A 43,758-nucleotide genomic window follows, 5' to 3' on the forward strand; every position below is an offset into this window, starting at 1 on the left:
GTCTCCTTCCCCCCACGTAACGTCCGAGCGTTGACGTCCTATAGGACGTCAACGCTCGGACGTTGCGGGTTTGTGGGTGGTGAGGTGGGCGGCGAGGGCGACGACGGCGGCGGCGAGCATGCAGACGGCGAGCGGGAGGGCGGTGTTCTCGCCGCCGATGCTCACCAGCGGTGAGATCACCGCGGCAAGTCCGAACTGCAGCGCACCGAGCAGCGCCGAGGCGACCCCCGCGGCGGCCGCCGGCACCTCGGACAGGGCGAGCGCCGTGGCGTTCCCGACGACCAGCCCGACGCTCGCGACCGCGACGAAGATCGGGATCGGCAGGAGGGCGACGGGTGCTCCGGAGACGACGATCAGCAGCAGGGCGATGGTCGCGACGACCATCAGGGCCAGCCCGGCACGCAGCACCGAGCCGACCGGGTACCGGTAGGTGAGGCGAGCCGACAGTGCGCTCGAGCCGACGAGGCCGAGAGCGTTCACGCCGAACGCGATGCCGTACTGCACCTCGTTCATGCCGATCATGACCTGGTAGACGAACGGCGACGCGGAGATGTACGCCATCATCACGGCGAACGAGAAGGCGAACGTGACGGTGTTCGCCAGGTAGGCGCGAGACGTGAGCGCGCGCACCGGCGAGCCGGATGCGCCGGCGACCTCGGCCCGTTCGCGGCGCCGTGCCGGGAGCGACTCACGCACGAACGCGAGGATCGAGACGAACATCGTCGCGGCCACCGCGAACAGCACCCAGAGCACCCCGCGCCAGCCGATCGGGCCGACCAGCAGGCTCCCGACGAACGGCGCCACGACGGGTGCGATCCCGCTGACCACCATCATGAGGCTGAAGGCGCGAGCCGCCGTCTTGCCCGTCGTCAGGTCGGTGATCATCGCCCGGCCGATGACCATCCCAGCGGCACCGGTGAGCCCCTGCACGAAGCGAGCGCCGACGAGGACCGCGACGGTGGGGGCCGACGCAGCGACCGCACTCGCGACGACGCACAGCGCGGCGCCGACCACGAGCGGGCGCAGCCGCCCGTACCGGTCCGAGACAGGCCCGAACACCAGCTGGCCGATCGCGATCCCGAGCAGCATCGCGGTGAGAGTGAGCTGCACCTGCGTCGCGGACGCGCCCAGGTCGACCGTCATGGCGGGGAACGCCGGGAGGTACATGTCTGTCGCGAACGGCGCCAGGGCCGCCAGTAGCGCGAGCACGACCAGCAGCCTGCCGGTGATCGGGCTGGGGGTCTGACCGGCACGTCTGGGCTGCGTTGTGGTGTGCGTTGTCGAGTCGTCGTGCAGGAGCAAGCTCAAGGGTCCTCCGCCAGTTACTTATGAAGATATAACTATAGCCTGAGACTCACGTATGCTTCGAGCATGACGACCGCCGGCGATCCCCTGTCCGGGGACCCGTACGCGGACCTCGCCGAGATCGTCCTCCGGGCGGCGCGGGAGATCAGCTTCCATGAGCCGGACGATCCCGAGACGATCTCCCTGACCCCCTCGAACGGCAACGTGATGCGGCACGTCGACCGCCATCCCGGAGCGACCCCGAGCGAGGTCGCTCATGCCACCGGACTCCGGCGAAGCAATCTGAGCGCCGCACTGAAGGAGCTGGAGCGGATCGGCTTCGTCGACCGCCGCTTCGAACCGGCCGACGGACGAGTCGTGCGCCTCTTCCCCACCGCGCGCGCCGCCGAGAACCTGCGCAGAACCAGGGCGGAATGGGCCCGCCAGGTCTTCGGTGCGCTGGGGGGCGACGTCGACCCGCGATCGAGCATCGTGCTGCTCGAACGACTGACCGACGGCCTAATCGCGTCGCGACAGCGGGAGCATCAGCTGTAAGCGGTAGCGGTAGCGGTAGCGGCTGACACCGTAGTGAGCATGACCACCGCCGTACTGATCACCGGGTCGTCGTCGGGCATCGGCCGCGCCACCGCCGAGCGCCTCGCCCGGCGCCGGGACCTGACCGTCTATGCGACCGCCCGGAACCCCTCGTCCATCGCCGACCTGGCCGACACCGGCGCTGTCACCCTCGCGCTCGACGTCACCGACGAGGGCTCGATGCGGGCCGCCGTCGAGCGGGTCGAGGCCGAGCACGGCGCCGTCGGGGTGCTGGTGAACAACGCGGGCAGCCCCCAGTACGGGACCATCGAGGAGACTGACCTCGACGCGGTGCGCGCGCAGTTCGAGTCCAACGTGTTCGGCCTGGCACGCATGGTCCAGCTGGTGCTGCCGGCCATGCGGGCCGCCCGGCGGGGCCGGATCATCAACGTGAGCTCGATGGGCGGGCGGATCGTGTTCCCGGCCGGTGGGTACTACCACGCGAGCAAGTACGCGGTCGAAGCCCTCAGCGACGCGCTGCGGTTCGAGACCGCACCGTTCGGGATCAAGGTGAGCCTCATCGAGCCCGGCCTGATCCGCACCGGGTTCGGCGCCGTCGCGGCGACCACCCTCGCCGGAGCGGCCGCTCCCGAGGGCCCCTACGCCGCGCTGAACGCGGCCGCGGACCACGTGATGGCGGACTACTACCGCTCGAGGGTGTTCTCCAGCCCGCCCGACGCCGTCGCGAAGGTGATCGAGCGCGCCGTCCTCGCGCGGTCGCCGCGCACCCGGTACGTGATCACGCCCGCCGCCAGGGCGCTGGTGCAGACCCGCCGGTTGCTCGGCGCCCGGGTGTTCGACGCCTACCTGGCCTGGCAGTACCGCCCGGGAGCGTAAGGCAGGAGTCCGTCGCGGAGCGCATCGCCGCTTCGCACGAGAACGCTCGTACGTTTCGCCCCCGTGCGGGGCTCAGGCCCCTAATGCTGGTAGTGACCGTTAATCAAGTGGTCTGTATTCCTCGCGTTTGCTCCGCTGATCCTCCCCTCAGCGCCCCCTTGGCTCGGTGGTCAGTCGAGACGTTGCCGGATCTCCCGGGTGTTCCCCTCGAGAGTCAGCGTCGCCAGCGCTCCGTTGACCAACGGCAGGTGTGGTGGGACGTGTCCGATCTCCATGTCGAAGACGATCGGGAGATGGAGGCGGCCGAGAGCGTCGAGGACGGCTTCTCGTTGCGTCATCTTGGGGTGGTCTGGTGCACGCGTCCGGCCGACCAGGACTGCCCGTGCATGGTCGAACCACCCGGCGAGACGCAGGCCGTGCAGATTGCGGCAGATCGCTGCGGCGTCGTCACCAGCCGCCTCGAGGTAGACGATGAGCCCGTCCGCGGCGTGCTCGCGACCGAAGGCCGCGACGTCGCCGTACGGCGTGCCAGCGATGTTGCAGATCGTCTCCACGCAACCGCCGATGAGCCGACCCGTGACGTGGAGGGACTCCGCACCGTAGAGCTCCCACTGGCCCTGGCCGACCAGCTTCCACCGTGTGGCCGTGGCCCGCGCGTCCTCCTCGAGCCCCCACCAGTCGGCGATCAAGCCTGAGTCCCGCTGCCGGTGCGGGCCGGTCCCGGAGACCACGTCGAGCCAGTGCAACAACCCGTCAGGCACCCCGAACGGCGTGTCGGCAAGGTTGTCGCCGTGGACGGTGGCCCAGCCCAACCGGGTCGTGAGTGGGACCAGGAGCGTGGAGAGGTCCGAGAAGCCCACCAGCCAGGTGGGTTCGGCGGCGGCGAGGGCGTTCCAGTCCAGCAAATCGACGAGATCGATCGCGGTCTCCCCACCCCACGGGGGGATGACGCACCTGATCGTCGGGTCGCACAGCATCGCGGTGAGCTCCCCTGCGCGGTCGGCCGCTGGCCCGGCGGTGATGCCTGCGCCGTCCATCGAGCGCCCGACCACAACGTCGAAACCCTCCTCCCGAAGCCAGCTGACGCAGAAGTCGATCCGGGCAGCCCCCGGTCCCTGGACTCCTGCGGAGGGAGACGTCACACCGATTCGATCGCCCCGCTTGAGCGGCGCCGGGACCTGGAGCATGCGCAGCATCATGCCAGGCGGGCACCAGAGGTCATCGGTTCTGGTCGTGGCCGTCAATCGAGTGGTCTGTATTCCTCGGGTCTTCATCGGCTGATCGTCCAGTGAGGCCGCTGGCTCGGCGTCCAGTCGAGGTCGAGCGGCACATCTACGGCTGGGGATGCGACCGGCTCGGAGGGTCGCACGGCCTCGAACCGTGCCCGGTCGGTCGCGGTGTCGCGGCGGACGCTCGTCTAAGCGGGCCGGCGGGCGGCGTAGTTCTCGGCATGCAGGCGTCGACGTCCACCTGCCGGCAACCCTTGAGGAGAACGCCGCGGCCGGTGAGCCAGGTAAGGGAGGATTCGGCCTGAGTGAACTCGTAGCGGGCCTCGCGGGCCGGAGAGGTGCCTAGCGACCCCGTTGTCCGCACCTGCTCGTAGCTTGCGGAGCTTTGCCAGGCCGACGTCGTCGACTGCCAGGAGACTGCGCGAGGACCACTCGAGCGACCGGTCGCGTGCCGACCACCGTCGCGACGAGGACAAACAACAGCCTGACAAGGGCGGTGAGTGCCGACTCAACGTCGTGGCCCGCGAGTCCGGCACCGGATATTGGTGGTCACCGTTCCGCAGAACCCAGATCTGACTTGCGGAGAGTTAGCCTGAGTTGTCCGTTCGGCATCATTCCCTGCACTCGGGCCGTGACCCTCGTACCCATTCGTGGGTAGCGATCTTCGTTCAAGTCAGCTGGATCGTCTGACAAGAAGCGGAGATCTACCGTTCCGAAAGCCTCAGCCTCCTCCAGGGACAATTCAATGCCCCAAGGGTTATGGCTCACAACCACCCCGTGGACGATCCGGCCCGGGGCGAGCGGCCCGTCGAGATCCGCTGCCCCCGTCACAGGAACGGCACCCACGAACGGCTGACAGTCAGCTCGTTGAACCGGGAAATCATGCTCTGCGGAATCCCTGGTACTCGCTGAACGACATCTCCCGCGCGGGCTCGAGGACCCATGACCGGGCGTCTGGCGCGTAGCGGAGACCGGAAAGGCTGGTGTCGAAGTCCTCGTAGTAGCGCCCGCCGTTCAGCGTGTACTGGAGATCCAGCCGGTTCACTCCCCCGCCCTTCACGATGTCGATCTGTTGCTGGTTGACCCGCATGTCGAGCGCTCCCTGCTCCTGCAGCGAACCGATGGAGCAACTCGCCCCCATCCGCGCGCACCTTTGTTGATTGATACGCCCTGAACTGCGCGTTGAGGTTCATTCCGAGCGCATGTGGTTAGGTTCTTTTGGGGGGCACGCCGCGTGATGCCACGACTGAGGGAGATCCCATGTCCCGCCCCACAAACTATCCGGGCACGTCCGCACCGTTCGCTGGCGCGCCGGAGCTGGCGAAACTTCCCGCGCCGGCGGACGTGCAGAAGTCGGTCAGGCTGTGGTTCGCGAGCTTCGCCGTCGGACTGGTGGGCGGGATCCTTGTCTTCGCGCTAACCGACCAGGGTGCCGCTATCCAGAAGGCGATGAACGCGAACCCCAGCCTCACCTCGGCCCAGGCGAAGTCGGCGATCACGATGAGCCTCGTCGGTGCGCTCGTGGGCGCGATCATCGGCCTCGGGATCCAGGTCTTCCTCGTGTTCAAGATGAAGGCAGGCCGCAACTGGGCGCGGATCGTGCTCACCGTGTGGGTGAGCCTGTCCGTCCTCGGGTCGCTCGCCGTCGCCGCCATGGGCTCGAGTTCGGGCCTCGGTGTCGTCGTCCAGGTCGTCCAAGTGTTGTTGGTGGTCGCGGCGGGCGTGTTCATGTTCCGACCCGCGGCGAATGCCTACTTCGGCCGGAAGCGGGCCTGACCCGGGGCCTGGACCGGCTCTCTCGCTCCCTGCGGGACCTCATCACGTTGGTCGCTGACCTACGCCGGCGCGGGGAGGTTCAAGAGCTTGCATGATGGCCGAACTAACACTCGGCGTTGGACTCGCCGTTTGTGCGGTAGCTGCCGCCATCGTGTATGTGGCCACCGAACTGATCTGTAGTCAAGCAGACTAAGGACAAATGAATGCTCAAGAATCCCACATTTCAGTCCGGACTCATACTTGGTACCTTCGGTCTCCTCGCGATGCTCGTCGGCCTACTTATCGATACGGGATGGCTGGCCGACCTGGGCCTGACGTTCACGGGTTGTGGAATTGGATATCTGATTGTCTCGAGCGTCTTGGCGCAAGCCACGAAGCCGCCTAAGTAACGGACGCGGGGGGCGCAGCTGGCGTGGGAGAACACGTCCGTGGCTCAGGGCCAGGCCGCCACCCGACGCGATCCAGCCACCCGGCAACCCCCGACCTGTGCGACCGACGAGCCCGCCAATCGCGCGCCGGTGTCATCGTCGCAGGCCGCGCGACGCCGCACCGATCACTCCCCCGGTGGGTCGGTCCCGGCTCGCGATAGCCGGCTCCGGTCCTCGGTGAGCAGCTGTCGCGCGGCGTCTCCGATTGCCTCCGGGGAGTACTCGTTGTCGCTGCGGACCCACGCGGTCACCATGCCCATCAGGGCCCCCGCGAGGAAGGCCGCCCGCAGCCACACCGGCACGTCGTCCTCGATCGGAGGGCGCATTCCACGGATGACCGACTCCTCCAGGTTCTCGCGGACCTGGGTGATCACCAGGGCACTGCCCTGCGGGCCGAGCGCCCGGCGATAGACCGCGCGGTGCCGATCGATGTGCCGGAAGTAGCTGATCAGCTGGGATTCCGGCGTATCGCCACTGCCGTGCGCGGCGCGGCCGGCCCTGAGCAGGCCGAGCTCCTGGGTCAGCGCACTGTTCATCGCGTCCGCCAGCAGGCCGTCTTTCTCGCGATAGTGCTGGTAGAAGGTGGCGCGGTTGACCCCCGCCCAGTCCGTGATGTCACTGATCGAGATCTCCGCGAGGGCCCGTTCGGCGGCCAGCGCGAGGACCGCGGCGTGCAGCTGCGCGCGGCTGCGGACGAAGCGCGGGTCGACCTTGACCGTCTCGCTCTCGGCAGCGGTCTCCGCTGATCCCCCGGTAGCCGTACTCGGCGTTGTTCTGCTCGGCATCACCCGTTCAACCTACCCCTAATCGACACTTGCCGAATAGTGCTGTAGGTTCCTAACCAACGAATGTTGATTAGATTCGTACCGTCAAGAGTGAGTGAGATGGCGATGAGCACGACCTCCCCAGCTGTCGGTGCGCGCGGAACCCACGCGCAACCGAACCGGACCCCGACGGGCCACGCCCCGATGTCCCACGCGCAGATCCTCGAGGCGCTCACCGGCCTGCTGCTCGGGATGTTCGTGGCGATGCTCTCGGCCACGATCGTCACGAACGCGCTGCCGAAAATCATCTCCGACCTGGGCTCCGGGCAGAGCGCGTACACCTGGGTGATCGCGGCCGACCTGCTCGCCACGACCGCCTCGACGCCGCTGTGGGGCAAGCTCGCGGACCTGGTCAGCAAGAAGGTCCTGGTGCAGACCGCCCTGGTGATCTTCGTGGTGGCCTCCGTGGGGGCCGGCCTCTCGCAGAACGCCGGGACGTTGATCGGCTTCCGGGTGTTGCAGGGCATCGGTACCGGTGGCCTCATCGCCCTCGCGCAGATCGTGATGGCCGCGATGATCGCCCCACGGGAGCGCGGCCGCTACAGCGGCTACGTCGGCGCGACCATCGCCGTCGCCACCGTCGCCGGGCCCCTCATCGGCGGCACGATCGTGGACACCAGCTGGCTCGGCTGGCGCTGGTGCTTCTACGCCATGGTGCCGTTCGCGGTCATCGCGCTGATCGTGGTGCAGCGCACGTTGTGGCTGCCGATCGTCAAGAAGAACGTCAGGGTCGACTGGACGGGCGCGTTCCTCATCACCGCCGCCGTGAGCCTGCTGCTGCTCTGGGTCACCTTCGCCGGGGACAAGTTCGACTGGGCGTCCTGGCAGACGGCGGCGATGACCGGCGGCGCCGTGCTGCTCGGCCTGCTCTTCGTCCTGGTGGAGTCCAAGGCCAGCGAACCGATCATCCCGCTGCACCTGTTCCGCAGCAGGACCATCAGCCTGGCCGCACTCGCGTCGCTGTTCGTCGGGGTCGGGATGTTCGCCGGCACGATCTTCCTGAGCCAGTACTTCCAGCTGGCCCGTGGGGAGTCCCCGACGATGTCCGGAGTCCTGACCATCCCGCTCATCGCCGGCCTGGCCATCGCCGCGACGGTCTCCGGTTCGATCATCACAAAGACCGGCCGCTGGAAAGGCTGGCTCGTCTCCGGCACCATGCTGGTGGCCGCTGGCCTCTGCCTGCTCGGCACCATGCGGGCCGACACGCCGTATTGGCAGCTGGCGACCTTCATGTCGCTGATCGGACTCGGCGTCGGCATGACGATGCAGAACCTGGTCCTCGCGTCGCAGAACGAGGCGGCCCCCGAGGACCTCGGCTCGGCCAGCGCGCTCATCTCCTTCGCCCGCTCGCTCGGCGGTGCGGTCGGCGTTTCGGCGCTGGGCGCGTTGCTCGGCCACCGCATCACGCACTACATGGCCGAGGGCATGGCAAGGATCGGCGTCACGAGCACGGGCTCGACCGATGGTTCCATCCCGGACCTCGCCACCCTGCCGGCCCCGATCCGCGAGGTCGTGGAGGGCGCCTACGGGCATGGCATCGGCGACATCTATCTGTACGCGGCGCCGATCGCCGTGCTCGCCGTGCTGATTGTCGTGTTCATCAGGGAGGTTCCGCTCGGGACCGCTCCCGGCCTCGCCCAGCTGTCGGGCCGCTCCGCGGATCCCGACGCGGACGCCGAGCCGGCCGTGGTCCCGGAGCCCGAGCTCGCGCTGGTGGGCGCGGCCTCCGCGGCGCCCCGACCGGATCGCGCGTTCGCCGCGGTCAGCAGTACCCGCCCGGACGACGGCGGCCCGGCCGTGAGCGGTCAGGTCCGTGGCCCGGAGGGTGGCGGCGTGGCGAACGCCACGCTCACCTTGATCTCGCTGTCCGGGCAGCAGGTCGGCCGGGCGGCCGCGCACGGGGACGGCAGCTACCTCCTGCGGACGCCGGGCGCGGGCTCGTTCGTCCTGATCGCGGCCGCCGACGGCTACCAGCCACAGGCCGCCACGGTCGACGTCGGCCCGGAGTCCCTCGCGTTCGACGTCGTGCTGGCCGGGCACGGCGGGCTCGCGGGAGTCGTCACCAGCGCCGCGGACACCCTTCCGATCGAGGGCGCCCTGGTCGTCGTCGCCGACGTCCGCGGGGAGGTCCAGGCCACCGGGAAGACCGCGGGGAACGGCGCGTTCGCGTTCTCCGACCTGACGACCGGTGACTTCACGGTCGCGGTCAACGCTGCCGGCTACCGGCCCACCGCCCAGCTCGTCGAGGTCGGCGGGATCGGCACCACCCACGTGGAGATCGCGCTCAAGTCGGGCGCCCAGCTGGAGGGCGTGGCCCGCACCGCGACCGACCACCGGCCGTTCCCGGACGCCCGGGTGACCCTGCTGGACGCCGCCGGGAACGTCGTCGGCACCGCCACCACCGGGTCGGACGGCGCCTACGCGTTCACCGACCTCGACGCCGGCGAGTACTCCCTGATCACGAGCGGCTACCCGCCGGTCGCCACCGCCGTCACCCTCGACGGCCGCGGCGTCCAGGGCTTCGACGTCGAGCTCGGCCACCCCGAGGGAGGCGTGTGACCACCCTCACCGGTGGGCTGCGCACCCAGGTGCGGACCACCGACGGCTGGGCCCTGCCGCACGCCGTGCTCACCCTCACCGACATGACCGGCCGCCAGGTGCTGCGCCAGGCGGCCGACGGCGACGGTGCGGTCCAGACCGGGGACCTGCCGTTCGGCCCGTACACGGTGATCGTCACCGCGATCGGCTATCGCCCGATCGCGCTGACCGCCGTCGTGACCGCGGCGGGCGCCGACCTTGGCACGCTCGTGCTCACCCAGACGGCCGCGACCGCGCTCCCGCCGCCGGGACCCTGGACGATCGACCCGGTCCACTCGAGCGTCGCCGCCGTCGCCCAGCACCTCGGGCTGTCCAGCGTGCACGGGCGGTTCGGTGACTTCAGCGGGCAGCTCCAGATCGCCGGGAACGAGCTGGACTCCTCGGTGCACGCGGTCATCGAGGCCGCCTCGATCGACACCGGCAACGCCACCCGCGACGGGCACCTGCGCTCGGCGGACTTCCTCGACTCGGGCGCCAACCCCCGGCTCGCCTACCGCAGCACGAGCCTCGAGCGGGCGGCGCCCGGCCGGTGGACCGTGCACGGCGAGCTCACCATGCGCGCCGTCACCCGCCCGGTCGACCTCGACCTCACCTACCTCGGCACCGGCCCCGACCCCTGGGGCGGCATGCGCGCCGCGTTCCGCGCCACCACCGAGCTGCGCCGCGACGACTACGCGATGAGCTACAACCAGATCATCCAGGCCGGCATCACCGCCATCGGCGCCACCCTGAAGGTCGAGCTGGACATCCAAGCGGTCCAAGGCGACCACCTCCCCCCAACCTGACCCCCGCCCGAGTTGGGGGGCGGGTCAGCGGGTGGAGATTCCGTTGAGCATTCCGTTGATGAAGCGGCGCTGGAGGAAGAAGTACAGGACCACGATCGGCAGGGCGACGATCGTGCCGGCGGCCGAGAGCAGGGAGCACTCGGTGATGTTCCGGCCCTGGAAGAACGCCAGCCCGAGGGGCGCCGTGCGCAGCCCCTCCCCCGAGACCATGATCAGCGGGATCAGGAACTCGTTCCACGTCCACATCGAGACCAGCAGGATCATGGTCGTCAGCGCGGGGATCTGTTCAGCTGGTCCTGCGCCTTGTCGATGCCGCCGTCGGTGTTCTGGTCCCAGACCGTCAGGGTCACGTCGCCCGCGCCCTTGACGTCCTTCGAGACCGGCCCCGCCTACGTCGCGGCCCCGCTGCTCGACCCACCCGGCGCGCAGGCGGTCAGCGCGAGGGCGACCGCGAAGGCCGCACCGATCGCGGCCGTCGTCTTCGTGGAGGTGCTGCTCATGGGTTCTCCTCGTTGGAAACCTGGGTAGTGGCCCAGTCCTGGATCGCGGACCAGTCGCCCTCGGGTCGTTCGGTGGTCAAGAAGTAGGCGATGTCCTTCGGCCTGGGCGCGCTCGCCGCGCCGCCGAGCGTTCGCACCGAGAGCGACGCGCTCAGGCTGGCGAACCGCAGGCGCTCGGCGAGCAACCAGTCGAAGCGCTCGGCGGCCATCAGCGAGGCGACGAACACGTCCCCGGCGCCGGTCGGATCGACCGACTCGACGACGATCGAGGGCACCTCGATGAGCTCGTCGGTCGCCCGCTGGTAGGCCACGACGCCGCGCGAACCGCGGGTCACGACGGCGAGCTCGACGTACCGGCCGAGCTCGCGCGCGGCGTCCTGCGCGCTCTCGGCCTGGGTGTAGCGCATGGCCTCGAGGTCGTTCGGGACGAAGACGTCGACCTCGTCCAGGCGGCGGAGCACCGACTTCGACCACTCGCCGCTCGAGTCCCAGCCGACCCCGGCGAAGATCGTGGTGCCGTGCGAGCGCAGCCTCGCGACCCACTCGGGAAGCTCGCCCTGGAGGCCGACGTGGGTCGCGCCGACGGTCGGGGCGTCCAGCGGCCACTCGAGCGGGGCGGCGTCCTCCACGTAGGTGATGAAGCTGCGTTCGTGGCGCCCGGTGAGGCACACACTGACGGGGCTCTGGTAACCGGGGATGCGCCGCAGCCAGCGCAGGTCGAGGTCCGGCTCGGCCGACAGGATGGCGTCGATGCGCGCGCCGAGCGCGTCGTCGCCGAGCTCGGAGAGCAGCGCCGTGCGCGCACCGAGCCGCGAGCCGGCCACCGCACGATTGGCTGCGCCACCCGGGGTGAGCGTGAAGGCATCGGCGTAGACCTCCGCACCCGGCTCGAGGGCCGGGACACCCGAGAACACCAGGTCGCAGAACACCGCCCCGGAGAACAACAGGTCGAGGTGCGCGGCGGCGGCCGGTTCGGACAAGTCAGCGGTCACGACACTCCGATGGTCTGTGGACGACCCAGTTTGCGCCTCTTGCGGTCAGTCTCGCAGGCGCCTGGTGCCAGTATGCGCAGTTTCTGTCACCAACTCGCGTCCCAGATGATGCCAATGTGTAAAGTTTGGACTTCTTCGACGAAACTCCACCCCAAGAAACGCAGACTCTTTCACTTCTTCCCGTAGGCTGTCAAAGATGATCCTCAGGGAGCGACAGGACCGAATCGTGCGCGCGCTGCGCTCCGGCGGCGCGGCGTCGGTGCGGGATCTCGCGCAGGTGCTGGAGGTGAGCGAGTCCACCATCCGGCGCGACCTGGACATCCTGGACCGCAACGGCGAGCTCACGCGCACCTACGGCGGCGCGATCCTGCGGCCGCGCAAGACGATCATCGAGGCCGGCGACGTCGCACAGGTCGAGCGCGCGTTCGAGGACACCACGCACCTCGAGCTCAAGCGAGCGATCGCGGTGCGTGCCGCCGAGCTCGTCGAGGACGAGGCAGTGGTGATCCTGGACATCGGCACCACGACCCCGTTCCTCGCTCGCGAGCTACGCGGGCGCCCGGTCACCGTGATCACGAGCAACCTCGCCGTGCTGGACGAGTTGCGCGACGACACCGCCGTCCGCCTGGTCATGCTCGGCGGGGTGCTGCGCCGCAACTACCGCACCCTGGTCGGTTCCCTGACCGAGCTCGCGCTCACCCAGGTCAGCGCCGACATCGTGTTCCTCAGCTGCACCGGCGTGCGCCCGTCGGGTCACGTCGTGGACGACATGGCGGTCGAGGCGCCCATCAAGGCGTCCATGATCGACGCCGCCGACCGGGTCGTGCTGCTCGCGTCGGAGGCCAAGTTCCCCGGCACCGGGGCCCTGCGCCTGTGTTCCCTGGCCGACGTCGACGTGGTCATCACGACCGCGGGCGCGAACGATCAGACCCTCAACATCTGCCGGGAAGCCGGCGGGAAGGTGATAGTCGCATGAAGCTCTGCATCCTCGGCGGCGGCGGATTCCGCACGCCGTACGTCTACCAGGCACTCCTGCGCGACCACGGCTTCCCGCGCGTCACCGAGGTCGTGCTCTACGACATCGACGCCCACCGGCTCGAGGCGATGACCCTGATCCTGTCGCAGCTCGCCGTCGGCTTCGAGGACGCTCCGCGCGTGGTGCCGATCAGGTCGCTGCCGGCCGCCATCGAGGGCAGCGACTTCATCTTCGCGGCGATCCGGGTGGGCGGCGTCGAGGGCCGGCGTTGCGACGAGCACGTGGCGCTCGACCTGGGCGTGCTCGGCCAGGAGACGACGGGGCCGGGCGGGCTCGCTTACGCGCTGCGCACGCTGCCGGTCATGATGGAGGTCGCGCGCCTGGTCCGCGACCTCGCACCGCAGGCGTACCTGATGAACTTCACCAACCCGGCCGGCATCATCACCGAAGCCATGCAGTCCGTGCTGGGCGACCGGGTGCTCGGCATCTGCGACACGCCGTCGGGCCTCGGGCGCCGGGTCGCGGGCGTGCTCGGGCTCGACCACACGCGCATACAGATGGACTACGTCGGGCTGAACCACCTCGGCTGGATGCGCCGCGTGATGTACGACGGCGTCGACGTGCTCCCCCAGCTCCTGGCCGACGACGACAAGTTGGCGCTGATGGAGGAGGCGCAGGTCTTCGGGACCGACTGGATCCGCACGCTGGGCGCCATCCCGAACGAGTACCTCTACTACTACTACTTCAACCGCGACGCGGTGCGCACGATCCTCAGCTCGGCGATGACCCGCGGGGACTTCCTCGCCAGGACGCAGGGCGAGTTCTTCGACAACGTGCTCGCGGCGGGCCCGGCGCGGCCGCGCTGTGGACCAAGACCGTCAACGAGCGCAGCGCGAGCTACATGGCCGAGGCCATCGGCGGGGAGCAGGGCGCTCCCTCCGGCACGCGCGAGCACGAGCCGGACCCGAGCCAGCAGGGCTATGCGGGGGTCGCGCTCGGCGTGATGGGCGCGATCGCGCGCAACGAGCGCACGACCATGATCCTCAACGTGCGCAACGGCACCACGATCCAGGGCCTGCCCGCGGACGCCGTCGTCGAGGTGCCGACGACGGTCGATGCCAACGGGGTGCACCCCCAGACGACGGCCCAGCCGTCGCTCGACGAGCTCGGGCTCATGCAGCAGGTCAAGGCCGTCGAACGGCACTCGATCGCGGCGGCCTTCACGGGATCGCGCGACGAGGCGCTCAAGGCGTTCGCGCTGCACCCGCTGGTCGACTCGGTGACCGTGGCGCGCGAGCTGCTCGCGGGGTACCTCGAGGCGATTCCCGAGATCGCCCTGGTGCTCACGAAGTAGCCGTTCTCCCTAGGCTGGAGGTCTCTACTGACCGGGAGCTGACATGATTTCTGTGCGCATGCGGCTGAGACATGGCTCTACAGCGATGATGAATCGCGTCTACCGCGCGAGCGGCGGGCGGGTGATGGGATCGATGGCCGGACTGCACGTGCTGCTGCTCACGGTTCCCGGTCGGACGACGGGGGTCGCGTGAACCACGCCGATCTCGTACTTCGAGGACGGCGGCCGCTACGTGGTGACCGGATCCGGCGCCGGCAGCCGGGACGATCCGCGGTGGTTCCGGAACCTGCGCCACACCGACCGGGCGGTGATCGAGGTCGGCCCGTCCTTCGCCAAGTACCAGGTGAAGGTCGAGCGCGAAATCCCGATGGCGGTGCTGACACCGGTTCCGTCGCCGACACTGTAGGGACTGGTTGCCCGGCCGCGCTACGTCGCAGGTCGGCGGGCGCCGCGGACAGCCACCGCCGTGAGCGGGTCGTCGGGCCACGAGTGTTTCGGGTACCGGCGCCGCAGCTCGGCCCGCACCTGCGGGTAGCCGGTGCGCCAGAACGACTCGAGGTCGGCCGTCACCGCCGCCGGACGACGCGCCGGGGACAGCAGGTGCAGCAGCAGCGGGACCCGGCCCGCCGCGATCCGCGGGGTGCTGCGCCAGCCGAAGACCTCCTGGACGCGCACCGCGAGCACGGGCTGGTCGGCGTCATAGTCGATGCGCACGCTGGTGCCGCTCGGGACGGCGACCCGCTCGGGCGCGAGCTCGTCCAGCCGGCCGGCCTCCGGCCACGGGAGCAGGCGACGCAACGCGGCCGTGACGTTGATCCGCTGGAGGTCGCGTGCGCCGCGGATCCGGGCCAGGTCCTCCCCGAGCCAGGTGTCGAGGCCGTCGAGCAGCGCGCCGTCGGACATGTCCGGCCACGGCGGTCCGAAGGTGGCGTGCAGGAACGCCAGGCGCCGGCGCAGGCCGGTGGCGGCCTCGGTCCAGGGCAGCAGCGTGAGTCCCCCGCTGTCCAGCCCGTCGCGCAGCGCGGCGGCGACGAGCGTGCGGGACGGGTTCGTCAGGGGTGCCGAGGACAGCTCGATCGCGCCGAGCCAGGTCGTGCGCCGGGCGACGACCTGGCCGTCGACCCACGCGACGCGCTCCTCCTCGCGCAGCAGCGACGGCGCCGCCTCGATGGCGAGGTCCTCGTCGAGCGGCGCGGCCGACCGCACGGTCGCGTCCCGGCGTCCGGCGCCGCGGTCGGCGTCCGCGATGGCCAGCCAGGGCAGTCCGATCAGCGCGGAGCCCTCGGCGGGCAGCGCCGCGCCGGTGCCCGAGGTCATCAGGTATGCCTTCCCGCTCGGCCGTCGCCGGGCGATCCGGTCGGGGTGCGCGAGCGCGACGACCAGCCCGACGGCGAGGTCGTCCGTGAGGTCCCCCTCGCGGGCGCCGCGGCGACCGGCCGGCAGGTCGCTCTGCAGCCGCTTCGCCTGTGCGAGCCAGCTGGCGGCCTCGGGGCCGCCGCGCCGCATGCCGCGCAGGGCGGCCACCAGGTCGCCGCCGGGGGTGCGGATGTCGTCCGAGAGCAGCGCGACGATCTCCGCGGCGCGTCTGGGCCCGACGGCGGCCGCCCCGTCCAGCAGCGCGCGGGCGAGCCGGGGGTCGGCGCCGATCCGGGCGATCGCGGCACCACGCGCGGTCACCGTGCCGTCCGGGGAGACCGCGCCGAGCCCGACGAGCGTGTCGTGGGCCGCCGCCATCGCGCCCTGCGGCGGCTGGTCCATCAGCGCCAGGCCGGAACCGTCGGGGCTCCCCCAGCAGGCCAGGTCGAGGGCGAACGCGGTGAGGTCGGCCGTCGCGATCTCGGGATCGGGGTGCTCGGTCAGCCGCGCGTGCTCCGCGGGTGACCAGCAGCGGTAGACGGCGCCCGGCCCCTCGCGGCCGGCCCGGCCCGCGCGCTGGGTGGCGCCCGCCCGGCTCACGCCGACCGTCACCAGCCCGGCCAGCCCGCGGCGGTGGTCGGTGCGCGGCTGGCGCGCGAGGCCGGCGTCGACCACGACCCGCACACCGGGGACGGTGAGCGAGGACTCGGCCACCGCGGTGGAGACCACGACCCGGCGTCGGGCCCCGGGCGTCAGGGCGAGGTCCTGCTCGCGGTGGGACAGCCGCCCGTGCAGGGGACGGACGTCGGCGTCGACGCCGGCGAGGCGCCTGACCGTGCCGTTCACCTCCCCCGCGCCGGGCAGGAAGACCAGCACGTCGCCGTCGTGCTCCGCCAGGGCCCGCCGGACGCACGCGGCGACGTGGTCCAGGAACTGGGGGGTGACGCCGCGGTCGTCGGTCCGCTTGACGCGTGGCGGCATCGGGCACCAGACCTCGGTCACCGGATGCAGCGAGCCCTCGACCGCGATCACCGGGGCGGCGGCTCCCCCGCCGAGCAGCGCGGCGGTGCGCTCGGCCTCGATGGTGGCGGACATCGCCACGAGCGTGAGGTCCTCGCGCAGGTTGGCGCGCACGTCGACGAGCAGGGCGAGCGCCAGGTCGGCGTCCAGGTGCCGTTCGTGCACCTCGTCCAGCACGACGGCGTCGACCCCCGGCAGCTCCGGGTCGCGCTGCAGCCGGCGCAGCAGGACGCCGGTGGTGACGATCTCGATCCTGGTGGCCGGTCCGCTGCGACGCTCACCGCGGACGGCGTACCCGACGCTGCGCCCGACCGGCTCACCGAGCAGCTGCGCGAGCCGCCGCGCCGCGGCCCGCACCGCGATGCGGCGCGGCTGGGTCACCACGACGCGGCCGGTCACCAGCGCCGCGAGGGCGGGCGGCACGAGGGTGGTCTTGCCGGTGCCGGGCGGTGCCTGCAGCACCGCGGTGCCGCGGGTGCGGACGGCGTCGGCCAGCGCGGCAAGGCCGGCGCGCACCGGGAGGTCGGGCGGGTCGGCGAGCAGGCGCAGGATCGGATCGTCGGCCACGAGGGCAGTCTGCCTCGTTCTGCCGGGTGGCCCTCACTCGTGCTTCGCCGCGTCCCTGCCGTCCCCGAACACCTCCTGGATCGCGAGCTGCTCGGCACGCGCCTTGATGCCGAGCAGCATCCTGCGCATCATCGCGAAGTCGCCGCACTCCATCCCGAGCACCGCGACCAGAGCGGTGACCGGCCGGCGCCAGTCGTGCAGCGCGCGAACCCGGGTGACGAGGCGGGTCCGCCCGTCGGGCAGCTCCGTCATGCGCCACACCCAGGTGCTGTCCGGCTTGCGCCAAAGCAGCCACCGGTTCACCTCGAACGCGGCGACCTTGAACGCCGTGAGATCCGACGGGCTCGGCGACATCGGTACCCACTGCCCCCGGGTGCAGTTCCTGCAGCTCAGGCACGACGACGCGCGCGCTCGGCCGGGCGAGATTGTCGAGCAGGTCGTTGCTGTAGAAGCCGGCGCGGCGGCAGCCGACCTGAACGAGCCACGGCCACACGGCGTCGGGCGGCGCGTCGATCGTGACGGCGCGGGTGCAGCGGTACTGCGCGCCGCTCACGAGGTCGTCGCCGGGCATGGACGCAGCCAGCTCCGCGGACGTGGCCCCCACCGGCAGTGCCACGAGCGGAACAGCGGTGCGGTGAGAAACAGCGGGAGATCCGCGGCCACGGACCGCACCTGACGAACGAGATGCCGCGACTGCTCGACCATCGAAGCCTCCTGCACTGTCCATCTCCACGGTCGGTCCGGGTGGGTGTCCAGGCTAGGGACCTTGGTCACAAGGAGTGCGCTCGGACGTCGCGGGACGGGCGTCGGTGTGCGGTGCAGGGTGTTGCCGGGCTCCGCGCGTCACGCCACCGTCTTGCGGATGTGGGGTGAGGTCCTCGGATGGGGGAGGCCGGCGTGGGTCTCGCCGGCCGACCGGGTCCGCAGCCAGTGGTCGAGGTCGGCGGCGGGGATGGGTCGGCACATGTGGTACCCCTGGGCCTGGTCGCAGCCGAGGTCCTTGAGCGCGGTGTAGGCGTCCTGGGTATCCACGCCCTCGGCGACCATGCGCAGGTCGAGCGAGTGGGCGAGGTCGATGGTGGAGGCGACCAGGGCGGCGGCGCGGGCGTCACCGGTCATGGGGACGATGAAGGACCGGTCGAGCTTGAGCTCGTCGACGGGGAGGTCGCGCAGGTAGGACAGCGACGAGTACCCGGTGCCGAAGTCGTCGATGGAGATCTGCACGCCGGCTTCGCGCAGCTGGGTGAGGATGGTCCGGGCGCGGTCGAGGTCGGCCATCAGGAACTTCTCGGTGATCTCCAGCTGCAGGGCCCGCGGTGGGATACCGCGATCGGCGAGCATGGCGACGACCTGGTCGGGCAGGTTGGCGTCGACCAGGCACGAGGCGGACAGGTTGACGGCGACGGTCAGGTGGCGGCCGCTGGTGTGCCAGCTGGCTGCCTGGTCGAGGGCGGTGGCCAGCACGACGCGGGTCATGGCCGGCATCAGCCCCGCCTCCTCGACCAGGGTGAGGAACGCGTCGAGGTAGAGCAGGCCGCGGGTGGGGTGGTTCCAGCGGACCAGGGCTTCCACACCGCGGACCTGCCCGGTGGGCAGGTCGATCTTGGGTTGGTAGTGCAGCACGAGCTGCCCGGTGGTGAGCGCGGAGTGCAGCTCGCCCGTGGTTCGAAGGCGGGCGGCGACGTCGGTGTCATCGCCGGTGCCGTACACGTGGTAACCGTCGCCGGTGCTCTTGGCCTTGTACATGGCGATGTCCGCCTTGCGCAGCAGGGTGGACAGTCCGGCGCCGTCGTCGGGGAACAGTGCGATGCCGATGCTGACGGCGCAGTGCAGGGCGATGTCGTCCAGGGTGAACGTCTTGGCGAGCGCGGCGCGCAGCCGGGCGGCGACGACGCCGGCCTCATCCGGACCGGCATCCGGGACCAGGATCGCGAACTCGTCCCCGCCGAGGCGGGCGAGTAGGTCGCCGGGAGCGAGCTGGGCGCGCAGGCGAACGCCGACCCGGACCAGGAGCAGGTCCCCGACGTGGTGGCCGAGGGAGTCGTTGACGTCCTTGAACTTGTCCAGGTCCAGCAGGAGCAGGGCGTGCGGGCGACGGGGGTCGGCGAGCCGATCGTCCGCGGCGGTCGCGAGGGCCCGGCGGTTGGGTAGCCCGGTCAAGGGGTCGGTCGTGGCTTCGTGCCGGCGCAGGTCAGCCATGGTCGCGAGCTGGCCGAACGCGACCTGGGTGCGGGCCGCCGCTGCGAGCAGCGTCACCCCCGCCAGCACCACCGCCAACATCGACAGCCGGGTTCGCGCGGCCATCAGCAAGACCCCCAGGGCGGCGGCGGTGGCTCCCACCGGCACCACCAACAACGGCGCCCGGGCCATCGTGCGGGCGGGCTCGCCGGGGCGGTGGTTCGCCGGTCCGTCGCGCCGCTCGGCACCGTCGACCCACAGTGCCACCAGGGCGAGCCCGATCGGCCATCCCGCGTCCAGCGGCGTACCGACCACGTAGCTCTCGGCGGTCACTTGAAGGGCGTAGACGACATCCGTCGCGGTGAAGACGAGCAGACCGACGACGAGCAGGCCCCACCAGGTGCGCAGCCGCACGTCCCGCAGCGCGACGGCCCCGGCGACGGCGGCGACCAGCAGCAGGTCGAACGCCGGGTAGGCGATCGCCACCACAGTGACCAGGGACGGTGCGCCCGCCAGGGCAGACTCCAGCACGGGGTTGAGCAGGACGGCGAGCCCGGCGGCCGCGCCGAGCGACCCCACTGCGCAGTCCCACCACACCGACGACGCCGACCCTCGCGCTTGGCGGCGAACCGCCACCGCCGCGGCGGCCAGCATCAGCGGGTAGAACAGCAAGTACCCCACGTCCGCCGGGGACGGGAAGGGCAGTGACATCCCGCCGCTCAAGGACCCGACGTAGTAGGTATTCCCCGCGGCGAACGACGTCAGGGCAGCCGCGGCGAGCAGCGCCTCGCGGCGCGCGAATCCCATTCTGGCGACGGCCAGCCAGCACACCGCGGCGGGCACCCACATGGTCAGGATCCCCAGCCAGTCGTCCACGACCGGGTTCAGCGTGCTGCCATGCAGCGCGAGCCCCCCGAGATAGGCCGCCAGAAGCAGACCCATCGCCCACGCGGCCCCCGCGCGGAAACTCACGCGCACGCTCAACCGCACCGGACACCCCTCCTGGGCTAGGACGGTGGCGTAGGCACCGTTCGCACCTCCTATCGGCGCGCGGCGCACCGTTCTGAGCGTCCAGGAAGAACCGGGTACCGGACCCGCGACGTCTGTGCACCGCTCTGTGCAGCGAATGTGTACCCCTGGGGCAGTTTCGCTGCACAGAGCCCTGCACAGAGCGCCGGTACGGGGCGACGATCCGGCACGCTCCTCCCCCGACGTCAGTGCAGGGTCTGCGCGTAGTCCGGCACGTACTTCTGGGTGTCGCGCGGCGGACGCACGTAGCCCGCCGACGGCGGGCGGTGCGGGAGCTTGATCGGGAGCCGCTGGACCTCGTGGAAGTCCACGGTCGACAGCAGGTGCTTGATCATGTTCAGCCGGGCGCGCCGCTTGTCGTCGCTCTCCACGACCCACCAGGGCGCCTCGGGGATGTCAGTGTGGACCATCATCTGGTCCTTCGCCCGGGAGTAGTCCTCCCAGCGACTGATCGACTGCAGGTCCATCGGCGAGAGCTTCCAGCGCCGCATCGGGTCCTCGAGCCGAGACTTGAACCGGACCTCCTGCTCGGCGTCGCTCACCGAGAACCAATATTTGAGGAGCACAACGCCCTCCTCGACGAGCATCCGCTCGAAGATCGGGCACTGATGCAAGAAGCGGTGGTACTCGTCATTGGTGCAGTAGCCCATGACCATCTCGACGCCGGCCCTGTTGTACCAGGAACGGTCGAAGAGCACGATCTCGCCGGCCGCCGGCAGCTGGGCGACGTACCGCTGGAAATACCACTGCGTACGCTCACGGTCGCTGGGCGCCGGCAGCGCCGCGATCCGTGCGACGCGCGGGTTGAGGTACTGCGTGACCCGCTTGATGGTGCTGCCCTTGCCTGCGGCATCGCGTCCCTCGAAGATCACGACCACGCGCTTGCCCTCGGTCCGCACCCACTCCTGCATCGTGACCAGCTCGCCCTGCAGCGCGAACAGCTCTTTCTCATAGAGCTTCTTCGGAACCCGCTCGGCGACCGTCGTCTTGGGGGCCTTCGAGGTCTTCGCCATGTTCGGCAGCGTACGACCGTTGCGCAGGTCGCGCGCGGCAGTCGTGGTTCAGAACAAGGCGACCTTCGCCGCCTGGGGAAAGATCTCGTCGAGCTCCGCCAGATCGGCGACGGTCGGCTCCCAGTCCGCCGCCCGTGCATTCTGCCGAACCTGCTCGGGCGTGGTCGCGCCGGCGATCACGCTGGCGACGGTGGGCCGGCTCGCCAACCACGAGAAGGCGACCTCCACCTCGGTGAGCTCGCGCGCCTTGGCGAAGTCGCCGAACCGGCCGAGCTGCCCGAAGTCCGCCTGCTCGAGCAGCTGGGTGCGCGAATGCGTGAGTCGGCTCCCGGCCGGGGCGGTTCCTGCGCTGTACTTGCCGGTGAGCAGACCATTCGCCAGCGGGAAGTACGGCAGCAGCCCCAACCCGTAGGCGAGCGCCGCCGGAACGACCTCGAGCTCGGCGCGGCGGTCGAGAAGGTTGTAGTGGTTCTGCGCCGAGATGAACCGGGTGTGACCACTGATGCGGGCGATGAACTCGGCCTCGGCGATCTGCCAGCCCGCGCGGTTCGAGTGACCGACGTAGCGGACCTTCCCCGACTGGACGAGCGTGTCCAGCGCGGCGAGGGTCTCTCCGATCGGGGTGAGCGGGTCCGGGGTGTGGAACTGGTAGAGGTCGATCCACTCCGTGCCCAACCGCCGCAGCGAGGCCTCGACGGCCGTGATGATGTACCGGCGCGACCCGCGGGCACCGTAGTCCGGCCCGTTCGCGCCGCGCATGTCCATGCCGAACTTCGTCGCCACCACGACGTCGTCGCGCCTGGTGCCCAGGGCTCGACCGAGCAGCTCCTCGCTCAGCCCGGGCGTCGCCCCGTACACGTCGGCCGTGTCGAACAGCGTGATCCCGGCGTCGATGGCCGCATGCACGAGCGCGGTGGCACCCTCCGCCGACTCGGTCGCGGTTCCCGGGCGGCCCAGGTTGTTGCCGCCGAGTCCCACGACGGAGACGGCCAGGCCGGACGTGCCGAGTCTGCGAGTCTTCATGCGCCCGAGACTATGGGCTCCGTCGCCGGTGTCCGGACACCGTCCGCGGCAGCGGGGTGGTCGGCCGCGGGGTGGTCGGCGCTCACGACCAGTACAGCGACGGCTGTGGTGATCGGGATCGCCAGCACGAGCCCGATCGACCCGACCAGGGTGCGAACGACCTCTTCCGCGATCCCCCCGCTGGTGATCGTGTCGACGAACGAGTTGTCGAGCAGCGCCACCATCAGGAGCAGCGGCAGCGACGCGCCGACATACGCGAACGCGATCGTGTACACGGTCGAGGCGATGTGGTCACGACCGATTCGCATGGCGCGCCCGAAGAGCACGCGGCGGCTCGCCGAGGGGTTCGCCGACCGCAGCTCCCAGACCGCGGAGGACTGGGTGATCGTGACGTCGTTCAGCACGCCGAGGCCGGCCAGGATGAGCCCGCACAGCACGACGCCCCGCAGATCGATGTCGGGCGCGTAGGACGGCAATTGGAGGGTGACCTCGTCGCTCAGGCCGGTGAGGTTCGCGGCCCCCGACGCCCAGGCGCCGATCGCACCGGTAATCGCGAGCCCGATGACGGTGCCGAGCAGGGCCGTCGTCGTGCGGGCGGAGAAGCCGTGGGCGAGGTAGAGCACGACGAACATCACGCCCGATGCCGTGACCAGGCCGACGGCGAGTGCGTTGGATCCGGCGAGCAGGGCAGGGAGCGTGAAGACCACGATGCCGGCCAGCGCGACGCCGAGGCCGACCATCGCCGCGAGCCCACGCCAGCGCGCGACGGCGACCACGAGGACCGCGTAGAAGATCGCGAGGACCGCGATCGGGATCGTCCGCACGTAGTCCACGAAGACGTACGGGCTCCCGTATGCCGCCGCCTCGGGGATGTACATGACCTTGATCCGGCTGCCGTTCGCCATCCTGGCGGCGAGCTGTTCCGGCGGGACCTGGACCAGGATCGCCTTGCCGCCCTGCTCGAGGCGGGCGGTCACGCCGGTGATGCCGTCGCCGATGCCACCCTTGGGGAACCCGGTGACCTCCGCGCGGACGAAGTGGCTGGTACCGCCGGTGATCGGGACGGTGCCGACGACCGGGTCCCCCGACGGCCACAGCGCTATCGCACCGAAGACCGTCGCGAGCAGCACGGGCAGCAGCGCCGCCACGAGGAGAATGCGAACCCGGCGTGAGGCTCGTGGCGCCGGGCCGTGGGCGTGACCATCAGTCATCGGGCCATCATCACCTTCGGTGAGCGCCTGACCGCGTAGGTGTCCGGGCGCGTCGGTGCGTATCAGTGGACGTGGGCGGCGGCCTCGACCGCACGGTGCCGGCGGCGCGTCGGGACCGGCTCCGAGGTGACGACCAGGGCCGCGATCGCCGTGGTCAGCGGGATGGCGAGCACCAGGCCGATCGACCCGACCAGGGTCCGCACGATCTCTCCGGCGAACTCGCCGCTGGTGAGCGTCTGCATCAGCGGCAACTGGTAGACCTCGACGAGCAGCAGCACCGGCAGCGAGGCACCGGCGTACGCGAACGCGATGGTGTAGATGGTCGACGCGATGTGGTCGCGGCCGATCCGCATCGCGCGAGTGAAGAGCTCGCGGCGGCTCGCGTCCGGATCGTTGTCAGCCCTGTACGAGACGGACGTAGACGTGCTGCGCCTGCGCGACCGGATCGTCATCGTCGGAGCCGTCGGCTCGGAGCACCACGCCGAGGAGCTCGCGTCATGACCGGCGGCTTCGCGAACTACGCCGAGCTGCTCGCGCTGGTGCACAACTCGCTCGTCGCCGGCGCCGTGCTCGGGCTCGTCGGGGGCGTCGTGGGGGTCTTCGTGCTCAGCCGGGACCTCGCGTTCGCGGTACACGGGATCAGCGAGCTGTCCTTCGCGGGCGCCGCGGCGGCCCTGCTGCTGTCGGTCAACGTCGCGATCGGCTCGATCGTGGGCTCGCTCGTGGCCGCGGTGCTGATCGGGGTCCTCGGTGCCCGCGGGCGGGACCGCAGCTCCATCATCGGCGTGCTGATGCCGTTCGGGCTCGGCCTCGGCGTGCTCTTCCTCGCGCTGTACAAGGGACGGGCCTCGAACAAGTTCGGCCTGCTCACCGGCCAGATCGTCGCGGTCGACGACCCCCAGCTCGGCTGGCTCGTGGGCACCGCTGTGGTGGTCCTGGCGGCGCTCGTCCTCGTGTGGCGACCGCTCACCTTCGCGAGCATCGATCCCGACGTCGCGGCCGCGCGCGGCATCCCGGTCCGGGCCCTGTCCGTGGTGTTCACCCTCGCCCTCGGACTCTCCGTCGCCATGGCGGTCCAAGTCGTCGGAGCCCTGCTGGTGCTCTCCCTGCTCATCACCCCGGCCGCGGCCGCGGCGCGGATCACGGCCTCACCCGTCCTGATGCCGGTACTGAGCGTCCTGTTCGCCGTCGTCTCGAGCGTCGGTGGGATCCTGCTCGCCCTCGGCGGCAGCATCCCGATCAGCCCGTACGTGACCACGATCTCGTTCGTGATCTATCTGGTCTGCCGCGCCATCGGGGTGCTGCAGCCGCGGGTGAGCGCGCCCTCGACGGTCAGCGCATCGTGAGGGTGAGGACGACGGCGACGAGCGGCGCGAGGCCCTGCACCGCGGCGGCCCGGGCCATCCGGGGGTTGCTGACCACGAGCACGAGGGCGGCGGCGACCATCGAGCCGGTCGCGAGCAGCAGGATCCCCACCCCGGCGCCGCGCACCGCGACGTCGCCCGACGTCGCCAGGACGATTCCCGTGACGGTCCCGATCGCGAGGAACAGGTTGTACCAGCCCTGGTTGAACGCAAGCGCCCGGGTGGTCTGCGCCTCCTGCGCCGACGCGACCCCGAACGTCGCGCGAACCCGCGGGGTCGTCCACAAGATGCTCTCCATGACGAAGATGTAGCCGTGGATGATGGCCGCGACCACCGCGAACACCGCCGCGACCACCGGGACGTCGTCGAACACGATTGCCTCCTGTGACGCCGCGAATTACGCCGCGACGGCGAGCGCGTCGATGATCGCGGTCGCGAGCATCCCGGACGAGGCAGGGTTCTGACCCGTGTACAGCGTGCGGTCCACCTCGAGGTGCGGGGCGAACGGCGGACCCTCGACGAAGTCGGCCCCGAGCTCGACCAGCCGGCCCTGCACGAGCCACGGCGCCTTGTCGGCCAGGCCGCCGAGGCGCTCCTCGGCGTCCGTGAAGCTCGTCAGGCGGTAGCCGGCGAACGGCCACGAGCCGTCCGCGCGGCGGGCGGCCAGGAGCGCGGCGGGGGCGTGGCACAGCACGCCCAGAACGATCCCGGCGTCGAGCGCCGCGGTGAGCAGGCGCCCGGAGGTCTCGTCAACGGCGAGGTCCTCCATCGGCGCGTGCCCACCGGGATAGAACACGACGTCGTAGTCCCGGACGTCGATGTCGTCGAGGGACCGCGGGCGGTCGAGCTCGGCAGCGATCGAGGCGAGGTAGGCGGTGAGCACGCCCGCGCGCTCGACTCCCCCGGCTGCCCGCTCGGAGAGGCTGCCGGCGTCGACGGTCGGCGCCACCCCGCCGGGCGTGGCGATCGTGATCTGCCAGCCGGCCGCACGGAACAGCCGGTGCGGCTCGGCGAGCTCCTCGGCCCAGAACCCGGTCGGGTGGGTGGTGCCGTCGTTGAGCGTCCACCGGTCGGCGGCGCTCACGACGAAGAGTGCGGACGTCACAGGGATCCCCTTCAGCTCAGGTTCGCGGCGACCGGCGCCGTCGTGCGCACGACCATCTTGCCGGTGTTCGCACCGCGCATGACGCCCAACAACGCCTCGACCGCGTTCTCGATGCCATCGACGACGGTCTCGTCATAGACGACGTCGCCCGAGGTGAACCAGCCGGCCATCTCGGCGGAGAACGCCGGGTAGAGGTGGGTGTAGTTGCTCACGATGAAGCCCTTGAGGGTGAGGCCGCGCCCGATCACGTTGGTCAGGTTCCGCGGACCGACCACCGGCTCGGTGCTGTTGTACTGCGCGATCGCGCCGCACAACGCGGCGCGGCCGCCGGCGTTGAAGGAGTCGAGCGCGGCCTCGAGGTGGTCCCCGCCGACGTTGTCGAAGTAGACGTCGATCCCGTCCGGTGCCGCGGCAGCGAGCTGCGGGGCCACCGGGCCGTCCTTGTAGTTGAAGGCCGCGTCGAAGCCGTACCGCTCGGTCAGCAGCGCGACCTTCTCGGCCGAGCCGGCCGAGCCGATGACCCGCCCCGCGCCCTTGAGCCGGGCGATCTGCCCGACCATCGAGCCGACCGCACCGGCCGCACCCGAGACGAACACCGTGTCACCCGGCTGCATCTGCGCGACCTCGAGCAGCCCGGCGTACGCGGTCAGCGCCGTCATGCCGAGCACGCCGAGGTTCGCGGAGAGCGGCACGCCCGGGATTTCGGGGATCACCCGGAAGCCCGCGGCGTCCTCCTGGGCGAGGTCGCGCCAGCCGAACTGGTGCAGGACGACGTCGCCCACCGCGAAGCCCTCCGCGGCGCTCGCGACGACCCGGCCGACCGCTCCCCCGGTCATCGTCTCGCCGAGCGCGAACGGCGGGACGTACGACTTCACGTCGTTCATCCGGGCACGCATGTACGGGTCGACCGAGACGAACTCGTTGAGCACGCGGACCTGGCCAGGGCCGGGCTCGCCGAGCTCGACCTGCGCGACGGCGAAGTCGGCGGCGACGGGCCATCCGACGGGACGCTTCACGAGCTGGATCTGGGTGCTGACGACCGGCGCTGACATGGGTGGGTTCCTCTGCTCGTTTTGTGAACTGATCGTTTCACTATAGGCCGTGGCGCGCGGTCGCCGGACCACGAGGGGATTCGGATGGCCGGACCACGGACGCCCGCCCCCCGCTGAGCTGCTCTCTCGACGCCGAGTTTCTAAACTGGTCGTTTCACTATAGGTTCGAGCGAGCAGGTACCGAACCACAGGAGGAGCGGCATGGGCCGGGTCCAGACGTTCGACAGCGCCGTCGTGGTGCGGGCGGCGCGCGACGTGTTCTGGGACAAGGGCTACGAAAGTGCGTCCGTGTCCGATCTCGAGGCGGCGACCGGGATCAACCGGTCCAGCCTCTACCACGCGTTCGGGAGCAAGCGCGGGCTCTTCGACGCCGCCGTGAACGACTACCTCCTCGAAGTCATCCGGCCGCGGCTGCAGGTGCTGGCCGACCCCCTGCCCGACGGCGGCGCCCTGCTCGCGTACTTCGAGGGCCTGAGCGCCGCCATCGCCGGCCTGGCGGACGACTCACCGCGACGCGGCTGCCTGCTCGTCGGCGCCGCGACCGGGCTCGCCGGGTACGACAGCTCCGCACGGGAGGTGGTCGACGAGTATCGGGCCGAGCTCACCGGCGCGCTCCGCGGAGCGCTCGCGGCGGCTTCGGTCGGCGCCGGCGCCGCCGAGGCGAGGCTCGACGCGCGCGCGCGCACGCTCGCCTCGTTCTCGATGAGCGCGATGCTGCTGGCCAGGGTGAACCGCGCGGAGTCCCTGGCGATGCTGACGACAGCCTGCGAGCAGATCGAGGCCTGGTCCGAGGCTCAGCCGGCGGTCGCGGAGACGATCTCCAGCAGCGCCCCGTAGAGGTTCCCGGGCAGTTCGAGCGTGTGCAGCGCGGAGAGCAGCGCACGTCCGGACAGCGCACCGACCATCTCCATCACCTGGGCCTTGAGGTCGTAGCCGATCTCGGCCTCGTCGAGCAGGGCGAAGGCCGCGGCGCCGACGTCGGGCGGGACGAGGCGCACGCCCTCGAGGCGCACCTGCACCCCGGCGGACAGGTCGAGGGTGCCGAGCTCCACCTCGCGGCGGCCCGTGCCGTCGTCCGGGTCCAGGTGCGCCGCCTGCGCACGCTCCCCGGTCACGACCACGACGCGGCGCACGGAGTCGACCCCGACGAGCTCGAGGGTCAGGGTGCGCACGGTGGCGACGCCCGGTCCGGTCGGCGGGGCGAGGGTGAGCACGGCGTCGGCCTCGGTATCGGCACCGCCGGACCCGGTGCTGCGCGGGCTCCAGGTGAACGTGATCGCGGTCTGCTGGCGGTCCGCGACCGTGGCACCGCCCCGACCGTCGTCCTCGAGCAGGGTGCAGCCGCCGTCGGCCCCCGGGATGACGAGAAGCACGAGCGCCTCCGGGTTCGCCGCGACGTCGGCCAGCGGGTCCGCGGCGAGCGGCAGCACGGCACCGGCGCGCGCCAGCACCGGCAGCTCGGCCAGGGTTCGGTGCAGGGTCAGCCGGCGACCGCCGTCGTACCGGCGACCGCTGAACAGGTCGAACCAGGTGCCCTCGGGGAGCCACGCGGTCACCTGTCCCAGGTGCGTGCGGTGGTCGCGCGGGGTCGTGATCGGCGCGACGAGCAGGTCGGGCCCGAGCAGGTACTGGTTGGGCACCGAGTAGGCCGCGGGTTCGCTCGGGTGGTCGTGGTACATCGGACGAACCGGGGCGACCGCGTCGGTGTGCGAGACCCACATCGCCGAGTACAGGTAGGGCACGAGCTGGTGGCGCAGCCGCAGGAAGCGGATCATGATCCGCTCCGCCTCCGGCCCGAACCGCCACGGTTCCTTGGAGCTGAAGTCGCTGCTCGAGGAGTGCAGCCGGTTGATGGGTGAGAGCGCGCCGAGCTGGTACCAGCGCGTCGCGAGCTCGTTGTCCTTGCTGCCGCCGAGATGGCCGCCGATGTCGTGGCTCCACCAGAAGTAGCCGACGTTCGCGGCGGTCGCGGTGAAGTACGGCTGGAAGTCCAGCGAGCCCCAGGTGCTGATGGTGTCGCCGGAGAAGCCGACCGGGTAGCGGTGGCTGCCGAGCCCGGCGTAGCGGGACAGGATCAGCGGGCGCCGCCCGCGGCGCGCGGAGTCCTGGTAGTGCACGTGATTGAGCATCCACAGCGGGTCGAGGCCGGGCACCCGGGTGTTGGTCCCGGACTGCCAGTCGAGCCACCAGAAGTCGACCCCGATCCGCTCGTGCGGATGGTGCAGGCGGCTGAGGTAGGCCTCGGTGAACTCCGCGGAGGAGATGTCGAACGCGATCTCGAGCCCGGTCTCCGGGTCCAGCCCGAGGTCGCGGGCGACGTCGGCGTAGGCGTCCTCGTGGCGGCGCACGCCGTCGGCCGGGTGCACGTTGAGGGTGACGTGCAGGTCTCGGGAGTGCAGGTCGGCGAGGAAACCCGCCGGGTCCGCGAACAGCGTGCGGTCCCAGGTGTACCCGGTCCAGCCGTTGCCGAGGGCGGGGTCGATGTCGACCTGGTGCCAGTCCATGTCGAGGACCGCGACCGAGAACGGGATGCCTCGCGCTCGAACCGGTCCAGCAGCGCGAGGTACTCCGGCGCCGAGTAGCGGTGGTACCGGCTCCACCAGTTGCCCAGCGCCCAGCGCGGCAGCATCGGGCTGGGCCCGGTGAGCCGGAAGAAGTCCCGCAGGGCGGCGGAGTAGTCCTGTCCGTACCCGAAGAAGTACAGGTCCTCCTGCGTGCCCGCGCGCGGGGCGACCCAGCCGTCCTCGGTCAGCTCGAGCGATCGGGAGTCGTCGACGACGGCGTACCCGGTCTGCGAGAGCAGTCCCGGCTCCAGCGGCACGGCGCCGTCGACGTCGTCGAGGGTCCTGGTCGTGCCGCCGAGGTTCGCCGGGCGGCCCCCCGGGGTCGCTGTCGAGTCGCCGTGGTGCCAGGTGGTGCGGTGGGAGCCCTGGGCACGGGTGCGCATCGAGACCGACAGTCCCGCGCCGCTGAACGGGCCCTTGTCGTAGCGCACGTGCAGATGCTCGGTCCGCAGGTCCAGCCGGTCGGCGGTCTCCTCGAGCGTGAACTGCGGCACGTCGAACCGGCGGCGGACGACGAGCTGGGTGGGCCGGTCGGTGAACGTGTCGTCCGCGCTGCGTTCCAGCCGCACGAGCCGGCTGGTGAGCACGGTGAACCGGTAGCCCGGTCCCTGGATCACCGCGCGCGGGTCGGCGAGCGGGGCCCGGTCGAGTGGCGCGTCGGGGACGGCGTCGGGCGGGGCGTTCACGGGCGGCTGATGCGCTCGGCAGCCCCACCGGTCGAAGCCCGGATCACGAGCTCGGGCTGGAACACGATCTGCTCGCGCGGGAATCCGTCGCCCTCGGCCGCTTCGCGCAGGAGCAGGTCGACGGCGGTGTACCCGATCAGCGCGCTCGGCTGGCGGACCGACGACAGCGGGACGACGGCGGCTGCCGCGAACGCGATGTCGTCGTAGCCGATGAGCGCGATGTCGTTCGGCACGTGCACGTCGCCGAACATGTTCAAGGCCTGCAGCACGCCGATGGCGAGGAGGTCGTTCGCGGCGAACACCGCATCCGGGCGCTCGGCGGCGGGGCGGTCACGGATCTGCTCGCCGACCGCGCGTCCCGCCAGCACGGACAGCGCGTCGGTGTTCCAGACCTCCAGGGTCACCCCGGGATGCTCGGCGACGGCCCGGCGCGCGCCCTCGAGCCGATCGGCCACCTGGCGGATGCTGCTCGGACCGCCGACGAACGCGATCCGGGTCCGCCCCACCGAGGCGAGGTGCTCCGCGGCCAGGTGTCCCCCGGCGACGTCGTCGACCGCGACGGACGAGAAGCTGCGGTCGGGGGTTTCCCGGTCCACAAGGACCGTCGGGATGCCGTGCTTGCGCAGCCGCTCGAGCCGCTCGACGGTGTCGCCCAGCGGTGAGATCAGCACTCCGTGCACGCGCTGCTCCTCGAACAGGTCGAGGTACGCGCTCTCACGGGAGGTGTTCTGGTCGCTGTTGCCGAGCAGCACGGTGAGGTGCTCCTCCGCCGCGCGGTCCTCGGCGCCACGGGCGACGTCGGTGAAGAACGGGTTTGCGACGTCGAGCACCACCAGGCCGATGCTCCGGCTGCGACCCGCGCGGAGCTGCCGGGCGGCATCGTTGCGCACGTAGCCGAGGTCCACGATCGCGGCCTGCACACGGGCGACTGACTCGGCCGAGACCTTGTCCGGTCGGTTGAGCACGTTGGAGACCGTGCCGACCGAGACCCCCGCCAGGGATGCGACATCGCGAACGCTCACCGAGACCATGAGCCTAATTATGAATCGAGTCAACCCGACCCGCAAACCGCCCGTGTCCGTAGCGCGAGGCTCCGGGTGGGGGCGGACGTCATCGCTGCTCCGGGACTCCCACTCGTGCGCTGCGCACCCATTCACGACTTGCTGTGTTTCGCGCGCCGCGCGGGTCCCGACCCGCTTGTCCGGGCTGGCGAAGCTGCCGTGTCCGTTGTGGTGGTAATGACCGGTTCTAACTGATTTGCGTAGGTTTGGGGTACATCGGGCCGAACAGCGCGTTTTGCCCCTCCCCGAGGAGCACAACCAGCCAAGATCTACCGAGGCGCTCCGGCGACGAGCAAGGCCGGCAACTCCGAGCGGGCAGCGTGGCGCCGAGCTCGGTCCGGCTCGGAAGGAAATGCGCGCGACGGCTTGTCGCACCATCTCCTCGCGCGCACCACCCGCCCGAAGGGCCGCTTGAACAGCCCCTCCTCTACTCACTTCTCGGCAACTCGACGCGCGAGATAGGAGTTGTTGTCGCATTTTTGGCCGGCGAAGGACAACAACTCCCATTTCGACGACAGTCGCCGGCCGCCATCCACGTATTCGGACCGATCAGCGGCGGCGACCGCACGGTTCGGCCTCGCTCCACGGTGACGGGTCCGTTTTTGGTCGGGACTTGCTCGAAAATCGGACAAATCCCGACCAAAACCGGACCCGACTCCGGTGATCGACCGGGTTTCGGAAGGATCTGTGCGCGGCGCGCGCAGATTCTTCCGAAACCCGGGGCCGGCCGGGGCCGGCGGGCTAGAACGCTGCGGTGTAGAGGTCGGTGACGTCGTCCAGGGTCGCCTCGCGGGGGTTGCCGGCGGCGCAGACGGCGGCGAGCGCGGCCGCGGCCAAGGCCGGGATGTCGTCCTTGCTCGCGCCGAGGTCGCTCAACGATGCGGAGGTACCCAGGCTGCTGGCCAGCTGGGCGACCGCCCGGACTGCCGCCTCGCGAGCCCGGTCGATGGTCATCTCCTCGGTCCTGGCGACGCCCATGGCCCGGGCGATCTCGCGGAACTTCTCCCCTGTCGCCTCGGCGTTGAACGCCATCACGTGCGGCAGGAGGATCGCGTTCGCCACGCCGTGCGCGGCGTCGTAGTAGGCCCCCAGGGGGTGCGCCATCGCGTGCACCAGGCCGAGGCCGACGTTGGAGAAGCCCATGCCGGCGACGTACTGCCCGAGCGCCATCCGCTCCCCCGCCGCTTCGTCGCCGCGCGCCGAACCGGGCAACGAGTCGGCGATGATCTCGATCGCCTTGAGGTGCAGGGCATCGGTCAGCTCCCAGGCGCCCTTGGTCGTGTAGCCCTCGATCGCGTGGGTCAGGGCGTCCATCCCGGTCGCGACCTTGAGCGCGGCGGGCATGCCGGCCATCATGTCGGCGTCCACGACCGCCACCACCGGGATGCCGAGCGGGTCGACGCACACGAACTTGCGCGAGTCCGTGATGACGTAGTTGATCGTCACCTCCGCGGCGGTGCCGGCAGTGGTGGGCACCCCGATGATCGGCACCGACGGGTTCTGGGTGTCGGCGACCCGTTCCAGGCTCCGTACGTCGGAGAACTCGGGGTTGGCGACGATGATCCCGATCGCCTTGCAGGTGTCCTGGGGCGAGCCGCCGCCGATCGCGACCAGGCAGTCGGCCCCCGACAGGCCGAACGCCGCGACCCCGGCCTGCACGGCCTCGATGGTCGGGTTCGGCATCACATCGTCGTAGATGTCGTACGCGAAGCCGGCGTCGTCCAGCAGGGCGGTCACCCGGCGCGCGACGCCGGCCGCGACGAGGACGCGGTCGGTGACCACGAGCGCCTTCGTGAAGCCACGCCTGGACAGCTCGCCCGGGATGCTCGCGATCGCCCCCCGCCCGAAGTACGAGGTCTGGTTCGCCGATCATTCGGTTGACCACCATGGAAAGACTCCCCTATGAATCAGTGCTGGCTGGACGGGTCCAGCACGCAGGTCACGGCAGCCGGGTGCCCGCCGGCACGTCGATGTCGCCGTAGACGAGCAGGTTCGGCGTGCCTGCAAGCTGCGCGTGGTAGAGCACCTCGGCGTTCTCCTCGACCGCGACGGCGACCTTGAACGCGAGCTTGAGCGAGGTGCCGACCGCGAGCAGCCCGTGGTTCGCCCAGACGACGGCGAACACGTCGTCGCCCATGAGCGCGGCGCTGCGCTCGCCGAACGCGGCGTTGGTGCTGAACTCGAACGGCATGATCGGCACCGGGCCCTTGGCGTAGAGCACCATGTTGAGCAGGATCGGGTCGATCGTGCGGCCCAGTGCGCCGAGCACGTTCACGAAGGTGGACTCGGTGTGCACGATGGCGGCCGCGTCGGGCCGGCGACGGTAGGCCGCGAGGTGCACCGGCAGCTCCGTGGACGGCAGCCAGGAGGCATCGCGCTCCCCGGTCTCCAGGACGGCGCCGTCGTAGCCGACGACGATCATGTCCTCGGGGGCCATCGCGTCGTAGCGCACGTCGCTCGGGGTGATGACGATCGCCTCGTGCTCGGGTATCCGAACACTGATGTTGCCCTGGGTGTTGAAGTTCAAGCCGTTCTTCACCGACTCGAGGCAGTAGTACATGATCTCGTCGCGCACAGCCTTTGACGCTCTGCTCATGACCTCGGTCATCGGAAGTCCCCTCGTGGGTGATCACAATTTGAATCGTTTCAGCCAGTCTGGTGCACCCGATCGCTGCCCGGCAGGGACATTCGTCCCGACCCACGCGCGGCCCGATCGCTTCGTCTGGGCAGGCGAAGCTGTCGTGTCCTTTTTGGGGGTAATGACCGGTTCTTCATGATTTGCGTAGGTCTAGCATCTTTCGTCCAGAAAACTATGCATTCGCCCGGTCCCCGCCACCAGACAGCCTCGATCCCCCGATGAGCTCAGGCCGCGCGTTCGTAGCGAGGGTTCGCTGAGCACTCCGGCGAAGGCTTGACTTCCCGAGCAGCCTGGTCCTACTCTCCGATCAATCGCTTGAAACGATTCAGTACTCAACGAGGAGGTGCGGACAGCCCCATGACGACCACCAACGCGCCCGGCGCCGACCGGCAACGCGTCTGCTTCCAGCTTCAGGTCAAGCCCGGGCGCCTCACCGAGTACCGCGCCCGTCACGCGGCGGTGTGGCCCGAGATGCTGCGAGCCCTGGCGGCCACCGGCTGGCACAACTACTCCCTGTTCGTGCGCGACGACGGCCTGCTGATCGGCTACCTCGAGACCGATGACCTGATCCGGGCCCAGGCAGGCATGGCTGCCACCGAGGTGAACGCCCGCTGGCAGGCCGAGATGGGCGACTTCTTCGTGGATCTGGACGGCGCCCCGGACGAGGGATTCGCGCAACTGACCGAGGTCTTCAACCTTGAGGACCAGCTCGCCGCGATGGACGCGGCATCGACAGAAAGAAGCGGCTCGTGAGCATCAGCGCTGAGGTTCTCACCCGGCTGGAGAGCCAGCAGATCGAGCTCCCCTCCTGGGCTTTCGGCAACGCAGGCACCCGGTTCAGGGTCTGGACCACCCCCGGCACCCCACGCACCATCCAGGAGAAGATCTCCGACGCGGCGAAGGTCCACGAGCTGACCGGGCTCGCGCCGTCGGTCGCGCTGCACATCCCCTGGGACAAGGTGGACGACTACGGCGCCCTGAGCACGTACGCGGCCAACCTCGGTCTGCGCTTGGGCACGGTGAACTCCAACACCTTCCAGGACGAGGCCTACAAGTTCGGGTCCTTGACGCACGTCGAGGAGGCCGTGCGCCGCAAGGCGATCGACCACCACCTCGAGTGCCTCGACATCATGGACGCGACCGGCTCGCAGGACCTGAAGATCTGGCTCGCGGACGGCACCAACTACCCCGGCCAGGGCGACATCCGCGGCCGCCAGGACCGCCTCGCGGGCTCCCTCGCGCAGATCTACGCGCGCCTGCGCACAAGCCAGCGGCTCGTGCTGGAATACAAGTTCTTCGAGCCGGCCTTCTATCACACCGACGTCCCGGACTGGGGAACCTCCTACGCCCAGGTCAGCGCACTCGGCGACAAGGCCATGGTCTGCCTGGACACCGGCCACCACGCCCCCGGCACGAACATCGAGTTCATCGTCGCCCAGCTGCTGCGCCTGGGAAAGCTCGGCTCCTTCGACTTCAACTCCCGCTTCTACGCCGACGACGACCTGATCGTGGGCGCCGCCGACCCGTTCCAGCTGTTCCGCATCCTGTACGAGGTCATCCGCGGCGGCGGCTACGGTCCGGACAGCCCGGTCTCGTTCATGCTCGACCAGTGCCACAACGTCGAGGACAAGCTCCCCGGCCAGATCCGCTCCGTGCTCAACGTGCAGGAGATGACGGCCCGCGCCTTGTCCGTCGACACCGGCGCGCTCACCGAGGCGCAGAATTCGCACGACGTGATGGGCGCGAACGGCATCCTGATGGACGCCTTCTACACCGACGTCCGCGCGGACCTCGCCGCCTGGCGCGAGACCCGCGGCCTGCCGGCCGACCCGATGGCCGCCTACGCCGCCTCGGGCTACGGCAAGCAGATCGCCGAGGAGCGCGTCGGCGGCACCCAGTCCGGCTGGGGAGCCTAGGTGAGCGTTGCGGGTACGGTCGCGGCGGTCGACCTCGGCGCCTCCAGCGGGCGGGTGATGCTGGGCCGGGTCGGACCGAACGAGCTCAGCGTGCACCCGGTCGCTCGGTTCGCGAACAACCCGGTGCGCACCATCGACGGCCTGCACTGGGACATCCTCGACCTGCACCGCAACGTGCTCGCCGGGCTGCGCGCCGCGGTCCGCGAGGCACCCACGCTGCGCAGTGTCGCGGTCGACTCCTGGGCGGTGGACTACGCGCTGCTGAGCGGGACGCGGATGATCGCCAACCCGTACCACTACCGCGACGAGCGCACGGCCGACGGCGTCCGGGCCACCCACGCCCTGGTACCGCCCGAGCAGCTCTACGCGCGCAACGGTCTGCAGCTCCTCCCGTTCAACACGCTCTACCAGCTCGCCGCGGACCGCCTCGCCGGCGCCCTCGAGCCGGCCGACTCGATGCTGCTCATCCCCGACCTGATCACCTACTGGCTCACCGGCCGGCAGGTCGCCGAGCGGACGAACGCCTCGACCACCGGCCTGCTCGACCAGGCGACCGGCGACTGGGACGCCGACCTGATCACGAGGCTCGGCCTGCCCCGGACACTGTTCGCCGAGCTCGTCGACCCGGGGAGCACGGTCGGCCCACTCCTCGCCGGCGTCGCGGACGAGATCGGCGCGCCGGCTCGGCTCGAGGTCGTCGCGGTGGGGTCGCACGACACGGCGTCGGCGGTGGTCGCGGTGCCGATGACCTCGCCCGACTGCGCGTACATCTCGTCGGGCACCTGGTCGCTCGTCGGGGTGGAGCTCGACCAGCCCGTGCTGAGCGAGGCGAGCCGACTGGCGAACTTCACGAACGAGGGAGGCGTCGACGGGCGGGTGCGGTTCCTGCGCAACGTCATGGGGCTGTGGCTGCTGAGCGAGTCGCTGCGCACCTGGGAACGAGCCGGGACGCCGTCGGACCTGCCCGCGCTGCTCGCCGCGGCCGCGCAGGTACCCGGTCCCGTGCCGGTGTTCGACGTCGACGACCCGCGTTTCCTCGCCCCGGGCGACATGCCAGCCCGGATCGCCGAGCTCTGCGCCGAACGAGGGCTGCCGGTCCCGCGCACGCCCGTCGAGGTCGTCCGGTGGATCGTGGAGAGCCTCGCCGCCGCGTATGCCCGCGCCCTGCAGCAGGCGGGCGAACTCTCGGGGCAGGCGATCCGTACCGTGCACGTCGTCGGCGGCGGCTCGCAGAACGCGCTGCTGTGCCAGCTGACGGCCGACCGAACAGGCCTGCCGGTGCTCGCCGGACCGGTCGAGGCCACCGCGATCGGCAACGTGCTCATCCAGGCGCGCTCCCAGGGCCTGGTGAGCGGCAGCCTGGAGAACTTGCGCTCGCTCGTCGCGCGCACCTTCACACCCGTGCGCTACGACGCGCGCGTGGTGGAACGGACGACGTAGTCCCGCACCACCAGCGGTCCGCACCACGACGTATTTCACACGCCGCGCGGTTTCCGCGCGACCGAAGTAATCCATTACGCAGACAAACGAGTCTATTGCCATGCGAGTTGGCGCCAAGATCACCACCGGTTGGAAAGCCACGATCTCCGTCGCGATGTCCAACTACATCGAGGCCGGATCGATCATCGCGATCGCGACGAGCCTGGGCCTGTGGCAGAAGGAGTTCGGGTTCGACAACCGTGACCGGCATCGCGGTGGGCGCCGGCATCCCGGCGTCCTGGACCTACATCGCCGAGAACGCGCCCGCGGGCAAGCGCGCGGCCCACATCGGGTCGGCCCAGTTCGCGTGGTCGATGGGCCCGACCATCGGGTTCCTTCGCCAAGAAGGCCAACGTCAAGGCCATGGTGTTCCTGTTCGGCGTCTACGCCTTCTGGAACGTCGTCGCCGGCCAGATGGGCATCTTCATGCCGCGGGTGTACGCGTCGGCCGGCGTCGAGAGTCCGATCGAGCAGAACCTGCTGCAGGTCCTGCTCTGGGGCTGCACGGTCGCCTCGACGTACTTCGGCTTCATGAAGCTCGCGGACCGGTACAGCCGCCGCCTGCTGTACATCATCGGCGCCGCGCTGGGGATCTTCGCCTGGCTCCTGCTGGTCTACGTCGAGGCCACCATGCCGGTGCTCATCCTGTTCGCCGTCAGCTGGGGTGTCGCAGCCGGCGTCGGGGCGCAGGCGTTCCACGGCGTGTGGGCGCCGCGCACCCAGGGGAAGTCGCTCGAGCAGATCGAGCTCGAGCGCTACGGCGACAACTCCCTGACCACGCCCGACGCCGTGGTCGCAGGCCGGGTCTAGGCGCGCTGCCCGTTCACCAGCACGGGGACGCTCAGCACCGCGCTGCGCGCCCCCGTCGCGGGTCCCGGCACCGAGATCGGCAGCCCGACGACGCCGGAGGTGGTGTGGAACATCTCGGCGTCCCGGGCCCGGAAGATCTGCCGGTTGCTCGACAAGAACCTGCCGTCCGCGTCGTAGAAGTCGGCCCGGACCTCGAGGTCGATCAGCTCGCGCACGTCGCTCGCCACGTCCAGGCGAGCGGTGACCGCGTGCCCGGTGATCGTCACGTCCCGCAGCCGAAGCCGGTCGCTGAACGCCCCCGTCGGGAGGGCAACGGTGCCCGCGGGCACCGTTGCCCCGACCGACAGGGCCGGTGCCGGCTCCGACCTCGGAGCCTCGAGCGCGATCGCCGCGGCGGCCACGACGTCCGGACTGCCGCCCGCGTGGCCGGGCGAGCCGGGCGAGACCGTCCCGGCGCAGGACGCCAGCGCCACGAGGCAGAACACGGCGACCACGACCCGCTCGGCAACCACGGTGATTCGTCGGGCCGTCATGGGCCTCCTCGGTGGCAAGACGCTGTGTCGTCTCCCCCGACGCTAGGCAGCGCAATCGCCGTCCGCCGGTCGCCCGCACGACGGCGGGGTGAACATCGGGTGGCGAGATGATCACCCGCACCCGCGATGCCCGCTCACCCCCGCGATGCCCGCTCAGCGACTGCGCCCGGTCACCACCGCGGCGCGACCACCTCGTACTCCGGGTCGATCGTCTTCATGTACCCGGTGTCGTCCCGCAGGCGCAGCCCGCAGCTCAGGTACTGCTCGTGCAGCCGCCCCAGCGCGTCCCGGTCCAGCTCCACGCCGAGGCCCGGACCGGTCGGCACGGCGACGGCGCCGGCCTTGAACTCGAGCACGCCCGGGACGATGACGTCCTCGGCGGGGTCCTTCCACGGCCAGTGCGTGTCGCATGCGTAGTCGAGCTTGGGGGTGGCCGCGGCCAGGTGCGTCATCGCGGCCAGGCTGATGCCCAGGTGGGAGTTCGAGTGCATGGACAGGCCGAGCCCGAAGGTCTCGCACACGGTTGCCAGCGACTGCGAGCGACGCAGCCCGCCCCAGAAGTGCAGGTCGGACAGGATGACGCCGACGGCGCCGGCGGTGACGGCAGGCTCGACGTCGTCGAAGGAGACCACGCACATGTTGGTCGCGAGCGGCATCGGCACCGCGCGCGCGACGGCCGCCATCGGGTCGATCCCCTCGGTCGGGTCCTCGAGGTACTCCACGATGCCCTCGAGCTCCTGGCCGACCTTGATCGACGTCTCGACCGACCAGGCGGCGTTCGGGTCGAGGCGCAGCGGGAGGTCGGGGAAGGCCTGGCGCAGCGCCTTGATCGCGGCGATCTCCTCCTGCGGCCCGAACACCCCGCCCTTGAGCTTGATCGCGCCGAAGCCGAACTCGTCGACCATGGTGCGGGCCTGGCGGACCAGGCCGTCGGCGTCGAGCGCCGCGCCCCAGACGTCGTCGTCCTGGCCAGGGTGGGCGGCCCACTTGTAGAACAGGTACGCGCTGAAGTCGACCGAGCTGCGGACCGCGCCACCGAGCAGGTCGCTCACCGGGCGGCCGATGGCCTTGCCCTGGAGGTCGAGCGCGGCGACCTCGAACGGGGAGAAGACCCGGTCGGCGGTCCGGGTGGTCGTGACCATCCCGCCCATGCCGTGCCCGCCGAGGCCGCTGTCGGTCCGCAGCGAGCTCTCCACGCGGCGCATCATGGCGTGCAGGTCGAAGATGTCCAGGCCGATCAGGCCGCGGGCCGCCCGCCGCAGGCGCTCGAGGTGCGGCGCGTCGCCGTAGGACTCGCCGAGGCCGCTGAGCCCCGAGTCCGTGACCACCTCGACGATCGTGCGCAGCGCGAAGCGCTCATGGACGCCGACGGCGTTCAGCAATGGCGGGTCGCGGAAGGCGATCGGCGTGACGTGCACCGCGGTGATGCGGTGCTCGGGGGTGGTGAAGCGGTCGGCGGTGCTCAATAGCCAACCAACACACTTGTAGACGCCCACTGGCGCGTGCGGTGGTCAGAACCTGCCGCGAGGCGGGGCCAACGCCTCGATCTGCCGCCGCGCGGCCTGCATCGTCTCGACGATCTGCCGCTCGCGCTCGGGGGTCAGGCGCGCCAGGGGCACCGAGCAGCTGAAGGCGTCGCTCACCGGGTCGGTGTAGTGCAGCGCGAAGCCGAAGCAGCGCAGGCCCATCGTGTTCTCCTCGTCGTCGATCGCGTACCCGCGCATCCGCACGGTCGCGAGATCGGTCAGCAGGGCACCGCGATCGGTGATCGTGCGTGCCGTCAGGGCCGCGAGCTCGTCCGGGACCGCCGCCTCGTCGCGCTCCGCGAGGATCGCCTTGCCGAGGCTGGTCGCATGCGCCGGCAGTCGCCGTCCGACCCGGGAGTTGGCTCGCAGGTACTGGTGCGACTCCTGGGTGGCCAGGTATACGACGTCTGTCCCGTCCAGCCGCGCGAGGTGCATGGTCTCGTCGAGCGATTCGGTGACCTGCGCCAGGACCGGGCGCACGACCCGCACGTACGCGTCGGCGTCGAGGTAGGAGGTGCCGACAAGCAGCGCGCGCAGGCCGAGGCTGTAGAAGTTGCCGGAGATGTCCGTGCGCACCCACTCGCGGCTCACCAGGGTGCGCAGCAGCGCGTAGGTGCTGGACCGGGGCGCCGCCAGCGCGGTCGCGATCTCGCGCAGCCGGGACGGCTCCCCCGACCTCGAGGCGAGGAACTCGAGCACGTCCATCGTGCGCGCCGCGGACTTGACCTCCTTCACGCCCGTGTCGTCCGGGGCGTCTCGAACGTCGGTCTCGTCGGTCTCGGCAACCGGATCGGCCACGGGTCTTCTCCTGAAAGTGGGGCGCGACGTTCGTCCTGCGGCGACAGCAGGACGTTCGGCACGCTAGTGTCCGTACACAGATGCATCTGGTGTCTACAAATGTAGCCGATGTAGCGGTGAGCAACAGCCCTGCGAGAGGACCAACAACGATGTTTACACCCCACGGGGTTATCCCCGCGGTCGTCACCCCGCTCGACGCCGGCGGCGAGCTCATGGAGCAGGCGCTGCGCGACGTCATCGACTTCACCATCGCGGGCGGGGTGCACGGCATCTTCGTGCTGGGCAGCAGCGGCGAGATCTACGGGCTCGACGACGCCCAGAAGCGGCGCGTCGTCGAGATCGCCGCCGAGCACATCGACAGGCGCGTCCCGCTCTATGCCGGCGCGAGCGAGATCACCACCAGGGACTGCATCCGCACCGCCCGCATGGTCGCCGACATCGGGGGCGTCTCGGCGCTGTCGGTGCTCACCCCGTACTTCATGACCCCCACCCAGTCCGAGCTCGTCGACCACTTCACCGCGATCGCGGCGTCGACCGAGCTGCCCGTCCTGCTCTACGGGAACGAGGGAAAGACCCACCTGAAGATCACCGCCGAGACCAACCGCACCCTGAGCGCGGTCGACAACATCATCGGGATCAAGGACTCCAGCGGGGACATGAGCCTGATGCTCGACTACCTGCGCACCACGCCCGACGACTACGCCGTCCTGGCCGGTCGCGACACCCTCATCTACTCGGGGCTGTGCCATGGCGCGACCGGCGCCATCGCGAGCACGGCCAACATCGCCCCCCGCCTCGTGGCGGAGATCTACAACTCCTACGTCGCCGGCGACTACAAGCGGTCCCTCGAGCTCCAGTTCGCGCTGGTGCCCCTGCGTCAGGCGCTCGACGGAGCGACCTTCCCCGTCGTCCTCAAAGAAGGACTCCGGCTGGCCGGCATCGACGCCGGCTACTGCCTCGCGCCCGCGCGAGAGCTCGCGCCGGACAAGCGCGAACAGCTCGCCGGTGTCATCGCCGACATCGGCAACCTCCCCGGCCTCGCCGAGAAAGAGTAGCCACCATGCCTCTCGTCATCGTTGCCTGTGGAGTAGCAGTGCTGCTGCTCCTGATGACCAAGTTCAAGCTCAACGGGTTCATCTCACTGATCATCGTCGCGATCCTGGTCGGCCTCGCCGAGGGGATGCCCCTGGCGGACATCACCTCCGCCATGTCGGACGGGATCGGCGGCCAGCTCGACGACCTGATCCTGGTCCTCGGCTTCGGCGCAATGCTGGGCATGGTGATGGCGGACTCCGGTGCGGCGCAGCGGATCGCCACCACGATGCTCGACAAGTTCGGCATCAAGCACGTCCAGCTCGCCATGATCTGCGCCGCCATCTGCCTCGGCATCACGATGTTCTTCGAGGTCGCGTTCGTCCTGCTGGTCCCGCTCGTGTTCACGATCGTGCGCCAGACCCGCCTCAAGCTGCTCTGGGTCGGCCTGCCGCTGGCCATCGCGCTGTCCACGATGCACAGCTTCCTGCCCCCGCACCCGGGTCCGACCGCCGTCGCCGGCGTCTTCCACGCCTCGGTGGGGCTGACGCTCCTGTACGGCCTGTTCATCGCGATCCCGATCGGTGGCGCCGTCGCCCTGGTGTGGCCGCGGCTGCCGTTCATCAAGCGGCTCGACCCGGCGATCCCGATGGGCCTGGTCAGCGAGAAGCACTTCGAGGACCGGGACATGCCGAGCTTCTCGACGTCGATCCTCGTCGCGCTGCTCCCCGTCGTCCTGATCGGCGGCGCGGCTGCCGCGGACATGACCATGGGCAAGAACAGCACCGCGCGCAACGTCATCGACTTCGTCGGCTCCTCCCCGATCGCGCTGCTCATCTCCCTGCTGCTCGCGATCTGGCTGGTCGGCCTGCGGGTCGGTCGCTCGCTCGACGAGATCATGAAGTCCTGTGCCGACTCGATGAAGGCGATGGCGATGATCATCGTCGTCATCGGCGCGGGCGGTGCGTTCAAGGAGGTCCTGGTCCAGGCCGGCATCACCGACTACATCAACGTCCTGACGAGCGGCTGGAACGTGTCGCCGATCATCCTGGCGTGGGCAATCGCCGCCATCATGCGGATCGCGCTGGGCTCGGCAACCGTGGCCGTGGTCACCGCCGCCGGGATCGCGCTGCCGCTCGTGACCGCCGGCACGGTGAGCCCGGAGATCATGGTGCTCGCGGTGACCTGCGGCTCGGTCGCCTGCTCGCACGTGAACGACCCGGGCTTCTGGATGTACAAGGAGTTCCTCGGGCTGTCGGTCATGGACGCGATCAAGACCCGCACCACGTATACGACGGTGCTCTCGATCCTGGGCCTGTTCGGCGTGCTCGCCGTCAACGCCGTCGTCTCCTGAACCGCCGTTCCGCGCTTCCCCACCTACCGAAAGAGACCACCTCTTAACGGTTCCCCATGGATGAATCCGGGGGATTTCCAGCTCAAACCGCAACCGCAACCAACCCGGAGGGTGGTAGCAGGTGCCTTACGTCGTCAACACTGGTGTGGCCCCGTTCTGCCACAGCCAGGATCACCCTGGCAGCGTTCACGTCCCGGCCCGCGGTGAAGCCACAGGTCGAGCACGTGAAGATTCGTTGACCCAGTTCGAGGTGCCGCTTGGCTCTC

The 43,758-nt window shown here is 70.4% G+C and carries 43 protein-coding genes and 1 pseudogene; 20 read left to right on the forward strand and 24 right to left on the reverse strand.

What is annotated here, in order from left to right:
* Window positions 1-48: 48 nt before the first annotated feature.
* Window positions 49-1,308 carry a multidrug effflux MFS transporter gene (locus tag VIM26_RS13105; protein ID WP_331951860.1) on the reverse strand — a complete coding sequence of 420 codons (1,260 nt, stop codon included), beginning with the start codon at window positions 1,306-1,308 and terminating at the stop codon, window positions 49-51.
* Window positions 1,309-1,371: 63 nt separating this feature from the next.
* Here VIM26_RS13105 and VIM26_RS13110 point away from each other — a divergent pair, with 63 nt between their 5' ends.
* Together VIM26_RS13110 and VIM26_RS13115 are read left to right on the forward strand one after the other, a co-directional pair.
* Window positions 1,372-1,839, forward strand: coding sequence for a MarR family winged helix-turn-helix transcriptional regulator (locus tag VIM26_RS13110; RefSeq protein ID WP_331951863.1), 468 nt, complete (start codon window positions 1,372-1,374; stop codon window positions 1,837-1,839).
* Window positions 1,840-1,878: 39 nt separating this feature from the next.
* A complete protein-coding gene (locus VIM26_RS13115; protein WP_331951865.1) occupies window positions 1,879-2,715 on the forward strand; it encodes an oxidoreductase in 837 nt (278 codons plus the stop codon).
* A 170-nt stretch (window positions 2,716-2,885) separates the two neighbouring features.
* On the opposite strand, the gene VIM26_RS13120 is transcribed toward VIM26_RS13115, so the two are convergent.
* Both VIM26_RS13120 and VIM26_RS13125 read right to left on the reverse strand, forming a co-directional pair.
* A complete protein-coding gene (locus VIM26_RS13120; protein ID WP_331951867.1) occupies window positions 2,886-3,857 on the reverse strand; it encodes a S66 peptidase family protein in 972 nt (323 codons plus the stop codon).
* 967 nt (window positions 3,858-4,824) lie between these two features.
* On the reverse strand, window positions 4,825-5,085 hold the full coding sequence (locus VIM26_RS13125; RefSeq protein ID WP_331951869.1) for a hypothetical protein: 261 nt from the start codon (window positions 5,083-5,085) through the stop codon (window positions 4,825-4,827).
* A gap of 119 nt (window positions 5,086-5,204) precedes the next feature.
* Here VIM26_RS13125 and VIM26_RS13130 point away from each other — a divergent pair, with 119 nt between their 5' ends.
* Complete coding sequence (locus VIM26_RS13130) at window positions 5,205-5,720, forward strand: hypothetical protein (protein ID WP_331951871.1); 516 nt, start codon at window positions 5,205-5,207, stop codon at window positions 5,718-5,720.
* Between the two features lie 553 nt (window positions 5,721-6,273).
* Here the strand turns inward: VIM26_RS13130 and VIM26_RS13135 are convergent.
* Window positions 6,274-6,933 carry a TetR/AcrR family transcriptional regulator gene (locus VIM26_RS13135; RefSeq protein WP_331951873.1) on the reverse strand — a complete coding sequence of 220 codons (660 nt, stop codon included), beginning with the start codon at window positions 6,931-6,933 and terminating at the stop codon, window positions 6,274-6,276.
* A 105-nt stretch (window positions 6,934-7,038) separates the two neighbouring features.
* Between VIM26_RS13135 and VIM26_RS13140 the strand changes: the two genes are divergently transcribed.
* Both VIM26_RS13140 and VIM26_RS13145 read left to right on the forward strand, forming a co-directional pair.
* Window positions 7,039-9,531, forward strand: coding sequence for an MFS transporter (locus VIM26_RS13140; RefSeq protein ID WP_331951874.1), 2,493 nt, complete (start codon window positions 7,039-7,041; stop codon window positions 9,529-9,531).
* Window positions 9,528-10,355 (forward strand): YceI family protein, encoded by an 828-nt coding sequence (locus VIM26_RS13145; RefSeq protein ID WP_331951876.1) that lies wholly within the window; start codon window positions 9,528-9,530, stop codon window positions 10,353-10,355. The genes VIM26_RS13140 and VIM26_RS13145 overlap by 4 nt, the downstream gene beginning before the upstream one ends.
* Before the next feature lie 24 nt (window positions 10,356-10,379).
* On the opposite strand, the gene VIM26_RS13150 is transcribed toward VIM26_RS13145, so the two are convergent.
* Window positions 10,380-10,619 (reverse strand): hypothetical protein, encoded by a 240-nt coding sequence (locus VIM26_RS13150; protein WP_331951878.1) that lies wholly within the window; start codon window positions 10,617-10,619, stop codon window positions 10,380-10,382.
* Between the two features lie 232 nt (window positions 10,620-10,851).
* Window positions 10,852-11,847, reverse strand: coding sequence for a carbohydrate kinase family protein (locus VIM26_RS13155; RefSeq protein WP_331951880.1), 996 nt, complete (start codon window positions 11,845-11,847; stop codon window positions 10,852-10,854).
* Between the two features lie 196 nt (window positions 11,848-12,043).
* On the opposite strand from VIM26_RS13155, the gene VIM26_RS13160 reads away from it, so the two are divergent.
* From VIM26_RS13160 to VIM26_RS13180, 5 genes are read left to right on the forward strand one after another with little or no spacing between them, the layout of a single operon-like run.
* Window positions 12,044-12,823 (forward strand): DeoR/GlpR family DNA-binding transcription regulator, encoded by a 780-nt coding sequence (locus tag VIM26_RS13160; protein WP_331951882.1) that lies wholly within the window; start codon window positions 12,044-12,046, stop codon window positions 12,821-12,823.
* The gene (locus tag VIM26_RS13165) at window positions 12,820-13,827 is read left to right on the forward strand and encodes a hypothetical protein (RefSeq protein WP_331951884.1); all 1,008 of its coding nucleotides are present in this window, start codon (window positions 12,820-12,822) and stop codon (window positions 13,825-13,827) included. Before VIM26_RS13160 ends, VIM26_RS13165 begins: the two co-directional genes overlap by 4 nt.
* Window positions 13,725-14,177 carry a hypothetical protein gene (locus VIM26_RS13170; RefSeq protein ID WP_331951886.1) on the forward strand — a complete coding sequence of 151 codons (453 nt, stop codon included), beginning with the start codon at window positions 13,725-13,727 and terminating at the stop codon, window positions 14,175-14,177. Before VIM26_RS13165 ends, VIM26_RS13170 begins: the two co-directional genes overlap by 103 nt.
* Before the next feature lie 43 nt (window positions 14,178-14,220).
* Window positions 14,221-14,370 (forward strand): hypothetical protein, encoded by a 150-nt coding sequence (locus VIM26_RS13175; protein ID WP_331951888.1) that lies wholly within the window; start codon window positions 14,221-14,223, stop codon window positions 14,368-14,370.
* A gap of 9 nt (window positions 14,371-14,379) precedes the next feature.
* Complete coding sequence (locus VIM26_RS13180) at window positions 14,380-14,583, forward strand: hypothetical protein (RefSeq protein WP_331951936.1); 204 nt, start codon at window positions 14,380-14,382, stop codon at window positions 14,581-14,583.
* Window positions 14,584-14,603: 20 nt separating this feature from the next.
* On the opposite strand, the gene hrpB is transcribed toward VIM26_RS13180, so the two are convergent.
* The 7 genes and pseudogenes from hrpB to VIM26_RS13215 all read right to left on the reverse strand — a co-directional run.
* Window positions 14,604-17,120: an ATP-dependent helicase HrpB gene (gene hrpB / locus VIM26_RS13185; protein WP_331951890.1), complete on the reverse strand. Its 2,517-nt coding sequence runs from the start codon at window positions 17,118-17,120 to the stop codon at window positions 14,604-14,606.
* Window positions 17,121-17,153: 33 nt separating this feature from the next.
* On the reverse strand, window positions 17,154-17,474 hold the full coding sequence (locus tag VIM26_RS13190) for a hypothetical protein (RefSeq protein ID WP_331951892.1): 321 nt from the start codon (window positions 17,472-17,474) through the stop codon (window positions 17,154-17,156).
* Between the two features lie 489 nt (window positions 17,475-17,963).
* Window positions 17,964-20,270: a putative bifunctional diguanylate cyclase/phosphodiesterase gene (locus VIM26_RS13195; RefSeq protein ID WP_331951893.1), complete on the reverse strand. Its 2,307-nt coding sequence runs from the start codon at window positions 20,268-20,270 to the stop codon at window positions 17,964-17,966.
* Between the two features lie 242 nt (window positions 20,271-20,512).
* Complete coding sequence (gene ppk2 / locus VIM26_RS13200; protein ID WP_331951895.1) at window positions 20,513-21,340, reverse strand: polyphosphate kinase 2; 828 nt, start codon at window positions 21,338-21,340, stop codon at window positions 20,513-20,515.
* A gap of 48 nt (window positions 21,341-21,388) precedes the next feature.
* Complete coding sequence (locus tag VIM26_RS13205; protein ID WP_331951897.1) at window positions 21,389-22,363, reverse strand: aldo/keto reductase; 975 nt, start codon at window positions 22,361-22,363, stop codon at window positions 21,389-21,391.
* Window positions 22,360-23,574, reverse strand: a complete 1,215-nt coding sequence (locus tag VIM26_RS13210) for a YibE/F family protein (protein ID WP_331951899.1) — start codon at window positions 23,572-23,574, stop codon at window positions 22,360-22,362. The genes VIM26_RS13205 and VIM26_RS13210 overlap by 4 nt, the downstream gene beginning before the upstream one ends.
* 62 nt (window positions 23,575-23,636) lie before the next feature.
* Window positions 23,637-23,963: pseudogene (locus tag VIM26_RS13215) on the reverse strand (YibE/F family protein); the annotation flags it as partial.
* Here VIM26_RS13215 and VIM26_RS13220 point away from each other — a divergent pair.
* Complete coding sequence (locus tag VIM26_RS13220) at window positions 23,935-24,075, forward strand: hypothetical protein (protein WP_331951940.1); 141 nt, start codon at window positions 23,935-23,937, stop codon at window positions 24,073-24,075. The pseudogene VIM26_RS13215 and the gene VIM26_RS13220 overlap by 29 nt on opposite strands.
* Window positions 24,072-24,920, forward strand: coding sequence for a metal ABC transporter permease (locus VIM26_RS13225; RefSeq protein WP_331951901.1), 849 nt, complete (start codon window positions 24,072-24,074; stop codon window positions 24,918-24,920). The genes VIM26_RS13220 and VIM26_RS13225 overlap by 4 nt, the downstream gene beginning before the upstream one ends.
* On the opposite strand, the gene VIM26_RS13230 is transcribed toward VIM26_RS13225, so the two are convergent.
* Genes VIM26_RS13230 through VIM26_RS13240 form a run of 3 tightly spaced genes read right to left on the reverse strand, consistent with a single transcriptional unit; the run spans window position 24,907 to window position 27,095 of the window.
* On the reverse strand, window positions 24,907-25,311 hold the full coding sequence (locus VIM26_RS13230) for a DUF1304 domain-containing protein (RefSeq protein ID WP_331951902.1): 405 nt from the start codon (window positions 25,309-25,311) through the stop codon (window positions 24,907-24,909). The two genes, VIM26_RS13225 and VIM26_RS13230, sit on opposite strands and share 14 nt — an antisense overlap.
* A 24-nt stretch (window positions 25,312-25,335) precedes the next feature.
* A complete protein-coding gene (locus tag VIM26_RS13235; RefSeq protein ID WP_331951904.1) occupies window positions 25,336-26,043 on the reverse strand; it encodes a type 1 glutamine amidotransferase domain-containing protein in 708 nt (235 codons plus the stop codon).
* A gap of 11 nt (window positions 26,044-26,054) precedes the next feature.
* The gene (locus tag VIM26_RS13240) at window positions 26,055-27,095 is read right to left on the reverse strand and encodes an NADP-dependent oxidoreductase (protein ID WP_331951905.1); all 1,041 of its coding nucleotides are present in this window, start codon (window positions 27,093-27,095) and stop codon (window positions 26,055-26,057) included.
* A 201-nt stretch (window positions 27,096-27,296) separates the two neighbouring features.
* Between VIM26_RS13240 and VIM26_RS13245 the strand changes: the two genes are divergently transcribed.
* Window positions 27,297-27,932, forward strand: a complete 636-nt coding sequence (locus VIM26_RS13245) for a helix-turn-helix domain-containing protein (RefSeq protein WP_331951907.1) — start codon at window positions 27,297-27,299, stop codon at window positions 27,930-27,932.
* On the opposite strand, the gene VIM26_RS13250 is transcribed toward VIM26_RS13245, so the two are convergent.
* The 3 genes from VIM26_RS13250 to fucO all read right to left on the reverse strand — a co-directional run bounded on the left by VIM26_RS13250 (window position 27,890) and on the right by fucO (window position 33,239).
* Entirely contained in the window at window positions 27,890-29,599 is a 1,710-nt protein-coding gene (locus VIM26_RS13250; RefSeq protein ID WP_331951911.1) for a TIM-barrel domain-containing protein, read from the reverse strand. The genes VIM26_RS13245 and VIM26_RS13250 overlap by 43 nt on opposite strands.
* Before the next feature lie 742 nt (window positions 29,600-30,341).
* Entirely contained in the window at window positions 30,342-31,376 is a 1,035-nt protein-coding gene (locus VIM26_RS13255) for a LacI family DNA-binding transcriptional regulator (protein WP_331951913.1), read from the reverse strand.
* A gap of 771 nt (window positions 31,377-32,147) precedes the next feature.
* On the reverse strand, window positions 32,148-33,239 hold the full coding sequence (gene fucO, locus VIM26_RS13260; RefSeq protein ID WP_331951938.1) for a lactaldehyde reductase: 1,092 nt from the start codon (window positions 33,237-33,239) through the stop codon (window positions 32,148-32,150).
* On the opposite strand from fucO, the gene VIM26_RS13265 reads away from it, so the two are divergent.
* Entirely contained in the window at window positions 33,181-33,312 is a 132-nt protein-coding gene (locus tag VIM26_RS13265; protein WP_331951915.1) for a hypothetical protein, read from the forward strand. The two genes, fucO and VIM26_RS13265, sit on opposite strands and share 59 nt — an antisense overlap.
* A 33-nt stretch (window positions 33,313-33,345) precedes the next feature.
* Here the strand turns inward: VIM26_RS13265 and VIM26_RS13270 are convergent, their stop codons facing one another.
* Window positions 33,346-34,002, reverse strand: coding sequence for a class II aldolase/adducin family protein (locus VIM26_RS13270; protein ID WP_331951917.1), 657 nt, complete (start codon window positions 34,000-34,002; stop codon window positions 33,346-33,348).
* A gap of 399 nt (window positions 34,003-34,401) precedes the next feature.
* Here VIM26_RS13270 and VIM26_RS13275 point away from each other — a divergent pair, with 399 nt between their 5' ends.
* From VIM26_RS13275 to VIM26_RS13290, 4 genes are all read left to right on the forward strand, one after another.
* Window positions 34,402-34,797, forward strand: coding sequence for an L-rhamnose mutarotase (locus VIM26_RS13275; RefSeq protein WP_331951919.1), 396 nt, complete (start codon window positions 34,402-34,404; stop codon window positions 34,795-34,797).
* Window positions 34,794-35,960, forward strand: coding sequence for an L-rhamnose isomerase (gene rhaI / locus VIM26_RS13280; RefSeq protein WP_331951921.1), 1,167 nt, complete (start codon window positions 34,794-34,796; stop codon window positions 35,958-35,960). Before VIM26_RS13275 ends, rhaI begins: the two co-directional genes overlap by 4 nt.
* Complete coding sequence (locus VIM26_RS13285) at window positions 35,961-37,400, forward strand: rhamnulokinase family protein (protein ID WP_331951923.1); 1,440 nt, start codon at window positions 35,961-35,963, stop codon at window positions 37,398-37,400.
* Window positions 37,401-37,802: 402 nt separating this feature from the next.
* A complete protein-coding gene (locus VIM26_RS13290) occupies window positions 37,803-38,249 on the forward strand; it encodes a hypothetical protein (protein WP_331951925.1) in 447 nt (148 codons plus the stop codon).
* On the opposite strand, the gene VIM26_RS13295 is transcribed toward VIM26_RS13290, so the two are convergent.
* The 3 genes from VIM26_RS13295 to VIM26_RS13305 all read right to left on the reverse strand — a co-directional run bounded on the left by VIM26_RS13295 (window position 38,246) and on the right by VIM26_RS13305 (window position 41,106).
* On the reverse strand, window positions 38,246-38,782 hold the full coding sequence (locus VIM26_RS13295) for a hypothetical protein (RefSeq protein WP_331951926.1): 537 nt from the start codon (window positions 38,780-38,782) through the stop codon (window positions 38,246-38,248). The two genes, VIM26_RS13290 and VIM26_RS13295, sit on opposite strands and share 4 nt — an antisense overlap.
* A gap of 170 nt (window positions 38,783-38,952) precedes the next feature.
* Window positions 38,953-40,248, reverse strand: coding sequence for a glucarate dehydratase family protein (locus VIM26_RS13300; protein ID WP_331951928.1), 1,296 nt, complete (start codon window positions 40,246-40,248; stop codon window positions 38,953-38,955).
* 45 nt (window positions 40,249-40,293) lie between these two features.
* Window positions 40,294-41,106: an IclR family transcriptional regulator gene (locus tag VIM26_RS13305; protein WP_331951930.1), complete on the reverse strand. Its 813-nt coding sequence runs from the start codon at window positions 41,104-41,106 to the stop codon at window positions 40,294-40,296.
* A gap of 149 nt (window positions 41,107-41,255) precedes the next feature.
* Here VIM26_RS13305 and VIM26_RS13310 point away from each other — a divergent pair, with 149 nt between their 5' ends.
* Window positions 41,256-42,161 (forward strand): dihydrodipicolinate synthase family protein, encoded by a 906-nt coding sequence (locus VIM26_RS13310; RefSeq protein WP_331951932.1) that lies wholly within the window; start codon window positions 41,256-41,258, stop codon window positions 42,159-42,161.
* 5 nt (window positions 42,162-42,166) lie between these two features.
* On the forward strand, window positions 42,167-43,492 hold the full coding sequence (locus VIM26_RS13315) for a gluconate:H+ symporter (RefSeq protein ID WP_331951934.1): 1,326 nt from the start codon (window positions 42,167-42,169) through the stop codon (window positions 43,490-43,492).
* An 82-nt stretch (window positions 43,493-43,574) separates the two neighbouring features.
* Here VIM26_RS13315 and VIM26_RS27065 read toward each other — a convergent pair whose 3' ends face one another.
* Window positions 43,575-43,736: a zinc ribbon domain-containing protein gene (locus tag VIM26_RS27065; protein ID WP_414696482.1), complete on the reverse strand. Its 162-nt coding sequence runs from the start codon at window positions 43,734-43,736 to the stop codon at window positions 43,575-43,577.
* Window positions 43,737-43,758: the final 22 nt, after the last annotated feature.

Origin of the sequence: Pengzhenrongella sp. (genome assembly GCF_036565025.1) — a bacterium.
Taxonomy (GTDB): Bacteria; Actinomycetota; Actinomycetes; order Actinomycetales; family Cellulomonadaceae; genus Pengzhenrongella.

Bases quoted from the DNA above. Each gene is read 5' to 3' on its own strand.
- VIM26_RS13110 (WP_331951863.1), top strand. From the start codon at position 1,372: ATGACGACCGCCGGCGATCCCCTGTCCGGGGACCCGTACGCGGACCTC.
- VIM26_RS13115 (WP_331951865.1), top strand. From the start codon at position 1,879: ATGACCACCGCCGTACTGATCACCGGGTCGTCGTCGGGCATCGGCCGC.
- VIM26_RS13125 (WP_331951869.1), bottom strand. From the start codon at position 5,085: ATGGGGGCGAGTTGCTCCATCGGTTCGCTGCAGGAGCAGGGAGCGCTC.
- VIM26_RS13130 (WP_331951871.1), top strand. From the start codon at position 5,205: ATGTCCCGCCCCACAAACTATCCGGGCACGTCCGCACCGTTCGCTGGC.
- VIM26_RS13135 (WP_331951873.1), bottom strand. From the start codon at position 6,933: ATGCCGAGCAGAACAACGCCGAGTACGGCTACCGGGGGATCAGCGGAG.
- VIM26_RS13140 (WP_331951874.1), top strand. From the start codon at position 7,039: ATGAGCACGACCTCCCCAGCTGTCGGTGCGCGCGGAACCCACGCGCAA.
- VIM26_RS13150 (WP_331951878.1), bottom strand. From the start codon at position 10,619: ATGATCCTGCTGGTCTCGATGTGGACGTGGAACGAGTTCCTGATCCCG.
- VIM26_RS13160 (WP_331951882.1), top strand. From the start codon at position 12,044: ATGATCCTCAGGGAGCGACAGGACCGAATCGTGCGCGCGCTGCGCTCC.
- VIM26_RS13165 (WP_331951884.1), top strand. From the start codon at position 12,820: ATGAAGCTCTGCATCCTCGGCGGCGGCGGATTCCGCACGCCGTACGTC.
- VIM26_RS13170 (WP_331951886.1), top strand. From the start codon at position 13,725: ATGGCCGAGGCCATCGGCGGGGAGCAGGGCGCTCCCTCCGGCACGCGC.
- VIM26_RS13175 (WP_331951888.1), top strand. From the start codon at position 14,221: ATGATTTCTGTGCGCATGCGGCTGAGACATGGCTCTACAGCGATGATG.
- VIM26_RS13190 (WP_331951892.1), bottom strand. From the start codon at position 17,474: ATGTCGCCGAGCCCGTCGGATCTCACGGCGTTCAAGGTCGCCGCGTTC.
- ppk2 (WP_331951895.1), bottom strand. From the start codon at position 21,340: ATGGCGAAGACCTCGAAGGCCCCCAAGACGACGGTCGCCGAGCGGGTT.
- VIM26_RS13205 (WP_331951897.1), bottom strand. From the start codon at position 22,363: ATGAAGACTCGCAGACTCGGCACGTCCGGCCTGGCCGTCTCCGTCGTG.
- VIM26_RS13210 (WP_331951899.1), bottom strand. From the start codon at position 23,574: ATGACTGATGGTCACGCCCACGGCCCGGCGCCACGAGCCTCACGCCGG.
- VIM26_RS13225 (WP_331951901.1), top strand. From the start codon at position 24,072: ATGACCGGCGGCTTCGCGAACTACGCCGAGCTGCTCGCGCTGGTGCAC.
- VIM26_RS13240 (WP_331951905.1), bottom strand. From the start codon at position 27,095: ATGTCAGCGCCGGTCGTCAGCACCCAGATCCAGCTCGTGAAGCGTCCC.
- VIM26_RS13245 (WP_331951907.1), top strand. From the start codon at position 27,297: ATGGGCCGGGTCCAGACGTTCGACAGCGCCGTCGTGGTGCGGGCGGCG.
- VIM26_RS13250 (WP_331951911.1), bottom strand. From the start codon at position 29,599: ATGGACTGGCACCAGGTCGACATCGACCCCGCCCTCGGCAACGGCTGG.
- VIM26_RS13255 (WP_331951913.1), bottom strand. From the start codon at position 31,376: ATGGTCTCGGTGAGCGTTCGCGATGTCGCATCCCTGGCGGGGGTCTCG.
- VIM26_RS13270 (WP_331951917.1), bottom strand. From the start codon at position 34,002: ATGAGCAGAGCGTCAAAGGCTGTGCGCGACGAGATCATGTACTACTGC.
- VIM26_RS13275 (WP_331951919.1), top strand. From the start codon at position 34,402: ATGACGACCACCAACGCGCCCGGCGCCGACCGGCAACGCGTCTGCTTC.
- VIM26_RS13290 (WP_331951925.1), top strand. From the start codon at position 37,803: ATGGTGTTCCTGTTCGGCGTCTACGCCTTCTGGAACGTCGTCGCCGGC.
- VIM26_RS13295 (WP_331951926.1), bottom strand. From the start codon at position 38,782: ATGACGGCCCGACGAATCACCGTGGTTGCCGAGCGGGTCGTGGTCGCC.
- VIM26_RS13310 (WP_331951932.1), top strand. From the start codon at position 41,256: ATGTTTACACCCCACGGGGTTATCCCCGCGGTCGTCACCCCGCTCGAC.
- VIM26_RS13315 (WP_331951934.1), top strand. From the start codon at position 42,167: ATGCCTCTCGTCATCGTTGCCTGTGGAGTAGCAGTGCTGCTGCTCCTG.